Raw genomic sequence first — 57671 nt, 5'->3', positions numbered from 1 at the left:
ACAATCCTCACGCATCGTCATGATACGCAGATTATTTCCTTTCCTCATCTCTTGCGTCTAAAATGTTTCACCTAGCAAAGCTTCCAAGTCTTTTTTAGCCGCTGCTTTTTTGGTCTCATCGATTGGATTTTTTTCCGCATAATCCCGCATCAAGTACACTAAGAGACCGCGAATCGAAGTCAACCGATTTTCTGCTTCATCAAAACAGATCGAGTTCGGTCCATCCATGACTTCATCTGTGACTTCTTCCCCACGAGTGGCAGGCAAGCAGTGCATAAATTTCGCTTGTTCCCCAGCACGTTTCATCAAGTCCGTATTCACTTGGTATTTAGGATAAAAAATACGCATGCGTTCCTCTTCTGATAGTTCAGCTTCATACAGTCCATACCAAACATCTGTATAAACAAAATCCGAACCTTCGATAACATCGATTTGATCGGATATCGTATAGGAGCCGCCAGAATCTTTGCAAATTGCGTCTAGTCGGGCGCGATGGTCTTCGTTTAACTGGAACCCTTCTGGTCCAAATTGAACGAATTCCATTCCCATTTTTGTTGCAATCAATCCTAAAGAGAAACAGACTTGTGTGGCATCTCCAATAAAGGAAACCTTGCAGTCTTCAATTTTTTTGCCTGCTGGAAGATGTTCGATCATGGTGCAAAGATCGCCAATTTCTTGCGTTGGGTGGTTGAAGTCAGACATCCCGTTAATAACTGGGATCGTGGCATTCGTTGCTAAGTCATACACACTATGATGACGTTCCACACGAGCCATCAAAATATCAACTAAACGAGAAAGAACTCGGCTCGTGTCTTCTATCGTTTCATGACCACCCAATTGAATTTGTCCTGGTGCTAGATATTCTGCGTGCCCCCCTAATTGTGTCATTGCTGTTTCAAACGAAACCCGCGTTCTGGTAGAAGACTGTTGGAAAATCATCCCTAACACTTTGTTCTTTAGCAAAGGAGGATAAAAACCATTCTTGATGGCCGCTTTGATTTTCAATGACAGGTCAACAATTTGTTGAATCTCTTCCTTCGTGTAATTTTCAGTTGTAATAAAATCTTTTTTTCCCATAATGAAACCTCCTAAGTAATTTGTTTGCTTTGCATCTTCACTTTAGGAAAAAAAGTGAGAGTTTACGATAAGCTATTAGTTGTAAACGCTATCATTGTCGATCTATACGTGGTACAGGCTGGTTTATTTTTGGATATAAACCAGTTATTTTCCAAGGGTTTACAAAAGTTTAGAAGGAAGTTTATAGGAATTAAAAGTAAAGATAAAAAAATCGGTGTTATAATTAAAATAAGAAATTTGAGGTAAGAAAAAAATGAAAGGGGATTCAACATGATAGCTATTTTTGTTTACAACATTCTATTGATCATTCTATATTCAATCACGATGACTTTTGCTATTTATGCTTATTTAAAAGAAAAAAACAACTTATTTCTCTGGATCAGTTTGTATTTGGCATTCTTCATTTTTGATAACACGATTATTTATATGACGGAGTTCCTCAATTCCTTTGCACAAAGTTATGATCAAGCATTTATGAGTGCGCCAGCAGTTAAAACGATTATTTTTATGGGAAACGCCTTTTTTTCCATTTCTATCCTTGCCGAACTACAAAAAGAAAAACTTTCCCCTCTCCATTATGCTTTACTGCTTGCTTTGGCTGTTTGGATGATTACCATCCCACTGATGGATAATTCAGCCTTTAAAGTCTGGCTCTATTATCTGGGCAATCAACTCTTCCTGTTTTACCTAGGAATTTATTGTTGGCGAGGAACAAAAAAGGATGTACCTTTGCTGAACAAACACTATTTAAAGCAATTGATGTTCATCAATCTCTTCTTTAGTATTTTGATCATTATTGAAGATAGTTTCGTGATTTTCAATGTCGATCAATATAGCTCCTTAGTGACAAAAATTTATAATCGTAGTGTCTCAGAGGATATTTTTTCGATTGTTATATGTGTTTTATTACTGCACTTCTTTATCAAAAAATATCAACCTCAGAAAGAAAAAACACAAAATCAAGACACCTCTCTCTTGATTCAAGACTTTTGTCAGGTTCACCAGTTTACTCAACGAGAAACGGAAATTTTTATATTGCTACTGTCACATCGAACCAATCAGGAAATTGCTGACCAGCTCTTTCTTTCATTAGGAACGGTTAAAACTCATGTCCACAATATTTTTATTAAACTTGACATAAAAAAGCGCACGCAAATTATCCCACTTTTTGAAAAGTATAAAGAAGCCATTGAGTCAACCGTTTAAAAAAGTCCTGGAAGTATCCCTTCCAAGTTCTCAGTCTGTAGACGAGTCTGGGACATTAATCAGAAAAAATCTAATGAATGTCCCACTTTTTTATGAGGTTAATCATAAAATAAAAAAATGGAGAATGAGACAAAAGCGGCATCTTCAAAAATTCGCTGAAATTTATAAAAAATTTGAGACACACCAAGTAGATAATAATCAACACCAAAAAAAAGTATTTATGTTTCTTGTCAAATTTCGGAAATTCCTTCTTATTCCTTGATGCTGAATACTCTTTTCTCAATCTTTCACCAATCATTCTAGAATTTCTCTTTACCAACATCATTTGACAAAGGGTCTCTTTTTTGTCCAAAATTTTGAACAAAACTAGATAAAAAGACATTCCAAACTCAAATTACAAGTTTGAAATGTCTTTTATCTATAGTATGATCAGAGAAATATTTCTTTGGCTTCATCACTCATATATTTTATCTTACTCATCTTCATCATCGTCATCACTGAAAATCCGTCCATTCACATAACAAATGTTACTTGTAGCAGATTCGATTAATGAAAGTTCTGTTCCAATTAATTGACTGTTAATGAAGTCAATGACCATTGGCATGTTCATGCCTGCGTATAAGTCAATTACTTGACCCTCGAGAATTATTTTTGAAACTACATTACACGGAGTGCCACCCATTAAATCTGCTAATACTACGAAATCATCTAAATTGGCAATTACTGTTTCAAACTTTTCACGAAAATCTTCCGCTGATTCAGAAGGAAGAAGGCTTACTGTGTGAATACTTTCCTGAGGCCCCATTATCATTTCTGTACTTTTTTTCAATTCTTCACAGAAAAGTCCATGACTAATTAAAACTAATTGTTTTCCCATTGAACCACTCCTCATCACTAATTGGAATCAGCCTGACTTATTTTGAAATCACGCCTAAAGCTGATAATGCTACACAAACCACTAATACTATGAAAATTGCCTTAGTAGAAGTCATATTCTTTTTGCCAAGCATCCAATAAATTGCTGCAACGATACCGGCTGGTAATAATCGTGGTAAAATCATATCCAGGTTGTTTTGCATGTTTAACGTCACATCACCAATACTTGGTGCCCAAGACAATTTTACATTAATCATGGTAGCGACCAACGCTCCAACCATGAAGACCCCTAACAAAGTTGCAGCATCTGTCAAGGCAGTTAAGCGATGTTGCATCGTGGTAACTAAAGAGATTCCTTCACGATAAGCAAATTCTAATTGTTTCCAACGGAAAATCATAACAGCGATTTGTGCGATAATCCAAATAAAAATTCCAGTTGGGTTGCCATTAATTGCCATATTGGCTGCTAAGGCTCCAAAAATTGTTGGAATTAACGCTGCGAAAATCGAATCACCAATTGCTGCAAAAGGCCCCATCAACCCAGCTTTTAAACCTGAGACAGTGTCTTTACCATCAATACCTTCCTTTTCCTCAATAGCCAAGTCAATCCCGGTAACGATAGTATTGAAGAAGTTTGATGTATTAAAGAATTGTGTATGAGTTTTCATCATTTCTTTTAATTCAGGAGAATTATCACCATAAAGCTTGCGTAATTGCGGCAGAATTGTATAAAGATAGCCTGATCCTTGCATCCGTTCATAGTTCCAGCCTAATTGGAAAGTAAACAAGCTTCTGCGATTGATCTGCTTAAAGTCTTCCTTCGTTAACTTATAATTAGATTTCGTCATCTTCAATCTCTCCTTCATCTGAATCATTCGATGTAACATCTTTAGGGGCTGGCGAATGTGGTATCAGCTGTCCATTTTTGTAACTGATGGCTGCTAAAGAAAATCCAACTAGGGCAATTGCTAACATTGGAAGTGAATTAAATATTCCTTCGAAATTCTTCACAACTCCTGCAACACCCGTTCCTAAAACCTGCATGTTAGTAAAGACGGTTCCTAGTAATGCCGTTAATGTAAATCCTAAAATTAGGTAAGGGAAATGCTTTTTAACTGGCAAGTAACGTAGTAGAATAGCAAAACCGACAGCTGGTAAAACTGCTCCAGCTACTGATAATCCATCGCCTAACCACTTCAAATCACCATTTAGCACGGCTACCACTTGTTCTACTAGTCCTCCTCCAAATGCTAATGCTAGAAAAACGGGAATCATACGAGAAAGTGACCAAGAGAGGGCTCCCATTAAGAAATTACGTTCGATCCCTTTATAGTTCATATCTTCAACTAATTTATCAATGCGATGCGCAAAATACGTATTCGCAAAACGGGCTAATATATCTAATTGAATCATCAAGCTAGCTACTGGTACCGCAATTACGGCAATTGCTTGCTCTGGGTTCATTCCTAGCGCTACTGAGAAAGCTGTCGCTAAAATCGTTCCAGAGTTGGCATCAATTTTTGATGCACCCCCAAAGGTACCAACACCAAGTACAGTCAATTGCATACTACCACCAATAATAAGTCCTGCTTTTAGATCCCCCATCACTAGACCAGCAAATAATCCGGCAAAAACGGGTGCACTCAACGATGAATAAATTTGTAACTCATCTAAAATTTGATACCCTGCGTATAATGTTAATAATAAGATCTGCCACCATAAGATATCCATTTATTTATCCTCCTATTTCGCTAATAAAGCCATAAAATTTTCTGCTTTATCACTTGGAACCATCTGCGCTACTAAGCGAACACCTTTAGCCTGTAATTTGTTAAATACTTCTACATCTTGATCAACCACATTGATTGATTTAGTAATGGACCGTGTTTCATTCGTCTGTGACATATTCCCAACATTAATTTCTTCAATTGGGACTCCTAATTCTACCAACTTCAATAAACGATCCGGCTCCCGAGCAATAATCAATAATCGTTGAGAATCATATTTTCCTGCTAAAATATTATTAGCAGCTTTTTCAATCGGCAATACACTTAATTTAACTCCTGGTGGAGTTGCCAGCTTTAATCCACTTTTTTCAATATCATTTTTTGCAACTTCATCATCTACAACCATAATCCGTGTGATGTTCAACTTGGTTGTCCATAAGTTGGCTACTTGTCCATGAATTAAACGTCCATCAATTCTTACTCCGATAATACTCATTGTTTATCCTTCTTTCATTTCTTTATATAGTGGTGCTTTTACTAATTGGATCTCTGGTTGGAAAGTTCCTTCTGTTTCAAAAATTACTATTTCATTGTTTCCTTTTTTAAATAAGCTTTTCGGAATATATAGCGAAAGTGTTGGCCCAACTTCCCAAAAACGTCCAATATTGGTCTGATTAACAAATACGACACCTTTCCCAAATTTTGATAGATCAATGAAGCTATCCTCCACTTCATCAAGTGTTACTTCATAGCGATAAAAACTTGGCTGGTTAGGATGCCATTCCTTTGAAAAATCAACCTTCTCACATGACTCTAGTGGTAAACAATACTGATTCCAATCAGTGATAAAATGTAGATCAGCCATGACCCCTGTACGAATTCCCTTTTTTTGTGTATCGGCTAATAATTTATGACCATAATTAACACGCCCCATATTTTCAATTAGAATATCTAATTGATTGTCTTCCTGAGGCATTGGAACAATGATATCTTCACCAATTTCTGTCTGATATTGTGTAGCTTGCAGTTTTTGATTTAAAAATAGTTGGCTACGGTCTCTTCCATCGATTACTCTCAGTCTTTCATGTTCTGCATCTTTTTTTATTGAGGTGCGATACAGAATATAACCTGTATTTTGTCCTAACATTTCCATCGTTTCTGGATATTTCATTTTTACTGATTGACTAATTGTATCTAATGTTGAAAATAAACTGACTTTATCAATTAATGGAATATCTTTCATTTCCATTGTGTCTTTTGTCAAAGGTTCCATTTGTTGGATATCAGGGAACGTTTCATGAATCATTGTCTGGATTGCATAATATTTTTCGGTTGGATTTCCTTGCTCGTCTAAGGGTGCTCCGTAATCATAAGAAGTAATCTGTGGCAAATCAATCACTCCTCTAGCTGAGCAACCATTCATAAATCCAAAATTTGTTCCTCCATGGAACATATACAGGTTAATACTTCCTCTCAGCACGACCTCTTTGATTGCCTCAGCTAATTCTTTTGCATCACGTTGTACAATCGGTTCCTTCCAACGATTAAACCAACCATCCCAAAATTCCATACACATTAAAGGCCATTTTTTCCCATGCTCATTGAAGAAAGCTTCCATTGAAGAAAAATTTTCTTCAGCCTTTGAACCAAAATTTCCAGTAACTAAAATATCTTCATCAATCATGCTGCCTGCTCTGAGTGTCGCTCGCCATGGTCCATCCGAAGTGAAAAATGGCACTGTTATTCCTCTGTCCAACATTAAATCACGTATCGAACGTAAATAGTCTTTTTCTTCTCCATAAGAACCGTATTCATTCTCAATTTGTATCATTAAAATATTTCCACCATTTGTCAGCTGATGCGGCACGATTTTTTTTATTAAAACATCATAATAATCTGCCACATGGTTCAAATAAACGGTTTCATTTGTTCGGATCCGAGTTCCCTCATTAAGTAACCAAGCAGGAAAACCACCAAACTCCCATTCTGCACAAATATATGGAGATGGTCTAACAATCGCGTATAGTCCTAATTCCTCAGCAATGGACAAAAAATGTTCTAAGTCCAAAATTCCCTCAAAATGGAAATCTCCTTTTTTAGGTTCATGTAGATTCCATGGTACATAAGTTTCAACTGTATTAAATCCCAATGCTTTCAGATTATATAACGAGTGATACCAATCGGCTGAATCCACTCTAAAATAGTGGATAGCTCCTGAGAGTATCTTAAAGGGCTTACCGTTTAGAAGAAAATCTTCTTTAATCTCAAATGTGTTCAAAAGCTCCCTCCTTAAATAAAAGCGTTTTCAATATATTGATATATCAAATAATTTGAAATAGAAAGTCAACCCTATCCAACATAACAGAACGTGTTAAAATCAAATTATACATACAAAACCAAAGACTCTAACGAAAAGTTTAATTCTTTGATGTTGTTTGAAGGGTTAATTTAGACATCCCAAAATGGCAATAAACTTTATACAGAAGCAGAATTAATATAAATTTTTAACGTAAGCTCTATTACAGTCATTCGCTCCCTGAATGAATAAAGGATGGATTCATAATTCGTCATCAAGGTCGTGACTCATTTGTTTCACGTAAAGAAAAACTGGTCTAGTTTTATCAATCGTTCGAGGGAATGATCCACACTATTTAAACAAGCTTAAACTGCCAGCCTTAGCATTTTATGATTACATCAGACATTTACGAAAAACTAAAAAACTGCATATATCTATCAGCAAACTTATTTGCCCGAACAATATGTGGATCCTAATTGTCAAGAATTGTGTTATTACAATTCCAGCTGTCAGCGCTTTAAACAAGACTACAATATCCACATGAATGAGGAAGATTTTACGGAAACAAATAAAATTATATTTCCAACTCCTTTAAATGTTGCGAAATCATTAAAGATTCTTACCGATGAAACGACCGTTCTGCAAGTCCGAGTGACGAAACGTAGAGATTCACAACAACTACTGGAGTACGTTGAATCCTACAAAAATGGAACTTCTACCAAATTGAGTTGGTCTCAAAAAATCATTGATTTTATCTAGATCGATTTTTTCACTCAATCTTTTTTACAGTTATTTTTTCAATATGCGATTGAATATTCACCGGTGAAACATGACCTGTTTGTCCTTCTTGTGCATTAGCCATACCAGTAGCCATACAAAACTTCAAAAGTTCTATTTCATCCATTTCTTGTGATAGGCCGTAGGCAAATCCAGCGACTGTAGCATCTCCTGAACCAACTGGGTTGACTGCTTTTATCGTAGGGAGCGTAACTCGATAAAAACAATCTTTATGTTTTGCGAGAGCTCCAGCTTTTCCTAGAGAAACAATGATCCATTCAATACCTGCGAAGATAGGTTGAATCAATTCTTCCTGGACTTCTTCTAATCGATCAATCGAAAATGAATGTCTCAGTAGTGTTGATAATTCCTCAAGATTTGGTTTGATTAAAAATGGCTTCTGTTTGCCAGCTAAAACCTGATGCAAGCTTTCCCCAGAGGTGTCGACAAGAACCTTTGCGGACTGCTCTTCTGTCAATTGGACCAACGTTTGGTAAAAATTTGATGGCAATCCTTTTGCAAGACTACCTGAGATTGTGACAATCTTTGCTTTTTTTATTAGCTCCTTGAAGTTTTCTAGGAAATTCTGCTGTTCTTCATAGGAAACTGTTGGTCCCGCTTCCAAAATCTCAGTTTGATTTCCTTCATGCAAAATAGCGATTGAATCTCGGCTTTCTTCTTTGATCTCTGTAAATTTCTGCTTAATACCGGCATGCTTTAATTCATCTGCAATAAACGCCCCATGAAACCCACCGAGAACTCCTGTAGCGAGTACATCCCCCTTTAGATCATGGATTACTCGGGTTACATTAAGTCCTTTTCCACCTGCTGTTTTACTAACTTGATCTGTTCGATTGACAGTATCCACATTCAAGGAAGCAAGCGGATAGGAAAAATCAATTGACGGGTTCATCGTTACAGTTACTATCACGAGCTCTCCTCCTAGTTCACAGCTACTTCTTTTTCAACTTGGACTTTGTCATACCAAGAACTGGCTGTTTGTGCCAAAACGTTGTTCAAGCTTTCGATATTTTCACGACCTTCACTTTTCAGCCAGGCACGAGCAGATTCCTCACCAGATTTGATAAACGGCTTCACACCATTTTTCCAAGTAGCTCTACCACAAAGCACACCATTAAAGGTCGAACCTGAATCTTTAGCAAAAAACAATGTTTGTTGGAATAGCTTCGTAGAAACACCGGCACTCAAGAAAATAAAAGGCAAATCTGTCGCTTGACTTTGTTCCAAGAAGTACTTTGCCGCCTCCTCTTTGGTATACGCTACTTCATCTGTACTGAAACCCTCTACAAAATTCATACTGACAGGAACTTCTACCTTTAAAACATCTACTTTGTACTGTGGTTTCGAAAATTCCTTCATCATGCTATTGACTTTATGCGGTTTTACTTTGGCATATTCAAGTGAATGAACATCTGAAATTTGGGTATCATATGATAGCAATTCTAAATAGAATGGCAAATCTTCTTCGGCACACTCGCTACCTAAACGTTCTACGAAGACATGCTTCTGATGATTGATTTCCGGATCTTCATCTACGTCATAATAAAGTAGAAACTTAATCGAATCGGCTCCTTGCTCTTTTAATCGTAAAACTGACCAATCTGCTAATAAATCAGGCAAGCGTCCCGGTGTTGTTACATCATAGCCGGTTTTTTCATAGGCCAACAACAAACCAGCATCTTCATGTCGTGCACTTGCAGCAGGAAGACCATATTCTGGGTCCAATAAAATAGAAGATGCATAAGGGGTTAATTCACTAGAAACTAACTCCTTGAAACGCTCAATCTGTTCATCGTTTAATTCTACATTTAAGGCTTTGATCATTTTTTTTAATGCTCCGCGTTGATCAATCGCTAAGGCACTGATAATACCATCTTTTGTCGATAAACGATCCATTGCTGCTTTTTTTCCTCTGGTTAATGTAATCATGGTTCTTCCTCCCAGTTTATTTTTACTTATATTTGTGAATCGTTACACCTTTTACAACTCGGTTAACTGTTCCTGTTGGTGATGGTGTATCTGGTTTATTATTCACTTTAATCGATGATAACAAAGCGACTATTTGGGCAACCATGATATAGCTTAGTGCTAAATAGCCATCTGGCAGTAATTCGGCCTCAGTTGTAAACTCGAATTTATCGCCAGTGAAATTCCGTTGCCCTGGTTGAGTAATGGCGAACACTCCGGAAGCGATTTCATCTCCACGCACTTCTTCTAAGACATCCAAGTCGTAATCACGCGTGTAAGGATTATTATTAACAAAACCGAACATGATTGTTTTTTGATTAATAAACGACTTTGGACCATGGCGAAAGCCCATTGATGAATCAAAGATGGTAGCAATTTTTCCGGCTGTCAATTCCAGAATCTTCAATTGCGCTTCCCTTGTTAATCCAGCTAGACTTCCTGAACCAACATAAACAATGCGTTCAAAATCAAGCTGAACGATTTTTTCAATTTCATTTACTCGGGTAATTATTTCATTTCCTAAATTACTTAAAACCTTCAGGTATTGTTGTTTCTTCACTAATACTGTTTGATCGAATGTCAACAAAGCTCCTAAAGTCATGCAGGAAAAGCTACCAGTCATAGCAAAGCCACTATCATTGGAACGTGCTGGCATCAAGAATAAAAAACTATTGGAATCGGATTGACTAATTTGAGCTAGTTTTCCTTCTACAGCACACGTAATTGATAAATGATAGATCGTATCAACCACCTGATTTGCAATTTCAACTGCTGCCAAGCTTTCAGGACTGTTTCCACTCCTCGCAAATGATACAAGTAAAGTTGGTTCTTCTTTAATTAAATACTCTTCAGGTTCTGCGACAATATCAGTCGTTCCAATACTTTCAAAGCTAAATGCTTGGCGATCACCGTTCTTGCGCAAATAAGGAACTAATGTGTCTCCTACATATTGAGATGTTCCTGCACCAGTGAAGATTACACGTGTTCGCTGACCATTTGCCTTTTCTTTAACTATTGCAAGAAAATTATCTAATTCCTTTTGAACTGTTTGATAGTGATCAAGGGTTTCTTCCCAAAGTTCCGGCTGTTGGCGTATTTCGCGAGTCGTGATCTCAGCACCCAGCTGATCCAGTTTTTCTTTTCCTACTGTAAACATGTTTCGATTCTCCTAACTATTTCGAATATGGCGGATCTGATAATGAAATTGATCCGCACGGGCGACACTTAAAGTAAATTCGATAATTTCATTTTTCATATTATAGGTTTGACGTGCTAAATGAAGGACAGGTGCTCCTTCTGAGATTATCAGCTGTTTCGCATCTTCCTTTGAGGCAACACTTGCATATAGCTCTTCATCTGCCAATCGAACGGTCTGATTAAAATCCTCGGAAAAAAGATCATATAGAGGTTTGCTTCTTAAAAGCTGATCATTTAATGATAAGAAAAATTTGACTGGCAAATAGGTATCTTCGATCATAAGCGGTTCCCGATCAGCTATCCGCAATCGACTTAATTTGAAGACTACTTCTCCTAATGAAAGATTCAATTGTTTTGCAATAAATTTGTCCGCTTCAATTTTTTCAAAAGCTAAGATCCGCGTCTCAGCAGTTCTACCTAAACTTTTCATTTGTTCAGTAAAGCTATAGGTTCCTGCTAAATCTGCTACGTTCTTTTTGATATCGGATACAAATGTTCCTTTTCCATGTCTCCGATAAATATAACCTGTATTTTCCAACTCTTTCAAAGCTAATCGAACCGTTGTCCGACTAACTCCGTATTGAGCAGTTAATTCTCGTTCAGAGGGTAATTTATCATGGGGTATCATGTTACTTTCCATCTGATTTTTAAGTAAATCTACCAACTGATGATACAAAGCTTTGTTTTTAAAAGAATTTCCCATAGGTTTCTCCTTCTTTTAAACTGGTTATAACCACAAACTAATGGTAAGATGGTTTTTTTATTTTTGTCAACAAACAATCTGAAAAAAATTCTACAACCGTCTTAAATCGTTGATTTAGCAATGATTATTTTATTGAAATAATAAAACTATCCATTTTTAAGAAATTGTTCCTAGCGAAAATAACAGTCATAAGTGCTGAAATCTGATACCAGTTGAAAAAAATAGGAAATAAAAACCTACTAATCTGAGTATCTTTATTTGCTTAAAAAAGTTTTACCGTGACGAATCAAAATTCGCCGTTTGAAATGATAAAAATTTCGTTTAAATACTTTGATAGGCTTGTTTAAACATCCTAGTGGTCCATTTGAGTAATTGTAGCAGAGGGCATTTCGGATCTGTGTCAGAAACTTTCTAAATGTTCGCAAAGTTGTCGTATAGGTTTCGGTTTCTCTGGTTAAATAGCCCCCAAATAGTGAATGATGTCTTTTCTATACCGTTTAAATCATAAAAAAATGTTGGTAAATTTCGCCAATATCAAAAAATGTAGAGCCTAAAAAAGCTTCTGCTTTCGTATAGGTAGTACAACTCTCCATCCAACCTATATATTCTTCCTATCTGTATTTAATCTAGAAAAAAGAATCAATCCCTTATTCGTTGGGATTGATTCTCTATCCGTATCTTTTTTAACTTCTGTAGGCAATTTTTGTTTTATACTCTGAATCTTTCAGCTAACCTCAGCTCTCATCAAAGAGTTCCCTTTTTTACTTTTTCTGACTAACTAAATTTGTTACAACTGATTCTCTGTATAATTCATTTCGATAAAACTGGCATTATGGTAATTGGCATCTAATTTTCTCTGACATAAGTCAAAAAACTGACGGTTATGGGTGGAAAAGATGATCTGTGTTCCTAGCTTAAATGCAAGGATTCTTAATAGATCAATAAAGGATAATTCATTAAGACTATCTAAGTGTTGGATTGGATCATCCATGAAAATCGTATTCACTTTGTCTGTATTCTCTAGAGCGGTTCCTAGAAAAATACTTAAAGACAATATATTTACTTGGGCAGAACTTAGATATAAAATCGGGGCATCCTCTTCATCCTCTGTTCGTTTGCACATAATATCCAGTCCTAATTTATCGGGATTTGCTTCATTGATTTTAAAACTAATCTTACGAAAATCAGGGTGAGGTTCAATCATTTGAAAAATCTGATTGACGGTATCTAAGTTAAATGTACTTTTGATTTGCTTTTTGATCTCGGTTAATTTACTGTCTTTTAATTCTTTTAGTTCTTGTACTTTTCTACTTAAGTGGTCATAGATTTTTTTTACTTTTGCTTGTTCGCTTCTTTTCTCTTCGATACCTGTTTCAGAGATAAAATCACTGGTAAGCCCAGATAGTTGACTCAACAGTTGATTTTTTTCCGTTAATTCGTAAATAGCTGTGGTCAACTTTTGCTTATTTTTTTCCAATTCTTCTGGTGCAATGATTACTTGGTCAAACAGCTGATAAGATATCTTTTCGATATATTTCCTCCGTACAACGAGCTGCCGAATCTGCTCTGATTGGATTCGTTGTTCTTCTACTAATTCTGTTTTACTTTTCCCATTTACTTGTTCTAGTCGTTGTTCTTTTTCAGCAATAAGCTTGGTTTCTTGTTCATTGATTTTTTCTAACTCGCGTTTACATTGCCTTTTAAAATCAGAGATAACAGAAATACCAAGCGCTTCATAAAACGCCTGTTCTTGCTGATAATATTGATACTGTTCGTTTCCTTTTAAATCATTTAAGCTTTTTTTCGCTTGTTGATAATGTAATTCGATCGTTTTGAGCGTATGAGTATTCTTGACATTCAGCTGTTCATTTTGATTGATTTTTTCTTTGATATTTTGGTACTCATTCGTTAATTTTACCAATTCCTCCTGTAGTGACTTTACTCTTTTCTGGGTTTCTTCAGCAATTTTTTCACAGTCAATCCCATATTTTTGGCTGTATTCATTTAACTTGTGCCAGTGTTTCTCATTGGTTAAATACGCTTCTTCTTGTTGTTTTAATTTTAAGGTTACTTGTAATAGATCCTGGTCAAGTTGGTTGATTTCAGTTTCCTTAATCGTTATTTGTATCTGAATCTGTTGTTTTACTCCAGAAACTACATCAGTTAACCGCCCAGTTGAGTCATCGATCATTCCTTCTAAGTGGCTGCTTTCCTTCGTCAGTTGCTCAATTGGTAAAAGATCTGCCGTACTAGCTTCAATTTTTTGGATGATATGTTGAAATTCTTGATGATCATGGAGACATAATGGACAGACAGACGAAGACGTATCCGTTACGATAGAATAACCTAATTTTTTCAACTGTTCTAACTGACTGCCCAGATCTTCTAAAGAGGAACGTTCCTTCTTCTTTTGTGCTAAATCAACTTCCAATTTTTTTCTTTCTTGCCAAATGTCATCAAGTTGGCTTGTCTGTTCCAACAAAAATGAATAATCAGGATCTTTTGAATAGTCTTTTTGGCTTAACTGATGATCGTCTAAGTTTAGTAATGAAAACAATTTTGTCAACGTTAGCTTTATCTTACCTAACTTGGCTTCCAACTCTATTTTTTTCTTTTTTTGTTGTTTGGTTTCATGATCAAGTAATTGTCTTTTCGCTTTAACATCGGAATAACTGTTTAATTCTTTGATTTCTGTTAATTGATTCGTCCGCAACGCTCGTTTATTTTGACACTCACTTAATGTTACTTCTTGCTCTTGATGCTCCTTTTGTAAAGTAATCAATGCTTGTTCACATTTTTTTCGTTGATTGATCCATTCATTGATTTCTCTATTACTGTTTTGTTCAGCCATTTCTTGTGCCTGAAAATCTGCTTCATGATTGATAAGAAAGTTACAACGCTTGAGATGGTTGCTCAAGTCTATTTTTTCGTCAAACAGTGCTTTCTTTTTTTCTTCGATTGTCTCAATTTCTGTCAAATGGGCTAACTTTTCGTTGACATCAGCAACCTGCTTTTCAGACCATTCGATCTGCTGCGGTATTTGTCGATACTCTTGGGTCATTGTGATTAAATTTTCTAGCTGTTGTCGCTCCTCTTCAAACTGGTTCAATTTTATTTGATTATTGCTTTTTAATTTGTTCGATTCGATATACAATTCTTGTAAACCTAATTGATTATTTAACAATGGATCTTTTTTACTATTCTTTCCGTTTAACTTGGCATAATTTTCTTTTAGCTGGTTGATTGTTTGCCATATTTTTGCATTACTTTCGAGTTTTTCAATCTCTTTTGTTAGCTGATTCATTTTAGTTTCTTGTTGTCCTAATGCTTTATTCATTTCATTGACGAATAAGACTAGATTTTTATAATCCTCAGATACATTTTCTTTGTCCCAAAAATTACTTAAAGCATCATATCTTCCTTCGGCACTCTGTGATCGCAAAAAAGCATCGATTTGATTGTGTGTCAATAAATTTTTTTGTCGTAAAATCTTTAATTCTTTCGCTGTTAAATCAACCGTTTTTTTGGTCTCATTCCCTTCAACGTAATCCGTTGTTTGCTTTCCATTTAACTTTTTCGTTGTTAATGCATAAAAACTGCCATCATCAAATGCTAGTTCCACACTGCCCACTTCGGCTGAGGAATATTTGTTCTTTAAAATATACTTTCGCTCTTGGGAGGCGATATCACGGACATTTTTATTTTCATTCAGTCGACTGATTTCGCCAGTCAAGCTCCATTCGATGGCATCAAAAAAAGAGGTTTTTCCGGTTCCATTTGGCGCATACAAAACAATCAAATTTGATATTTCATTAAAAACAGGATTCACACAATCAAAATATTTTTGCCTTTCAAATGCTCGAAACGAATCAATTTTTATCCCTTTCAATTTAAGACTCATCGGTTCCTTCCTTTACGTTAAGATTTGACAGCTCATGTTTTATATACTCTTGTATTCGTGCTTTTTTCTCTTTTTTAGCCATCGTTTTTAATTCTGCTAACAAATGGATGATTTTCTCATCATTTTGCCGCTCATTCTTAGCCAGTTTCTTTAATGGTTTTGTCTGTTCCAGATTCAATAATAATCTTTCTTGAATTTTATTTTTTTGTGCTTCTTTTTGTGCTTCTTTTTGCGCATCATTAGTAGCAAATTCTCGAAAATTATCCACGATCACCTTTCTGGTTGCATACTTGTCTTGTTCAATACTGGCTTTGATTGGCTTCGCTACTTTGGCTTTGACAAAAAGAAAAAAATAAATATTCCATCGTTCAATCTTCCTTTTTAATTGACTTTGAAAACTGTAGGCAATCTGGTCGTTGATTTCTTCATAGTTGGCTAATAACTCATCTTGATTATCAAATATATAACAAAAAAAATGGAGTCGATACTTTTCGTTTGCTTGTTGGTACGTGTAACAGGTCAATCCCGTCGTTTTTTCTATTATTTCATACGTAGTGATTTCTTTTAATATCTCTACCATTGTTATCTACCTCCATTAGTTTGCAATTTCTTCAAACAAACGAGTTAACTCCTCTGGAAACCTCTGAGAAAACTCAACGGCTGTTAACCCTTTTGTGTCGTGTAAAAACTGATAAATTTTAGATTCGATATAATAGATATGAACAATTGGAAATAACTTTTTTTCATTAGGATCATCAATCGCCAATCTGTCAGAAACTTCGGGATGATCGATGCTTGTTACAATCCCTTCAATTTGGTCTCGCTTGGCGATAAAACTACCGTATATAAAAATTTCTTCGCTAGAAACAACTAAAATATCTTGTTTATCAATCTTGTCATAAAGTGTACTTCTAAATAAACTCCCAATGAAATGGTCAAGGGATAGGCAATCAGTAAGTAATACATGAATACCTGATCTTTCCTTTTCCTGAGTGAGTAATTTGAAACAATCATCGATCTCAAAAGCAATATTTGTTTGTAATAACTTGTAAAGCAAGATCTCCAGCCAAGCGATCCACAAGAATTTATTGGTATAATCCTCATTTTTCTGAGAAGGAAGAAACAGGTAATCACTTAACCGATTATGGATCAATTTAGGCGTTATGTCGGAAAAACATTCACGATAACATTTTTCAATCAGAAAAATCAGCTTATTTTCTTGTCCACCTACTTCTCGTAATTCATTTATGATAGATGTCAAATATCCACTAAAATCATTCAAGCAACGAGGTACCAGCATGATATCAAACTCTTCTAAAAAGAAAGCAACGATATGTGCGATATGAATCCCTTCAACAATTCCTTGTTGCCCCGCTGACTGAAGTTTCGTAATAATCCCAGTCAAATAACACTTACCTTCTCTTTCGACGTACACTCCTGATCCTGAGCAACCTCGTATGTTCTCATACTCCGTGTTGTTAGACGATCCTATTTCATTGTCCAGTACCAATTTAAAAATATCTGGCTTACTGATTTGAGTTGCCTTTCCTCGATAAGGAGTCCCACCGTCTTCTTTCATACACTCTGGATAACCATAAAATACGATTTCTTGCTTATTTTCTGGTTCCATTATAAGCAGTTCAGGATAACCTTTTTTTACCTTCACTTTAATAATCGCTAAATCTAGACTATCTGAGCATCTTGGTGGTTCTAAGATTTCTAGTTCAGATTGGGTATAATCAAATAGTTTGAAGTCATTAATTGTTTCCCCAACCACACAATGTTTTGCGGTGATCACATAACCCGTTTCACAATCCTGCTGATACAACAAACCTGAACCATAAGTATTGGTTCCTCTAATATTCACTGATAACTCTTCAAAATCATTCATATGTCAATCGTTAGTACCCTCTCATTCATTTTTTTCTTGATCAATTGAATCCCGTATTTTTTTATTTCTTCATTTGTAAATAACCCCTCACTCGCATCGGAATAATTAAAATAAAAATTCGTTGGTCGTTTTTTTGTGTAGTTGTGGTAAACAATCCTTGATAAGGCTTCTTTGTGCGGAAAACCATGACGATTCCCCTTATTTGAACTAATCAAATAATTTTCACATTCAATCTGTTTTAATAAATCGTCACTAGTATTTGCTTTACTCCCATGATGAGCCACTTTTACCAAGTCAAAATGCAGCTCTTTTTCCCCATAAAGTTCTTTTAACTTCGCAGTGACAGTACTTGGATGAGCATCTGCTAGCATCAACAGTCGTTTGCCTTCATACTCCAATATAAAGCTAATACTGCTCCCATTTGCGACAGCGCGATCTTCTTGGAAAGCTTTTTTGATCAGTTCTTCTACGCTTCCCTGATGATTGACATTACGACCGCTGATCAGTTGATCCCTGGTTTCTTTTTGAATTGCCTTTTCCCAATCTGTATATAATTTCCTTAGACTTGCTTCATCAGGTGTCAAAATCGTCATTTTTGCCCCTTTGAGTAATTTGGGCTGACAAGAATTGTCAATAACTGTCATCTTTTCAATCATCAAATCCTCCAAATACCGATCGAAAGACTCCCCTTGTTTAAAACTAATCTCTGACTTTTCTTGAACGATCTCCAGTTGATCATCATAAACAACCTTTGTATCAAACTTTTGCGATAACAGCTTTCTAGAATTAAAAAACACTCGTTTAATACATGACTTGTCAAAACTCGACTGAGAAAACAAACTCAAAAATCCCCGAATATGATCGGCATCAATATGTGTCAAAACCAGTAAGTCAATGCACTCGCCTTTCTGGCTAATTGTTGCAATTTCCTCTTTCAACTGCCTAACAACTTGTTGTCCTTGACCACCATCGACAAACAGATTCGTCCGTTGATCTTCTTCTCCATACTGAACGATCAAATAATCGCCATCATAAGCAGGTAAAGCTTTCACTGTAATCATTTCTCTTTCATTGCAGTCCTGTCCCTGCAATCTCCTCCTTCTTCTGCTTTCTTTTCGCTGATCTTGTTATTCTTTACTAACCAAAATCACACACAATAAACTTCTATTCATTTGTTATTGGCGCTAGAATTTAACTGACAAGAAGAGCTTTCAGTCCATTAGTTAATTGCGCGAAATACGCTCTCTTCTTTCTTATCTTACTCCCCATAACATTGTTATTGTAAATAAATTTTGATTTTTAAACGCCAATCATTCTCATAACCAGAAATAATTGCTTGATTCATAACTCTCCAAATAATTGAGAAGGCGACCAAAAAATATCGCAAGCAAAAAAAGCCAGCAAGACCATTTTAAGGCTTGCTGACTTCAATTCTTGATTGTTAAAATTTAGCACTATACAGACAAATGAAGCTCAAATGATCACTCAATTCCCAAAAAATACTGACTCTCACTGGTTCTTGAGTTCAATTACCATTGCTTTAATTCTATCTCTTGTTTTTCTAAAAGCTGATGCTATTTCTGCTTCGGTTCCAACTGCTTGTGCGGGGTCTGTTAAATCCCAATGAATGTGCTGAACACCTACAGGAATCGTCGGACATTTATCTTTTGCATCTCCACAAAGCGTAATAATCAAGTCTGCTTGTGTAAAATAATCCTGATCGATCAAATCAGACGTTTGGTTTGAAATATCAATTCCATCCTCAGCCATAACCTGAACCGCTCGTGGATTCAGTCCATGAGTTTCAATACCTGCGCTTTTAATTTCCACATCCGAGGCAGATAATAATTGACGTGCATATCCTTCCGCCATTTGGCTACGACAAGAATTTCCCGTACATAAAAAATAAATTTTTTTCATTCTTATTTCTCCTCCTGGATATGAGCATTCAATATAGCTCGGTCATTATTTTATTCTCTAACTAAAAGCAAGCATACAGGAATTTTTGTAGGAAAGCATCAAAAAAGAGTGAAATGATTGAAAAGTTACGTCATCAATTATCAGTTTGGTATGTTTTGGCCATCAGTTCTGATCTTCTTTTTACCTGATAATTAATAAATGTCATTATCCATGGATCGCCTAAAATGGAAGAAAATTCATCATATTCGATGTCATGAATCGCTTCCTAAAAGGATTTTTTACTAACGAATGCTAAATGAACGCTTTGTTTTAAACGGCAGTTTGACGAACCTTATTCTATTGAAAGAAGCTAGAATAACCGTAGCTATTAGCACCCCACCCATAATTTCACTACATTTGGTTTTATACTAAAAAAATGAAATAAATTGATTGATTGGACACATTGAAACCTAAACTTGTTCCTTTAAACTTAAATTGTAAGCGAAGATCGTTTACATAAATTATATTAAAGGGAGGAATACCATGAAAAAAAAATTACCATTGGTCAGCCTATTGTTTGGTTTCATTGCTTTAATGTTTTTCTTACCACTAACCAAAACACATGCTGATGTCACTGTAACAAACGATTGTACAGATCCGTCACATTCATTTACAGCTTCCATTAACGCAGATAATGGAAAAGATGTCTCGTCAGACTACTACAAAGTAACAGTTGGACAAACAGAATCTTGGCGCAGAAATGATCCTAGAGGCCATATTTTAGCCATTGTTTATTTAGAACAACTTAGGACCTACTATACTCCAACTAACGCCGCCTACTCTTTTAAAGATGGAAAACTTTATTCCCAAGGTAGCACAACAGAAATCACTCCGTTAAAAGTTGAAACAAATTCGCTTCTTACGCGAAGTATGAACGTTAACATGATTAATCTTTCCACAAGTCTTACAACAGTATCGTTAAGTAAATGGAAAAGTGGCGGATCGACAGACTACTTTACGCTAAACCACCTTGATAGTGAAACTTGGAGCAGAAATGATGATCCAAGAGGCTTTTTAGTTTCAGTCCTATATAATAGCGGATTCTCAAAAGAATACATATATTATTTACCTAGCATACAATACCTAGGCTACAAAAATTTTCTGACAATCAGAAAAGATGCTATCTATGATTGGGATGAAACACAGAAATTAAAAGTAGTTAATGTGATTGACTACTAAGCATGAAGAACCATTAAAGCGATTAAATAATAACTAATGATGAGCCTAGGGAGAAAAGATGCCCTAGGCTTTTTCATTAAGTACAAAAATAAATAACCAGTGTTTTTGAAGTTAAGCTTCACACAATAGAAATACCGTCGTATAAAGTATAAAAAACGTTTATAAAGGCTATCCGCTTATTCACTCATCTTACAATACTTTTTCCAACCTCTTGCTAAATTTCAGCCAGCTCCTCCGCTATTCAAGAACTGATCGATATCCCAAAGAAAATTCCACTATACTTGACTCTAAAATAAAAAAAATGAATAAAATAGTAAATTAGAATCATTGAAAAATAGTCTGCATCCTTTAGACTTAAATTGTAAGCGAAAACGTTTACGACTATATTATATTAACAGGAGGAATATCATGAAAAAAAATCATCACTGGTCAGTTTATTAATAGGAATGGTCGCTTTAGCCATCTTTTTAATCCCGACCAAAGCAGCACATGCTGACATCACTGTAACAAACGATTGTACGGACTTTTCAAGTATTCAGGTTTCAGTTAGTGCAAATTCTACAGGAAAGGGTAACACCGACTACTTCAATATCACACCTGGTCAATCAGACTCTTGGAGTAGACTTTCTCGTAGTGGATTTATCTTGGCGATTGTCCATAACGGAATGCTTAGAACCTATTATACGCCAACAAGTGCTTCTTACTCTTATAAAGATGGTAGCCTTTATCAACGAAACAGCTCAACTGAAATCACACCACTGAAAAAAGTAGTCTACTCTGATACAAAAGGAACTAAAATTGTAAATATGGTCAATCTCTCTGATGGAACTGTTCAGGTTGCATTAAGCAAATGGAAAACTGGTGGATATGCAGATTACTTTGAACTTGCTCGTCCAGCTGTAGAGAGCTGGAGCAGAAACAATGATCCAAGAGGCTTTTTAGTTTCAATGAAAGCCAAAAGTGAAATGAATGAATACATATATTATTTACCTAGCATTGAATATATCGGTGGAAATTATTTAACTATTAAAAACCAAGCAATCCTTGATTGGGATGAAAGAACTCCATTAAAACTTGTAAATGTTATTAAATATTAATTTATAAGCAAATAAACCAAAAGAGACTGGGCCAAAAAATTGACGGCTCTATAATTTATGGGACTGAAGAATCAAAATTGATTCTTCAGCCCCATTTTCATTTTTGCTATAAAAAAACATATCGTTCTCTAGTATGATTAAATCACCATAAGATAAACAACTGAGAGGATGATATGCTCTATGAATGATTTCACCAAAAAAATGCTAAAATTAATAGATAAAAATTTAACAAAATTCAAATAAGAACTGAGCTAGAATGATGGTCCTTTTGATCCAGATTTGATTTTGTATCATTCATAATTTTTAAATAACTTTTTTAGCTGTGATCCTCATCAACTATTGTTATTAATTGTGCTTCATTTAAGGGTTTATACATATTATTTTCAACATCAGATGCTTTAATAAAAACTTTTGTATTTTCATTCAAAAATCCAACTAATTTTTTTCCATACTCAAGCTGTTTTTCAATAAACAACTGAATATTACCATTTAAATCTACAACTCTATAAGCGGAACCACTAATATGTAACTCTAATTGTATTCCATCTTCTTTTCGTTTAATAACGTATAATTCTGTATCTAAATTTGAACTCAAATGTTCAACTAAAAATAATTCATCGCTATATTTCATTTGTTTCCTCCTAAATTAACCAACTTACTTTCCCCCTAGACACCACTCTTATTCATACACTCGTTTAAAAATTTTTTTGTTTTTCTCTCGATGTTTCCTTCAGTTGTCTTCAACCTAAGCAAAGGAATTTCAGCTTTTTCTAAAATAATATTTTTAAGCCTGTCACGTTCTTGCTGCACCTTATCATCATGACTACTTCCATCCACTTCAATCACTCCAATCGGAATCTTGCCGATCTTATAATAAATGACAAAATCACAGCTCGACTTTTGCTTCATGAATTCTATCTCTCTATCAGTAAATGAATTATTTTTAATGGAGACAAGTTGGATTAACTTGATCTGCATATGAAACGTCAAAGAAGCAAATTCATCTGTCCTTAAAATATCCCTCAACAAGGCAGCCATAATCCGCTCAGATTTGAAATATGAGTCCTTTAAATTTAATTGAGTATTTAATTTTTCCAGAGAACGATCATATTCCTTATATAATAAATCGAATGCAGAAATTACTGGACTATCATAGATGTATTGATCAGAGGCATAGTACTTAATATATCTAACTAAAGCTGCCAAACTTTTATTATTCTTTGTAAACACTTGATTACCAGTTACTAAAATGAATTTATTGATGGCTCTAGAAACAGCTACATTCACCAAATGCGGATTATCAACAAAATCAATCGATGCTTGACTGCTTTTTTTCTTATCCAAAACTGTTGAAAAAATAATTTCTTTACATTCTCTTCCTTGAAATTTATGAATGGTTGCTCTAGCAAACTCTTCTGGTAGATACTTCCCAGCTAAATTCACTTGATTGTTATAAGGAGCAATAAATCCGATGTCTTTCTCATCAGACCAGCCAACTTCTACTAAAGACTCAATTTCCCGCAAATTAGTTCGTTTTCTTGTATGGTTTCCTTTAGATGTGGTAATTAGTTCAATGGATGCTTCTCCTTCATCGATAGTCATAGGGATTAATTGATTATTGTAAAATTGCTGATTGCAAAATTGGATAATTTTAGGATGGCATCTATAGTGCTCTTTCAGCAAAGTAATCGGCACTTTCTCTTTAAATACATTGATAAAAGAATCCAGTAAACTATATTTTGTACAGTCGTAATCAATAGAAGGCGCCCTAATATCTGTCTTTTCAGGTATGTGGGGAAGTTGTTTGCGATCACCCACCACAATAATATTCTTTGCACAGCCCAGACTCAAAATCCCCGGAACGATATCTTGCTGTGATGCTTCGTCGATAATGATATAGTCTAATATCGCTCCCTCTGCTATAGAATTAATAATCGAATGTGTACTACTGCCAATCACTGGAAAACGTTTAATAAAATTACTGAACTCCTTTTTATAGCTATCTGCGGTAAAATTTAAATTAGATGGAATTGATTTTGATAATTGTTGCTTGAGAAATTGCATTGATTTATTCGTTAAGTCTTCTAATAATTTTTCGAAATTATCCCTATTCAAATCGTTCTTATATTTTTGTAATTGTTGCTCTTTTTGTTGTAACGTTTTTTCATAATAGTGAAATTGTAGAGAATAAATAAAATTTATTCGTTCAGTATAAGTATTTAAAAACTTAGTTCTAAATATTCTAAACCCTAGCAATAAGCGGAATCTCTCTTTAAAAGAAAATTTTATTTGAGAAAGATAATTCATATATGCAAGTAAATCAGAAGTTTTCTCTGGACTTAATTTGTATCTTTCGACATCCATTAACTCTACAAGTGTATTTTCTTCATGCCATTCTTCTAAGTACTTTTTCTCAACAAGCAGCTCGCTGATTTCTGCGGTCAATTGCGCTACTTTATTTTGTGTAGCCAGACTTGCTTTCACCTTCGCTAAAATATCATCAATTTCCTTTATAGGAGTAGCTGCAGAATTTGAATTATAACGAGGAACTTCTTTTACCCCTGCAAAGAATTCTGTCCTATTAGTTGAACACCCTAATTTCGCAATAAGGTAGTCTAGTTCTTTTTTAGCCATCTTCTCATACACATTTTCAACTGCTGGGTTGTTATTTGAAACAATTGCAACAGATTTTTTATTTATTAAAATATTTGCAATGATATTTAAAATAGTTTGTGTCTTTCCTGTACCAGGAGGACCTTCAATAATACTAATTTGAGAGGAAAAAGCATTTTCAACAGCTTTTAATTGACTCTCATTCAATCCAAAGGGAAAAATCAAATGTTTCAAAGAATTTCTAGCCTCATTTTTACCATAGCAATACGAATGCAACGCTGTTCCTTTGTAAGGAGTGATTTTTTCCAATTGCCTCTTGATGTTTTCGGTCATAGTTTTATTTTCTGGACTAGCATTACGAACACGCTCTTTTACAATTTCAGTAAAATAAGAAAATATATCCTCATTTTTCAAATCAGAACTCGAAATAATACTTACTTTTTCTGACTTCATGACATACTTTTTTTGGTCATTTGGATAGTTTACAACAATATACTTATTCCCGTATTCAGTGGCTTTATCTATTTGTTGATAAACATTTTCTTCTTTAGATAAAAGACCTGCATGAATCTCTTTTTGTGGTGTAATTTTACATAAATCTAATGGCTTCCAAAACGATTTACCTGACGGGAAATAAACAGTTACCATTAGTTTATTGTCTTTTTCCCAGAGCTTCCAATCAATTATTTGATTCGTTTTGTCTTGTCCATTCATAGATATGGAAAACATTTAGATCATACCACCTCAATTTCAGACTATATGCTTATTCTAGATTATTGGAAATAAAAGATTTAACTAGAATTCAGAGCCACTCAACTTTTCTTGATAACTTCTTCTATTGTACTTGAAACATATTCCATTCTTTCAAGATCAAATGCTTTCATCTCTTGTGCATGTTGTTCTGCTAGACATTTTATACTAACAATAATTGCATTTATTTCATTAATATCTTCTAAACTAATTGAATTTACGTCCAATCGATCATAGGACATCTGGCTTAATGCTGAAAGACAGCTACTTAGACTATATGAATCAGCTACTAATTTATCGAGATCTACATTTTTTTCCATGAGAAATACTCTCCATTCTTTTATCTAGTTAAGGAACGAAACATCATTATAAATTTATATTAGAGCTGTTGCTTATCTTAATTAACTAATTCGGTATTAAAACTATTGAATTAAATCTTTACTATTAAATAACTGTATAAGCTATCAAATTACGTTTATATAAATGATTAACGTAAGTTGATACTAGTTCGTATTAAGTGACTTTCTCGTAGAATTCAGAAATATTAAGCTATATGGATACTTTTTGTTCATGTTAGCATATTTCCCTCAATTATTTTCTTCTTTTTTCAACTTATTTCATTTAATTTTTTATTTTATCTTGCAAATAATTGATAAAATATTTCATTTTTTCTATAGCATGTAACTTTTAAAGCTATCTTCTTTTCAAAGATGACTGAACAAACAAAAAAGCTAGAAACACCCTAAAAAGGTATTTCTAGCTTATGGTATTCATTTATTCCATGGAACCTTCCAATGACTCTTTTGGGAATCAGAGAAAAGGGATAGGCTTTGTATAAATAATTAATTTGACAAATTACCATAGACTAACAGTGTATATTATCAGGTACTATCATCGGTAACGTAGCCAATGTCGTATCCAAAATAGCAGGTAGAGAAGTTATTGAGAATTCAAAGTATTCTTCCTCAATAACTAGTTTAAGAACATAGTTAAAAACAGTTGATATTTCATTATTTTTCCAACAAATTTTATTGATGAATTAATGAGATTTAGTAATGATTGACATCATAATTATATTCAGCAACGTGTATGATGTATTTTTGATACGAAAACAGAAAAAAAGATTCCATAATAGCTTATCTATACATATCCGTTTATTTAGTTAGAATTTCACTAACAATCATTTGTACAAAGTGGAGTCTATGACAATTTACTGTGTACAACAATGTAAAAATGTTAAAGAAGACAATAGACTTGCATTCGATTTTTAAGCCATTTTGAGAAACAATTTCCTAAAGTAATTTTCATATGGTTATAATTTCTGCCCCTTTTAATCGTTCACTTCCAGTTTTACAATAGGACTTACTTAATTCAATACCTATATATTTTCTATTGAGACGTTGAGCGACTCTACCAAGAGAAAAAGTACCAGCAAATAAATCTAAAATCACATCATTTTCGTTCGAACTAGCCTTTACAATCCTCTCAAGTAACACTTCTGGTTTTTGTGATGGATGCTCAACATATTCCTTCATCCTGTATCTAACACGCGAAAAATCCCATACATTTCCGGGTACCTTAAATGAATTATATTTTTCTGGTGGGTTTTTCCTATAATCAGTTAAATTTCTTTCACTGCCAGTCTTGGCTGGAATCAAAATATCCCTTCTATTAAATGTGTATTTTGTTCTATGTTTTGTACAAAAAAGAATAGGTTCATATAGTGATCCAAAATGTTTTTTTGCTTGGACACCCGAACTATCGTATGTCCATACAATTCTTGATTTTACGTATATTTTTTCTCGCAAATAAATGTCAATATAAGGCATATTCTGAGTAGTGTTCATAATATATAATGAACCATTCGGACTTAATTTTTCAAGGGCAATATCTAACCATTTATATACCCAAATAATATATTGATCGTCACTTTCCCATCTATCAGAAATATCATCAGCATATTTTTTTTTCAAATTATATGGTGGATCTATAAAAATCAAATCCACTGTACCATCTTGTATCTTTTTTAAACCATCAAAAATATCTCCATTAATTATTGTTATCATTTTTTTCCATTTCCCGCCGTTTCTCCTCAACAGTTTCAATTAAAATTGTGAACAATCTATCAATTTGAAACAGCATTTCTTTAACAAGATCTGCTGAATCATAAGTAATTGTTTCTCCATACTCAATTGAATAGTCCTTAGTTACAACTTCAATACATTTGAAATAAGTATTAAAAAACCGATCTTTATATTGAATTTTTTCATTTTTGTGTGCAATAGCATTTCTTTGTATGATGATAAAGCTAAGAAAATCAAGAAAATATGGAACTATTAATCCATCTGATACATTTTTATCGACAACTTTATCCAAACTAACATTAAAGTTTTTCATAAACTTAGTCAAGTCATCAAAAGTAGGATTACCACGATTGTCTAATATACCTTTCTTCATCAATTTATTGTTATGTTCAGAAAGAGGTTTATTTTCATTATCTCCAATACCTTCAGTAATATTTTTAAACACTTGGTAATTATCAATTTCTCGTAATAACTTTGTCTTAAAACTTCCTGCTTTTTCTTTCGCTAATTCTAAGTAAATCTTATTCTTTAGAGCAAATGGTAAATTCTTTATCAAAGCATCATTATATTTTTCAAATACGACATTCTGAACTTTATGATAACAGCTCTCCCAATATGCATAGGTCAATACTATGAAACTTCGCAACAATAAATCTTTCTCACGATCAGTAAATTCTTCTGGTAAAGATTGTATAATTAGTGCCATTGTTTGAATTTCTTCACGCTTTTCGGTTCTATAATTTGAAAATTCTGATTCAATGTCCATACTATTATGCTTCCCACACTTTTTCACTGAAATACTTAAACGCTTCATCACTTAGCTTGAAAAATCTTCTTGTTGGTGAATATGATCTTGCGGTTAAGTTTTTATATACATCACTTTCAAAAAAATCTCTTAAAATATTTACAGCATGATTATCATCCACTAATTTGAACTCATCTAAAAGTAATCCGATAGCAGGTGCTATAATTGAAGTGTTGGTTATACTATTAAGTTTTGAGTGAAAATGTCTAAATGAATTTTCCCCAAGTAATCTTCTAATGTATGCGTATGTTTCAGTAATATTATCAAATCCCGATACTATTTCCTCCACAGATTTTCTACTCAGATAGTTTTGAATTTCTTTTGTTATAAGTATATCGATTTTCCCATAAGATTCTTCGGATGTCTCGTGTTTCATGATCATCTGACAAATAAAATACCTTAGTATATATTCGTTATCTTCTTGTTTTTTAATTCTATTAGGTTTAAGCTTTATTGCTTCTTTAAAATTAGTATCATTTCGAAATTCATTCATCAACCCATAAAACTCTGGAGATAATTTATACACTAAAAAGTTCCTTAGCTCTTGAGGCGACAAGTCTTCTCCATTACTGTTTAACCTACTAAACAGTAGATATTGACTATACAAATCATCATTATCTTCAACTAATTCAATTCTAATTCGAGCATTTTTGAGATTATTTATTACTCCCTGTGACAAATCGTGCATCGTTTTGCCATTCAAATCTGTTAATATTTCACAGTCAACAAACTTAATAGCTGTTTCTTCATCTTTAAGAGAATTAAAGAAGCGAATCAACGTACTAGTTCTTTGTAATCCATCAATAATTTCCCAATTAAAATCATCGTTTGAAAAAGCAAAAATAGGGGGTAGCGGTATTCCAATTAGTATTGACTCAATAAGTGCTGATTGCGTTGCTTCATCCCACCTAAAGGTTCTCTGATACGGCGGATTCAAGATAACCTTACCTTCATTACATCGATTGACATATTCAGATATAACAATATCAAAATGATCCACTCTAAATTTTTTACGATTTTCTTTTATTTGATCTAACACTGTGTCTGACAATTCTATCATCCTCCAATAAAGTTAATTTGAACTATAAAATAAGCTTTATTCAAATATACCATATAAATATCCAAATTTTAGTTTCCTATACTCTAGTAATCGCACTGCACATTTACTATTATATTTCTATATATTGATAAGAGTGTCCCATTAGATTTTTATCTAAAAGACTTCATTTTAGTAAACCTTTAACTCAATCTTTATGCAAACTTGTAGTTACACCTTCGTTCTTTATATTCATGTCATTTATGATTTAAACGATCATATCACCAATAAAATTAGAATAGACGATATTATACTTATAATATTTAGCTGGAACATCAAAAATTTAAAATGGGTATTTAATAAAATTGTCTTTCCTCACATAGCCCAAATGGTATTTGTCGTATCACACCCAAGTAAGCTCTCAATCTAAAATCAGTACAAACCCACTAGATGTTAATTTTTTAAAAGTCAATCCCCCATGCATGTAAATTATTAGTAAAAACAGATATTTCAGGATTAATACGACTTGAAATAATGAATCCTTTCTCATCTATATAATCTAAAAAATCAATTATTTGGATAGTGTATACTTTCATTACTTATCCGTCCTACTTCAATGTCTACAAGTAGTCAATGAAATAAATCTTCATAACTCACTTGTAGAATTTCCTTAATTGCTTTCAATTGATCCAGTTTAATATGCTGTCTGCCACCATCGATTTTCACTAGTGTTTCTCTTGTTATAGCAACTTTATTGAGTGGTAGTTCTCCAATAAGTTCTGTTTGGCCAATTCCTTTTTCTAATCGTATTCGCCTAATGTTACTACCGATTACATTTTCTTTATCAATAATTTTTTCCTCTTTCAAGAATAACATATCTTTTGGACTACAATTAGTCCTTTTTCCTATTAATCTTAAAGATTTGGTATACTACAATGGAACTATTATTAGTCCATATTTATTTTAAGGAGAATTTTTTTGAAGAAATTTTCAATCATTCTAACCTATCCTTTACTCATGGGAGCTATAAGTGGGTTTGCTATTTCTGTTACAAGTTCTATAAATACTGACACACTAATACAACAAAATCAGAAAAGAATTATCCGATACATTTTTTACGCTTCCAGATGGATTTGAAGCGTATTATCATGTTAAAAAACTAGTTATCCCTTTATGAGAAACTGAATTTACTGAAAAAATTGAACAATTTTTGAAGCTAGAGCTAACAAAATTTCTCTATAATAAGCAATTATTCGGATAACTTTTTAATGAAACACAAGATGAAGTCACTAACTCAACTTTTATGGTAGCGAACATGTGCAATATGATACATAAGCCTACAAAAGAACTACTAAACCTAAAAATAAAATTGATTTTATCATCGAAAAATTATAACAAAGCGTGAAAGACTAATAATGCCTCTTTAATTTATGGGACTGATGAATCAAAATTTATTCTTCAGTCCCATATTCATTTCCGCTATAAAAAAAACATATCGTTCTCCAGTATGTTTGAATCTCCGCAAAATAAAAACTGAACAAAACATATTCTATATGAACGATTCTATCAAAAAGATGGCGAGATTAGTAGATAAAATATAGAGAAAGTAAAATAACGAAAAATGAGACATAATGAGCTTCACTCTGACCCAAATTGGATTTTACACAACTTATCAGTCCTTATTGACAAAGAGCCCTTAAAAATACAAATAAAAAAGCTCGAAACGCTTTAATATCAACGTTTCGAGCAATGAAATAGTTGTTAACCCACAGACCCTTCCATCTCATAACTGATCAAACGGTTGAGTTCGACTGCGTATTCCATTGGGAGTTCTTTGGTGAATGGTTCGACGAAGCCCATGACGATCATTTCGGTGGCTTCGGATTCGGTCAGGCCTCGGCTCATAAGATAGTAGAGTTGTTCTTCTGAGATTTTTGAGACTTTGGCTTCGTGTTCCAAAGAGACTTGGCTGTTGTGGATCTCGTTGAATGGGATCGTATCGGATTTGGAGTATTCGTCCATGATGATCGTGTCGCATTCAATGTGAGAGATAGAACCGGCGCTGTTTTTAGCGAAGGTTACTTGTCCTCGATAATTAACTTCGCCACCGTCTTTTGAGATGGATTTGGAGACGATGGAGCTTGAAGTGTTTGGTGCGTTATGGATCATTTTCGCCCCAGTATCTTGGATTTGGTTTGCACCAGCAAATGCGATGGAAAGCATCGTGCCACGCGCACCTTTGCCGTCTAGGTAAACACTTGGATATTTCATCGTTGTTTTAGCTCCTAGGTTGCCGTCGATCCATTCGACTGTGGCACCTTCGTAAGCTTTGGCTCTTTTGGTTACTAAGTTATAGACATTGTCTGACCAGTTTTGGATCGTAGTATAGCGACAATAGGCGTCTTTTCGGGTGAAGATTTCAACGATCGCTGCATGAAGACTGTTACTTGAATACGTTGGTGCTGTACAGCCTTCGACATAATGGATGCTGGCTCCTTCGTCAACGATGATCAATGTTCGTTCAAATTGTCCGGTATTTTCGGCATTGATCCTAAAGTATGTTTGTAATGGAACGTCGACTTTTACCCCTTTAGGTACATAAATAAATGTTCCTCCTGACCAAACAGCTGAATTTAAAGCAGCAAGTTTGTTGTCAGTGGGTGGGACTAATTTGGAAAAGTATTCTTTGAATAACTCAGGATATTCTTTCAATGCAGAATCAGTATCGGTGAAGACGATCCCTAATTTTTCAAATTCGTCTTTCATGTTGTGGTAAACGACTTCTGATTCATATTGAGCAGAAGCACCTGCGAGGTATGCACGTTCTGCTTCAGGAATCCCGATTTTTTCAAAGGTTTCTTTGATTTTATCAGGTACATCTTCCCAATCTCGGGCAGGTTTATCACTTGGTTTTTGGTAATATTTTATGGCATTGAAGTCGATGTCTGACAGGTCTGGTCCCCATTTTTGCATGGGCATTTTATTGAATGTTTCCAAGGATTTCAAACGAAATTCTAACATCCATTCAGGTTCACCTTTGATTCGAGACATTTCTCGAACGACTTCTTCAGTTAAGCCTTCTCCTGTACTGAAAACTGGTTCCACATCATCGTGAAAACCAAATTTATATTCTTCTAATTCTGGTACACCCATGTTCTCACTCCTCTTCCTGATGCACGTGATGGAAGGTTGCAGTGCCGTTTTCTTCCATTGCTTTTTCTAAGGCTTTCCAGCCTAATGTGGCACATTTGATTCTTGCGGGAAATTTGGCTACGCCACTGAGCATTGCTGCATCGCCTAATTGGTCGATGGCTTTGACATCTTTTCCTTGGACTAATTGCGAGAAATCAGTGATCAATTGTTGTGCTTCTTCAACAGATTTTCCCATGACAGCATCGGTCATCATGGATGCACTGGCTGTACTGATGGAGCAACCGTTACCGTTGAATGCGATATTCTTGATGATTCCTTCTTTGACTTCGACTTGTAATTCGATGACATCGCCACAGGTCGGATTATTCAATTCGATTCGACTGGTTGATTCAGTCAATGTACCTCGATGATGAGGATGCGAAGAATGATCAAGTATGACCTGGCGATAGAGATTATCTAGTTTAGAGAGTGCCATGTTGGAAAAACTCCTTCGTTGCAAGAATTGCTTCGACTAAACGATCTGCATCTTGTTTCGTATTATAAAAATAAAAGCTTGCTCGTGCGGTCGCTGAGACTTCTAAATAGTTCAATAAAGGTTGGGCACAATGATGACCTGCACGAACAGCGACACCTTCCATATCTAAAGCAGTGGCTACATCATGAGGATGCAAGCCATCTAGATTAAAGGCGATGACCCCTGTACGAGTAGCGGGATCTTGTGGTCCATAAATGGTCAACCCATCGATTTGTTGTAGTTTAGGTAAGACATAGGCAATTAATTCTTTTTCATGATCATGGATATTGTCCAACCCAACGTTTTCGAGATAGTCAATCGCTTGACCTAGTGCGATGGCTCCAGCGATATTAGGTGTGCCGGCTTCGAATTTCCATGGAAGTTCTTTCCAAGTACTATCGTACAAGTCGACAAAGTCGATCATTTCGCCACCAAATTCGACTGGTTCCATTTGTTCTAACCATTTTCGTTTGCCATATAAGACTCCGATCCCAGTCGGTCCACACATTTTGTGTCCGCTAAACGCAAAGAAATCACAGTCTAATTCTTGGACGTTGATTGGCATATGAGGAGCAGATTGTGCGCCATCTACAACTAGTACCCCACCTTGCTCATGGACAAGTTTTCCTAGTTCTTTGACGGGATTGATCACACCTAAGACATTTGAAACATGGGCAATCGATACGATTTTTGTTTTGTTAGTGATCAATTGTTTTGCTTGTGCCATGTCTAAAAATCCGTCGGTAGTCAAGTCAATATATTTTAATGTTGCTCCTGTCTTTTTGGCTAATTGTTGCCAAGGAATGACATTGGAATGGTGTTCCATGTAAGAAATTAAGATTTCATCCCCTGCTTGCAGAAACTGTTCACCAAAGCTGCGAGCGACCCAGTTCAAACTCGTGGTGGTGCCACGAGTAAATAGGACTTCAGCAGTTTCAGCTGCATGGATAAACTTTCTGACCTTTTCCCTAGCGCCTTCATAGGCAAATGTTGCTCGTTCGGCTAAGGTGTGGACTCCGCGATGCACATTGGCATTATCTTGTTCATAGTATTTTTTTATTGCTTCAATTACTACTGTTGGTTTTTGTGTAGTGGCTGCATTGTCTAAATAAACGAGCGGTTCATCATTGACTTCTTGAAATAATATCGGAAAATCTTCGCGAATGGTTTCTTTCAGAATCATACATTCAACTTCCCTTCAATAACCTCCACTAACTCTTTTCGGACTGCTTCTACTGGAATTGCTGTTAACACAGAGCCAAGGAAGCCTCGAATAACCAATCGTTCTGCTTCTTCTTTATGAAGACCACGGCTCATCAAATAATACATTTCTTCAGGATCGACCCGACCAACACTGGCAGCATGTCCTGCAGTGACTTCATTCTCATCAATAAGTAAGATCGGATTGGCATCTCCTCTTGCTTTATCTGAAAGCATCAATACTCGACTTTCTTGTTGGGCATCGGCTCCTTTTGCGCCTTTTAAGATATGTCCGATCCCGTTGAAAGTCAACGTCCCTTTTTCTCGGATCACACCATGTTGTAAGATATGTCCGATCGTATGAGGCGCTTTGTTCGTGACACGAGTATCAATTCCTTGGATTTGTTTCCCTGAGCTAATCGCAACGATTTTCACTTCTGCATGGGCACCTTCGCCAACTAAATCAGAATCAAAATCAGCAATTACATGTCCATCATTCATCACGCCGATTGCCCAATCTACAGAAGCATCACGTAAAATATGACCTCGGCGGTTGATATAAGAAGTGATATTTTCTCCTAATTGATCGACAGCTGAATATTTGATTTTTGCTCCAGCTTTAGCGATTACTTCGACAATGATATTACCAGAAGCTTTTTGGATTTTCTCTTTGGTCGTTTGGAATCGTTCCAAGTAAGAGAACTCACTATGTTCCTCTGCGACGATCAAGACATGTTTAAAGAAATGCTGTGCTAATTTGCCATCTCGGATGAATAAGCTCTCAATTGGCTCATTGATGACAACATTTTTAGGAACATACAAAAACACTCCACTGTTCATGAAAGCAGCATGTAAAGCGGTCAATTGATCTTCATCCATTTTCACTGCTTTTTCCATATAGTATGGTTTGATTAAATCTGGATGCTCTTGGAGCGCTGTGAAGATATCTGTAAAGATCACGCCTTTTTCCATGAGTTCCACTGGTAATTGTTCAAAGATCGTATTTGTTCCTTCTTGCACCAACACAGGGTTATCTTTCATTACGTCAAACCCAGCTACATTTCCTGTCTCACTAAAGTGGTCTGTGAACTCATGGATATCGAATAATAGCCAGCGATGGAATTTTACACGATCGATCTGAGGAAGTGGTAATTGATTGGCTTTTTCTAACGCTGCTTGACGTAATTGGGTCATCCATTCAGGTTCCCCTTTGCTTAAAGAAAAATTGGTAACTGCGTCAAGTTGGTCGAGCCAGTTCGTTTCTTTCATTTTCCGCTCCTCCTTACGCTTCTTCTTCTTTATAGTCGATTCCTAGTTCTTTGCTGATGCCAGCATACCCTTCTGCTTCAAGTCGTTTCGCAAGATCTGCATTCCCAGTCATCACGACACGTCCTTCCATCATGATGTGGACGACATCAGGAGTGATATAATTCAATAATCGTTGGTAGTGGGTGATGATCAATGCGCCAAAGTTTTCGCTACGCATTTCATTGACCCCTTTTGCTACGACTTTCAATGCATCGATATCTAATCCAGAATCAATTTCATCTAAAATGGCAAAAGTTGGTTCTAACATCAATAATTGTAAGATTTCATTTCGTTTCTTTTCGCCACCAGAAAAGCCTTCATTCAAGTAACGTTCGGCCATTTCTTCTGGCATATTTAACAGCGCCATTTTTTCATCTAATTTTTTCAAGAAAGTCAAAACAGACATTTTATCGTCTTCATCACGTTTGGCATTGATCGCTGCACGCATAAATTCTGCATTCGTGATCCCAGGAATTTCGCTTGGGTATTGCATCGCTAAAAATAATCCTAGACGTGCCCGCTCATCGACCTCTAAATCTAAGATATTTTTTCCGTCAAATAGGATCTCGCCTTCAGTGACTTCATAGTTTGGATTCCCCATAATAGCGGCTGACAGCGTCGATTTCCCTGTTCCATTTGGTCCCATAATGGCATGGATCTCGCCTGTTTTCATCGTTAAGTTTACGCCTTTAAGAATTTCTTTCTCTTCAATTGAGACGTGTAAATTTTTTATTTCTAAGACAGACATGCAAATTCCCTCCAGATTCTGTTTCGTTCTCACTTATTTTAGACTAATTGAGAATAGAGCGCAATGTTATAACCCACTAAAATCAAAACTTTTTTCACGAGTTATCATTAAATCAATATTACTAGATGATAATATTTATAAAGAAACTTCTGTTTTTAGCATTCATAGATCACTGGTTATGTTGATTTGTTTTATGTAAAACGATAGGTAAACGTTGGCTTGCAGAATGATGTAGTACGCATCTCTTGATTACCGCTTACCTGTTCTTAATAAATGCTTCTTGAAAAATGCCATAATAAAGAGAGTTCTCTATTGGTTAGATAGCTAATTTATTCACTATTCACTCTGCAAAAAAACATCAAAGCTAGTAAAATCAACTAACTTTGATGTTTTTGACGACTTGATTATTTTTTAGATGAACATTTGATTTTGTTCAACTCTATTTTTTGAAGTGCTTATTTGGCATCAGCTGCGACAGGTTTGACTGAACCGCCCCATTTGTCTTCGATCCATTTTTGAACGTCTTCACGGTGTAAGACTTCAAGTAATTTTTTGATTTTTTCGCTATTTTCATCACCTTTACGTGTGGCAATGATATTCACATATGGTGAGTTGTCTTCTTCTAATAAGACAGAATCTTTCAATGGATTCAAACCAGCACCATAAGCAAAGTTTGCATTGATCGCTACTAAGTCACCTTCATCATTTTGATAAGTAGAAGCTAATAAAGAAGGATCAATCGAATGATTGAATTTTAAGTTTTTAGGGTTTTCAGCGATGTCATCAAACGTAGCTGTTTCTAGATCTACGCCATCTTTTACCTTAACTAAGCCAGCATTTTGTAAAATAGTGATGATTCGTCCCCAGTCAGATTCTGAATTTGAAGTAATCACTGTTGCGCCGTCTTTTAAATCAGCAATGTCTTTGATTTTCTTTGAGTACAAGCCCATTGGTTCAATATGGACAGCACCCGCATTGACAAAATCATAGCCTTTTTCTTTGATTTCTTTATTTAGATAAGGAATATGTTGAAAATAATTGGCATCGATATCGCCTTCTGCTAAAGATTGATTTGGTAAAATGTAGTCATCGAATTTCACGATCTCTAAATTAATGCCTCCATCTTTCAATAGCGGTTGGACGTGTTCCAAGATTTCTGCATGAGGTGTTGGTGATGCGCCTACTTTTAAAGTTGTATCGTCACTTTTTGATGAAGCACCTTTACTATCGCTATTATTGCCACAAGCTGCTAACCCTACAGTCAGCAAGACCGCTGCTGCAAATCCAAAAATTTTCTTTTTCATATCCTTTATCCTCCTATTTCTTCTTATCTTTTATCTGTTTTCTTTGTTAAAAAGTCCCCGATTCCTTGAACAATAAATACAATGACTAGTATCACTAACGTTGCCACAAATGTTACGGTCAGATTACCACGTTGGTAACCTTCTTGCCAAGCAAGACCTCCCAAACCACCAGCTCCGATCGCACCCGCCATCGCAGTAAAGCCGATCATTGAAATGGTAGTAACTGTCAATCCGGAGATCAGTGCAGGCACGCTTTCTGGTATCAAGACTTTCCAAATGATTTCCCAGTAGCTGGCACCCATCGCATCCGCCGCTTCTAAAACTCCAGGACTAACTTCACGAAAAGCAATTTCAACTAGACGAGCATAAAATGGGGCAGCTGAAAGTACCAAGGCAGGAATAGCAGCTTGCGCACCCAACATGGTTCCGACGATTGCTTTCGTGAAAGGAATGATCAAGACCATCAAGATCATAAATGGTGTAGATCGAAAGATATTACTAATAATCGAAACAATGCCATAAATGATTCGTGCATAAGGTTTATTTTTTCGTCCAATCGAATACAGGATCAAACCTAGTACCAAACCAATGATGGTCACTAATACCATGGACACCAACGTCATATAAAGCGTATCGATGAATGCTTGTTTCATCGTTTCCATGTTGATTTGACTAAAATCTAAATACGTTTCTGCAAAGCTTTTATCCACGGTGGATCACCTCCACTCCAACACCTTGTTCTTTAATAAACCGCTCTGCTTGATCCAATTCGTTCTCTGACCCAGTCATCAGTGTCGTTAAGGAACCAAAAGAACCTTCTGCTGTTTGTTTGATTTTACCGTAAACGACATTGATGTCGACGTTATACTGACGAATGGCTTGAGAAATGACTGGCTCGTTAGCATTTTTTTCGTTGAACACTAATGTCACTAATCGACCTTTTGGATTTTCTTTGATCAATTCAGCCAATAATTCTTTTGAGTCTGCTTCTGGTTCGATATCTTGTTGCACGAAACGTTTTGTTACTTCTTGTTTTGGATTTTTGAAGACTGTCAAAACATCGCCTTCTTCCACAACTTTTCCTCGTTCCATCACAGCTACCTTGTTACAGATTTTACGAATCACGTTCATTTCGTGCGTGATCAATACGATCGTTAAATGTAATTTCTTATTGATAGCTAATAAAAGATCCAATACTTCTTCAGTGGTTTGTGGATCTAGCGCACTGGTTGCTTCGTCACAAAGTAAGATCTCGGGATCGTTTGCTAACGCTCGAGCTATCCCAACTCTTTGTTTTTGTCCTCCTGAAAGTTGAGAAGGATAGGCATTTCCTCTACCCTCTAATCCGACTAATCCAAGCAATTCTTCCGCCCGTTCTTTGCGTTGGGCTTTAGGTACGCCTGCTAATTCTAATGGTAGTTGGATATTTTCTAAAACCGTCCGTGACCATAACAAATTGAAATGTTGGAAAATCATACCGATTTTTTTACGAAATGTTCTCAGTTCTTTATTTTTTAGTTTGGTAATCTCTTGGTCATTTACAACAACCGTTCCGCTAGTAGGTAGCTCTAATCCATTCAATAAACGGACAAGTGTACTTTTACCTGCTCCAGAATAGCCAACGATGCCGTAAATATCACCCTTTTCAACAGTTAATGAAACATCATTTACCGCTTGGATCGTTCCATTTTTGCCACCAAATGTTTTCTCAACATTGGTTAATTGGATCAATGACATATCGCTCACATCTTTCTTTTATTTTTTACATGGAGATCAAGTAGGAAACAAAAAAGCTTCCGCCCCCTTGCTTTAGCAAAAGGACGAAAGCTGAAACTTCCGTGTTACCACCTTGATTTGCTGCTATCTCACAATAACAACCTTTACCAGTACTTGGGTCATCGTTCTTTCATCATAATCATGCCCGTATACCGTTGTGCTGTAACGGGCACCCCCGTAGTAAGTTTGCAAGGCTCACCTACTCTGCTCTAAGACCATCTTCCATCTCATTTCCGTTACCCTTTTTCAGCAATCAGGGCTCTCTTTGAACGTCTGTGACATGTACTCTTCTTTTCAAAGCTTTATTTATGATTGTTCTGATTATAGCAGTTGGAAAATAACGTGTCAACATTTTACCGGTTACTTCTTTAAAATTTTCTGAAAATTGCTAACTCTTATAATTTCTCAAATTCTGTTGGATCGACTTCTTTAAAGCTTAAAAGCCAAGCATTCATTTCATCTTGATCATTTAAGACATTGATATCTTCATTGATTTTTTCATTCACGGAAGAAACCGTACCGCTTAACGGGCTAGCAAATTCACTGACCGCTTTTTCAGCTTCCACTTCGATCAAAGGCTCCCCGCTTTGATAAGACTGACCAGCTTTTGGCAAATTGGCAAATGTGATATCACCTAATTCTTTTTGTGCTTCATTAGTTAAACCGACACAATATTCTTTCCCATTAAATAAGATCCAAAGGTTATCTTTTTTCTTCAAGTGTTTCCCAGCCATTTTATATCAATACTCCTTCGTATATTTTTTCATTAAAACCGATTGCGACGAGTTGTTTGCCTTTGACGATCAGGGGACGTTTGATCAACATCCCATCACTTGAAAGAATGCGACTAGCTTCATTGATCGAAAAATCAGCCACTTGGTCTTTTAGCCCCATTTCCCGATACTTCATGCCACTCGTATTGAACAGACGACGTAATGGAATCTCATTATGTTCCAACCAGTCTGTGATCATTTCTTCCGATGGTGGACTAGCAATCATATCAATTACTTGATAATCAACATGATGCGCATCCAACCAAGCTTTCGCTTTTTTGCAAGTGGAACATTTCGGATACCAATAAAAACGATACAACAGTGTTACCTCCTAGAAGTTTTCGCAGGTGCCTCATTTTGATACCTCATGGATAATATCAAACCGATACCGATCATATTTCCAAGGATCGATGACCCACCTTGACTAATGAATGGCAGGGGAATCCCTGTTAATGGCAAGAGTCCAATATTAGCACCAATATTTTCAAATACATGGAACAAGAGCATCATGATTAAGCCGCTGGCGATATAAGCATAAAATTCATTGTTCGTATCAAAGCAGACACGAATCATACGATAAATCAAAATAAAATACAAGAAGATGACGAATGCGCCACCGATAAACCCAAAATTCTCACCAATCACGGTGAAAATCATATCTGATTCACGAACAGGTACATAGATATTACTTACATTAAATCCTTTACCTAATAATCCACCAGTTCCTATTGCGAGCAACCCTTGTGCTGGCTGATAGCTCATCCCAGTCGTGTCATGGAATGGATCAAGCCAAGAATCGATACGAGCAAACTGGTAAGATTTAAACCCGATTTTATATAATAAATCTCTTCCGCCTTCTGTGGTAACTAAAAAGATCGTCCCAGCACCGACAATCACTGCCAAAGCAATTACGGGCACGATAATGCGCCAAGAGATACCAGACATTAAGAAAACTCCACCAAAAATTGCTAAGAATACCAGCATGGTCCCAAAATCATCTTGTGCCATAATCAAGGCTAAAACCGGGAGCGTCACAATCAACATCTTGGCGATCAACCAAAAATCTGATTTGAGCGTTCGTTCCTTCATCTGAGTATTATGTTTTGTCACGATTAGCGCCATCATTAAAATATAAGCAATTTTCATTAACTCTGCTGGCTGAAACGTCAAGGAACCAAAACTAAACCAGTTTTTGGAACCGGTCGACTGGGCGAGGTTGCGGTCATAAAACTTTAACAAGAGTCCCATTACAATTAGACCAAAACCATAGAGATAAGGTGTTAATTTCCAGATCCATTTGGAATTCAAATGCATAATCACGACAATAGCAATTGAGCCCACGATATACCAAATCGCTTGCATCCCAACACCTCTTACTACCGAAGGGTGGTTAGGGTCATGACTCAGCGCGACATATAAAGAAAGCAATCCAATCAAACATAATAAGAAGACTGGTAATATGACGCCATAATCAATGCGATTATCACGATTATTATTAGAAGCTTTTATTTTTTTTTCCATGTTTCATCCCTTTTCTTAAAAACCATACTGTTCTATATTATAGCGGTCTAGCGGCATAATTGAAAGCCAAAGCAAATACATTTGGGAAAACTTAAAATTATTCTTATCTAATCATCTGCCTTGCTGCTCTTCAGTTAGACCCATCATCGAGATAACAGATAAAGTTCTGACGAATCATTTTTGATAGCGTTCATTATATCTCAAGATCTCTTTACCAATCGCTTGTAAATTCTCTGAAACTAAATTTGTTCGCTGGATCAAATAAAAATTTCGATGATACGCTAATTTCTCGGTTGGTATTTCTGGTGGCACCGCACGTTTTGATAAAATCGAACGTCCCACTCCTTCCTTTAAGAGAGCGGCAATGACTTCGTTACTTTTTACTAACAACTTTTTCCCATGGATATTTTTTTCTTCAAAATACCGTTGCGTATAATGAAAAACTCCAGAAGTTGTTTCTCGAACTAACCATAACTGACTGTCAGGATCCCCCGCAATCACTAGTTCATCCTCCATCAATGAAAACCTTTGAACACCAGAAGTTTCTAAAGGTTTTTCGATAAAACCAAAGTCAGCCTCGTGTTTTGCTACTTGTTCCAACGCATCATGAGAATTGGCATAGGCAATCACAAAATTAATTTTAGGATATTTCAAAAGCAAATCTTTCAACAATTTTGGTAACAGATAGACGGCAAAAGTGTGAGAAGCAACGATTCGGCAAACTTCTTCTTCATTTTGTTCATCTAGTAATTGTTGTTGTGTTTCTTGCCACTCCTCTAATAAAACTAACGCTCGTTCGTAGAGTAAATCTGCTTGTTTTGTCGGCTTCATTTCTTTCCGACCATTTCGCTCAAAGAGAATCACTCCTAATTCTCTTTCCAGCTGTTTGATTTGATTTGAAACAGCAGGTTGAGATAAGAAAAGTAATTCGGCTGTTCGAGAAAAATTTCTTGTTTCGTATACGACACGAAAAGTTGTTAACAATTTCAGCATGCGATCACTTCCATAATTATTTATTATAGTAACTATATCAACTATTTGATTTAAATATATCACGAAATGACTATAATAGTAAATGTAACGCACAATATATGAGATTGAAAAGCAATGAATGTTTCGATCTCGCTCAGACATAAAAAGATCGTTACTTGTATTCTTAATGATCAGTCAGGGCTACCGATTTGTTTATTTCCCAATAAATAGTCATTCATAATTATTTATGCAACCTACTATCAACCTTTCCACCTGACTGATCATTTTGTTCTGAGCTTTAAACAACACACTCATCTTATGAAAAGGAGAATTCAATTAATGAAGAATTTTTTAAAACTTATTCCTGTCCCGATTTGTGGGCTCATTCTAGGTTTAGCTTCACTAGGTAATCTGTTTAAAGAATATCATTGGATTCATCTAGGGAATATCATTGGTGGGATTAGTATGATTCTCATGATCCTAATGTTTAGCAAATTGTTCCTATTATTTGAACATACGAGACAAACATTACACGATCCAATCATTGCCTCGGTTTCACCGACTTTTACGATGTCATTAATGGTTATTTGTACTTACTTTGTACCATTTACGCACCTTTTACCAATCGTTCGGATCATCTGGCTTGGCGCTGTCCTGCTACAAGTGATTTTAGTTGTTTACTTTACTTACCATCATGTAATCAAAGCAGACTTATCACTGGAAGTCATTTATCCAAGTTGGTTCATTATTTATGTTGGTTTCGGGGTAATTACAGTAACTGCTGGAAACTTTTTCCCATTCATTGGCCAACTATTCTTTTGGCTATCTCTAGCTTGTTACGTTTTCTTATTGCCAATCATCATCCATCGGGTATTTTTCGTGAAAAACATGGCACATCCTACACTACCATTGATCACGATCGTTGCAGCTCCGGGATCGCTTTGTTTAACTGGCTATTTGAAAAATTTTGCGCAACCTTCCTTTTATTTAGTCGTTGCCTTATTTATCCTTTCGCAAACTTTATATTTTATCGTGCTATCTCTTTTACCACGATTACTTAAACTACATTTTTATCCAAGCTACGCTGCTTTTACCTTTCCACTAGTTATTTCTGCAACTGCTATGTTTTGTGCTGTAAATTACTTTCATTCATTAGGGATCGCTACTGGCTTTTTAACGGTCTTGAAACTGGTTGAATTAGTAATCGCTACTGGAATGGTGCTTTATGTATTAGGTCATTATATCCGCTTCTTGTTCAAAGAACATGGAAACACAAATAAATATGTCCCTAAAGAAATTTAATTAAGATGTTATTCTTCTGTCTTTTTCAAATTTAGAAAAAGGCAGAAGATTTTTTGCGTTTTTAAACTTTGTCAATCAAAACGAATAGTGCTACTATTATCAAGGATATTCTTGAGTTCAGAGTCGTCGTCCTCTAAATACGAGTACCCGTTTTTCAACTCTGAAACATGCGCACAGATAATGAAAGGAATTTTTAGAACATGAATCTACAAGTAACCATTAATCAATTTAAAAATCAAGGCTCACGAAGAATCTTACCTGGATTACTTCTTGCTTTTTCAGTAGCAGTCATGAGCAAACTTCTCGCATTGTTGCTCCCACAGCTTGGTGCTGCCACGATCGCCATTTTATTAGGGATCTTGTTAGGTAATACTTTTTTCAAACAACCTTCTTTAGCCATTGGAACAAAATTCGCTGAAAGCAAATTATTGGAATGCTCCGTTTTCTTATTGGGAGCAACGGTTACGGCTCAAACGATTGCTCAAATCGGCATCAAAGGGATTGCCTTCGTCTTGTTGCAAATGAGTGTGACGATCGTCGGTGCCTATTGGATCGGCAAAAAATTGTTGTTTAGTGATACAGCTTCCTTGATGATGGCAGGAGGAAATGCTGTTTGCGGTTCTTCGGCTATTGCAGCGATCGCTCCAGTGATCCATGCTGAAGAGGAAGAAAAAGGACAGATCATTACATTAGTGAATTTATTAGGAACGATCATGATGCTTTCTTTACCTTTTCTTGGCTTACACTTATACGGAGATCATTTAATTGAAAAAAGTGCCCTTTTAGGTGGAACACTTCAATCTGTGGGACAAGTAGTCGCTGGCGCCAGTTTGCTTGATGCTTCAGTTGTTCAATTTGCCATGCTCTTTAAAATTTTAAGGATCATGATGTTAGTTGCTGTTGTCTATTTATTTGAAAAATTTATCCAAAAAAAGACAGCTTCTGCTGAAACGATTTCGTCTGACAGTCCCAAGAAAAGAAGATTCCCATTACCATGGTATGTTTTAGGCTTTTTAGTTTTCTGCTTGCTCAACAGCCTATTTACGCTCCCAACTTTTATCGACAAAGGGGCTCACTTTATTAGTAATTGGTTTGAAATCACTGCTTTAGCCGCAATTGGTTTACGTTTAGATTTCGCTAAATTCATGAAAGAAGGACCTCGATTCTTATCTTATGGTCTAGCAGTTGGTTTACTGCAAACTGTTGCTGCGCTGCTATTCATTTGGTTAACAACACTATAACTGCCGGATTCCACTGGTATAAGCGGTCTGCCTTTGTTGGCTTCATAAAATCCCCAGACTTAAAACCACCTCTTCGTCTTAAAATAGTCACTTCTATTTCAGGGCGAAGGGGTGGTTTTTAGATCAATGATTCCAGTTCTTTTTTATTCAGATAGTGCTTTTTCTAATACAAGTAGTTGACGTTTGATCAATAAGCCAGCTTCCGCATTTCCCATATAACCGGTTAATTGACCGTTTTGTCCAATCACTCGATGACATGGAATCACGATTGGTAATGGATTCATGCGATTCGCTTGTCCGATTGCTCGGACCGCTTTGGGATGATCAATGGTTTCTGCTATTTTTTTATATGTGCGTAGTTCTCCATAAGGAATCTCTTGCAATGCTTGCCAAACCTTTTGTTGAAAAATCGTGCCTGTGTTTATTGATAACGGAAGTTGAAAGTCCTGCCGGTTGCCCTCAAAGTACTCAGCCAATTGACGTTCTGTTTCAAGTAGGATTTCTTGTTTCTTTCCTTGATCCTGTGCACCATTTACCGCCATTTCTTCAATCGGATGAAACGAAACCTTCGTCAACCCATTCTGATCTGCATCTAACCATAGTTCTCCAATTGGCGTATTTATTTTCATTTTCATCGTCTAATCCTGAATGAACTAGACTTGCCCTCCTCTACCGTTCTACTATTTTATTTATCTTGTATTATTTTAGCTAAAAATGCAATTTAAAGTTTTATTAAGTGTCAGCTTAATGATAAACTAAAAATGATGATTACTTAAGTAACAGAAAATACAGTTTATTTACTATTCTGTTCGAACAAATAATATTTGCTTGAAAGGATTTATCATATGAAAATATCAATTGTTGTCCCTTGCTATAACGAAGAAAAGACTGTACCGCTTTTTTTCGATGAAGTAGAAAAATTCAAAGACGGACACGAGTTTGAATACTTGTTTATTGATGATGGCTCCTCAGATGGTACGCTACAAGCCATTAAAGCATTAGCGAGAAAATATGAATATGTGAGATTCGTTTCTTTTTCTCGAAATTTCGGAAAAGAAGCTGCCCTCTATGCGGGTTTACAAGCTTCGACTGGGGAGCTAATCACAGTAATAGACGTTGATTTACAAGATCCTCCAGAATTACTACCACTCATGATTGAAAAAATCACGACAACTGACATTGATTGCGTAGGAACGAGACGCTCAACAAGAGAAGGAGAACCAGTGATTCGGAGTTTCTTCGCTAAACGGTTCTATCAGTTGATCAATAAAATCAGTGACACAGAAATGGTAGATGGTGCAAGAGATTTCCGCTTGATGACTCGACAGATGGTTGATGCTGTTTTAGAGTTAACCGAGTACAATCGTTTTTCAAAAGGATTATTTAGTTGGGTCGGTTTCAAAACAGAGTATCTTTCTTTTGAAAACCGTGAACGAGTGGCTGGTGAAACCTCTTGGTCCTTTTGGAAATTATTCAATTATTCGATTGATGGAATCGTCAATTTTTCAGATGCACCACTAACGATCGCCTCTTTCACTGGCGCTCTTTCTTGTATTGGTTCGGGAATTGCTATTTTATTTATCATTGCACGAGCCTTATTATTTGGTGACCCGACAGCAGGCTGGCCTTCAATGGTATCGATCTTTTTATTTATCGGCGGCATCCAATTACTATGCCTAGGAATCATTGGCAAATACATTGGTAAAATTTTCCTTGAAACCAAACAACGCCCCGTTTATATCATACGTGAAACAGAACAAACCATCGTTTCTCGTGAAAAAGAATAAATCGTGAATACTGACCGTTGTGAGAATAGCTATTTCTATTTCGAGATGTTCTCCCTTCGTGCCCAAGGTTGTCTCTATAAAAAAACACCTGAAATGAGCGTTTGATTTCAGGTGTTTTTTTATTTTTCTAGTTAGAAAATACATTACTTCTAAACACAACAATAACATTCCGATAAAGCTATTGAATAAATCTCTGTCACATTATAGGCAGGTAAAGAAAAAAGACTAGGTGGTAGAGGAAACATTGGACGTTTCCTTTTGATTTACGACATTTTTTTCGCTGATGCATTGTTTAATTTGTTTAATTAGTTCTTGCCAATTATGATTGTTGGGCAATCGTTGCCATAAGATATGGGTACATTGAAGGTTTCCTAAATGAAAGTCAGAAATATAGATATCCGTTTTCGAAGAAATAACTTTTTCAATGACTATTTTTCCAGCTAAGGAATATTGGAGATGTTCTGCAATAAACTCTTCATACGCTTTTCCATAAGAAAAATCCAACGTAATATAAACAGCTTCTTCAACTGCTTCTAAGGGAAAATTTTCAATCAATTCCATCATATAGTACATGTATAAATCTGCTTTTTCTTCTTCATTAAGTAAAATAGAACGAGCTGTTTCCATAATGGTTTCATTGACTTTCTGATCAAATAAAGGATATTCTTCTCTTAAAAATTGAAAATTATGGATATTTCCAAAACGATGATGGATATCGGGCATAAATAACAACCGTTCATGTATCGGTTGCACATTTTTCAATAACACTTTAAACAGACGTTGATCAACAAAAGTTGAATCAGCAATACCTTTTAGCATACTTGAATAATTATTGTTAAAAATTGACAGTGTCGGATCTAGTTCAGAAAAATCTAGACAAGACTTCTTATCAATGATCCGATTAACATATAAATAGGCATACAAGACTGAAGCTTCTTTTACTGCTACTGTATCTGATATTTGGTACTCTGTCTTCAATTTTCCTGCAAGTTTTTGAACCAATATTGAGGTCTGATCAACTTTGATCGTCAGATGTGCTTCATCCAAATACGCTTTTCTCTGAATCCGAAGCGCACTGATTGATAGAAATAAAGATAATTTATAACGTAAACTATTACGGATTCTAATTCTAAAAAATTGTTCGATCCAAAATACAAGCCGGTCACTTTGGTTTTTTTGTTGCTCAGTAAAAGGGGAATCAATCCCATTCAAATTATGGAGAATGCCATACCCTACCGAGCGAATCTTCCATTCATTCCCTACTATCTTATTTTTCTTAATAATGAGATGATCTTTTTCTAACAATTTATTGATTCGTTTTTTATAAAGATATAAAGAAGAATTTGAAATGTAATGATCGGTCGTAAATTTATTAATCGGTCGGTTTGAAAACAGCAGGAAAATAAGCAGCTGATAAGTTAGCGAACTATTTAAATAGTGCTGACGTAATTTAAGAATGTTCTCATCACAAATAAAAGAATATACTTGAATAACGCCCCGCTTTATGACAAAAAAATCATTTAAGCATAATTTCTGTTCTAGCTCCATTTTCAACTCATGAATTAATTTACTTAATTTAAATTTAGATATACCTGTTTTCTGCGCTAAAAAAGAGATTTCTACTCTTTCACCAAGTTTTGTCTGAATAAGTTCCAGAAGTTTAATTTTCATTTTTGAGTTTTCATCTAGCAACTGAACGATATCCATTTCGCCATTCCTTTCCCTAATTACTTCCAGTAGATGAATTCAATACACTAGAAGTATGTTAATTATTCAGTTTTGCTCTTTTTCCAAAAGACCTGATAGTTTTCAAGAGCATTGAATCCTATTCCAAACATTTCGAATCAGAGGCTAGAAAGGTTCTTTACGTTCGTTTTTGACAAACTTCGTTGTTTTATTTGTTGCTGTGTAGTTGGTTTTATTTGTTGTTTTATTTGCTGATGAACTTGATAAACGATCTGTTTTACTTCATTTTTATTTATATTTTGAGTTTCAACAAGCTCTTTATTTTGAAGTTGACTAGGAATTTTAGGCGCTTCATTTATCGTTATTTTATGGTAAACATAAGTAACTGGTTGATACTGATCATTCAATGCATCCATACGCTCATCTGAAAACTTTCTCTCATCCAAAAGATTTCTTTCAAGTGTCGCTGCGTAAGCAAATGTTGTCCCGTTAGTAAGAACCTGACCAACAACTAACCCCATCACCAATATCTGATAAATTTTTTTCTTTTTCATTTTTCCCTCCTAATTTAAAATAAATTCAAATATATAATTAGAATAGAGTGTTTTTTATTGAATAAACACCAATTTTTCCGTTTTTTTCTATTTTTTTCACTTTTAAAATAAAAAATAATAGTATTATGAAGGTTTGCTGATGTTTGCATATAAATATGAAAAATAAATAACTAATTTCAAGTGAATTTTTTTTGATCGTCAAATTTCTTCAACTTTTAAATCAGAAGGTCATGAAGCAAGATCATACATACCATCGTTTATTTCAATATAAAAATACAACTACAGAACTAGTTCGCTATCATTAATAACGACAAATAAATAACCAATAAAAAAATCGGTATAACATTTTAAAAATTAGCAATCTATATTTACAGTGAAAAAAAAGGCGACTTAGATAGCAAAAAAAGGAATAATGTGCCAAATAATTGACTTGATTTAAGAAAAAAATCATTCCCTATCCGCTTTTTTCCTATCCATAATTTTACATTTATTAGAAATCCCACTTAGTTTTTTTATAAAAGAGAACGAAACCTCTAGTTGTGCCAAACTCCTTTATTTTTCAACAGTTTTATGATTCCATCAGTTTTAGCACTTGATGGCTGTCATTTGTTCAACAAAAAAACATCAAAACTAGTAGAATCTACTAATTTTGATGTTTAAAAAATTGGTTGAAGAACCAGATCTTGATGCTTCTTCTCAGTTATTGAATAGTAAAACAGATCCAGAATCGACATCACCGTATCCGCTATTTTTAATGATGGTCCTTCCTCTACTTTTCAAATTCCTTACGAAAAAAAGCAACGATCTCAAAATAAAAAATCTTTGAGATCGTTGCTTTTATAAATGATGCCAGCTGCAGGGATCGAACCTGTGACCTACGCGTTACGAGTGCGTTGCTCTACCAACTGAGCTAAGCTGGCGTTTCCATATGAAATTATATACGTATTTTAAAAATTTGTAAAGGCACAAGTGTAAATTTCGTTCAATTTCATGATTTTTTTCATAAAACGTGGTATAATTGATATGAAAGGCAGGTTTTATGAAAATGGCAACGTTTGGAAAATTTGATACAACTATCGTACCGTCAGAATTTGGGGAAAAATTTACGATCGACACTCACGTGACATTTATGATTCATGGAACACCGCAAACTGGAACTATTTCAAAACAACTGAAAAACTCGGCTGTGGTTGAAATTGACAAAACAGATGAAAATGCCAATTTAATGACGCAAAGCAAAGGTGTAATCATCATCAATTACAAAGAATTGAAGAAAATTTAACACTGACCATCTCTGCGTTTTTTGGGATGGTTTTTTTATTTGAAAAATTTCATCAACTATCTAGGATCACTTATTCCATTCATGTCATCATAAACGTGCCTATTGCTCTCTCTAACTAAAAAAACAGTTTTTTTCTCACATCAATAAAGTCTTATGAGATGGCAAAAATCATCCTCTATTCTTTTGCTGTTCCTCTTGTTCACTTAAGATTCCGCAAGACTCCATCCGTTTTTTCAAATTCCGTATATTCTTTGATTCATCTTCTTGCAGCTATTCTTTGAATAAACTACTTTCTATCAAAACCATGATAAATTACTAGAATTAATAACAAACAAAAAACCATAATAGAATAAGAAATCCTACTATGGTTTGGTGCCTTAGCGTTTATTATTTTTATTTCGTACCAAATAAACGGTCCCCTGCATCGCCTAGACCTGGAACGATGTAGCCATGTTCATTCAATTTTTCATCTAATGCAGCTGTGTAGATGTCAATATCTGGATGTGCTTCTTGTAAAGCTTTTACACCCTCTGGAGCAGCTACTAGACAAACAAATTTGATATTTGAAGCGCCACGTTCTTTTAATGCATCGATCGCCATGATCGCTGAGCCACCTGTCGCTAACATTGGGTCAACAACAAATAATTGTCGTGCATCGATATCTTCAGGTAATTTTACGAAATATTCATGAGGTTCAAATGTTTCTTCGTCACGGTATAACCCGATATGTCCGACTTTCGCAGCTGGGATCAATTCTAAAATACCGTCAACCATCCCAATACCTGCTCGTAGAATCGGAATGATCGCTACTTTTTTACCAGATAACGTTTTTTGAGTTGTTTCTGTAATCGGTGTTTCGATTACGATATCTTCTAATGGCATGTCACGTGATACTTCATATGCCATCAACATAGCAATTTCGTCGACAACCTCACGGAAAACTTTTGTTCCACAGTCTTTGTCACGAATAATAGTTAGTTTATGTTGGATCAATGGATGGTCGATTACTTGGAATTTGCCCATTTTTCTGGTCTCCTTTGTTCTGTCGTTTCTTTTTAATTGTAAAACAAAAAGACCCAATTGACTAGTCAAACCAACAACTTTTCAAAAGAAAATAAAATAAATAAAACAACAGTAATCAAAAATAAAAAAAAGCAGTAAAAAATAACAAAAAAGCTTTGGACAATGAATTTTTTTGTTATTTTTACTGTCTTTTAGTCAGATTAATATTACATATATCTGGTTATATAAATAGGATCATCGATCCTGCTGTAACCACTGAGTCGCTAAAAGCATCGCTGCTCTGGTAGCATTGGTTTGGTCCAATGAATTGACCATCACAAAATCGTGGATCATCCCTTGAAAACGAACCTGGGTGACTGCCACACCTGCATCACGTAACTTCCGAGCATAGGCTTCTCCTTCGTCTCTTAAAACATCCGCTTCACCAGTTAAAATCAAAGCTGGTGGTAAGTCTGCCAACTCTTCAGAAGTCGCTCGTAATGGTGATGCGGTGATTTCTGACCGCTCTGAATCATCAGTTGTATATTGATCCCAAAACCATTTCATTCCTTCTTTTGTTAAAAAATAGTTTTCGGCAAATTCTTGATAAGAATCAGTAGTGAAATTGGCATCCGTCACCGGATAAAACAAAAGTTGTTTTTGGATCGGCACCCCTTGGCGTTCTTTAGTTAAAATAGTCATTACAGTTGCCATATTACCTCCAACTGAATCGCCCGCTACCGCTAATTCAGATAAATCTAACCCTTTTGATTCCGCTAGTTCACTTAGCTTTTGTAAGACTGCATAGCTTTGTTCGATCGCTGTTGGATATTTTGCTTCCGGCGAACGGCTGTACTCTGGAAAAACGACGACCGAGTTCGTGCGAACGGCTAATTCACGAATCAACTTGTCATGAGTTTGTGCGCTACCAAAAACCCAACCAGCTCCATGAATATAGAAAATCACTGGTAATTTATCAGTATTTCCTTCTGGACGGACAAAACGAACGTTGATGGACCCCCATTGACCAGTATCAACCGTTAAATCTTCAATGTCGACTGGTAGTTTATCAACGGGGGATTCTTGGACTTTTTCTAATAGCGCTCGTCCTTCTTCAGGTGGTAATTCGTAGATTCTTGGGTGGGGAGCATTTGCATCACTAAATTCGATTGCTGCTTTTTCTAATGAGATTCGTTCGGTCATCATGGTTCCTCCCTAGATTATAATAAAAAGCCAAATTACACCTCATATACTAGTGATCCCCAATGAAAAAGTCAAAAAATCAGTTTGTTTGTTTTCTCTCAAACTCAGTCAACATAAGCATTCCCCATACTTCCCCCAGTACCTCCGTCTTAGTTTATCCAATCATTAAAACAAAACCTCAACACTTCCATACCTAATCCATCTCAGTCCTATATCTCAGGCTATTTTAAATAGATCTCACCAATGTATTCGTGCTGCATCGATAGAAGAAAACTTTTGCCTAAATAAAACTAAAACACCCAAAAGAAGCGATTCCAATAACTTTCCCTTGAAAAAGTATCCACACACAATAAGCCATTTCAAAAAATAATCCAAAGAATTCCAAAAACAGGAGAAGCGATTTTGGATTCTTCGGATTATTTTTAATACACAGTAAATTTCAGCAAACTAAGAATTTTGGAACAGTTGCTTTTTTATGTCTGCTGATGGTACTTCTTGCGTTAAGCGACTCGTTTTGTAGTGATTATTCCTTTTATTTATTATATAAAGGATATTTTTCAGTCAATTCACGCACACCAGCTTTGACTTCAGCTAATTCGGCTTCATTCTCTTTGGCTTGTAAAGCTTTGACGATCAATTCCGCCACCTTCGCAGCATCTTCTTCTTTGAAGCCTCTTGTAGTAATTGCTGGAGTACCGATACGGATACCGCTAGTCTTGAACGGGCTAAGTGTTTCAAATGGAATTGAATTTTTGTTAACCGTAATATTCACACTATCTAAAATACTTTCGGCTTCTTTCCCGTTTAACTCTAATCCACGGACATCGATTAAAACTAAATGATTATCCGTTGCGCCAGAGACCACTCTTGTACCGATTGCTTGATTGAAGACTTTTGCCATCGCTTTGGCATTAGCAATAATCTGTTCACTGTATTCTTTAAATTCAGGTGTCAATGCTTCTTTGAATGCTGCTGCTTTCCCTGCAATGACATGCTCTAGTGGTCCACCTTGGATGCCAGGGAAAACTGCACTATTGATTTTTTTCGCTAATTCTTCATTATTGGTCAAAATCATACCACCACGTGGTCCACGTAATGTTTTATGAGTGGTTGTCGTAGTAATGTCCGCATAAGGGATTGGACTTGGATGGACACCAGCTGCAACTAAGCCAGCGATATGTGCCATATCAACCATTAATTTCGCACCAACTTCATCAGCGATTTCTCTAAATTTTTCAAAATCAATGATTCTACCATAGGCACTTGCTCCGGCAACGATCAATTTTGGTTGATGTTTTCTAGCTAAAATCCGCACAACATTGTAATCAATGACTTCTGTTGTTGGATCAACGCCATAGGCTACAAAATGGTACGTTTTTCCACTAAAGTTCACAGGAGAACCATGAGTCAAATGTCCACCTGCTGAAAGATCCATCCCTAAAATCGTGTCACCAGGTTCTACTAAAGCAAGATATGCTGCCGTGTTCGCTTGTGAACCAGAATGAGGTTGAACATTGACAAATTTTGCACCGAATAATTCTTTTGCACGATCGATCGCTAAACTTTCAACGATATCGACAAATTCACAGCCACCATAATAACGATGCCCAGGGTAACCTTCTGCATATTTATTTGTCAAGATACTTCCTTGAGCCGCCATCACTGCTTCAGAGACAAAATTTTCGGAAGCGATAAGTTCCAAATTATTTTCTTGTCTTTCTTCTTCTTTTGCGATTGCTGCCCATAAATCTGGGTCAAACGTTTTGTAGTCTACCACACACAACAGCTCCTTCTTTTTGTTTACTAAGAAATCATGAATCAACTAGCAATCTAGGCACGATCAGCTAAAATCCTTAACTGGTCATTCAGATCGCTGTAAAAAGCTATATCTCACGAATGATTGCTGATTCTTTCTCTTTTGAACATGATCTCTCAGTTTTATTCAAGTTTATTCAAGTAGAGTTTACTTTATTGCATTGTATCATAATAAAGTATGGGTACAAGCTACCTACGTTCTTTTTTCAAAATATTTTTGTCCCGCTGATTTTTTTAAGCGATTCATATAAGCATTTCCCAGACCTTCTTCTGGAAATACTGCAACAAAGATCATATCAAGTCCAAGGTTCTTCTCATCTAACCCACGTAATCCTGCAAATAATCCTTTCGTAGCGGCTTCTACTGAATCATCAAAATACATGTAGACTGCTGCTACATCAAAACGAACAGCTTCAGCAATTTTAGGACCTGCAATTACTCCAACACACAAATGTTCTTCTTTCGCCCATTTTACAGCGGCTTCCCAATCATTTTCTTGGACCATCATGACTTGCGTATCAGGCGAATAGTGCTTATATTTCATTCCTGGTGATTTAGGTGTTTCAGTGCTTTGGACTAAATGACGATCAACGGCTACCTTTCCACTGATCACTTTTTCAAGCTGTTCTTTGGTCACCGCTCCTGGACGTAAAATCATGGGTTCACGATCCGGATCACTGAGATCGATCACGGTTGATTCCACACCAATTCGGGTTGCACCATCATCAATGATCCCATTGATTTTTCCTTTTAAATCATGATAGACATGTTCCGCAGTCGTTGGACTAGGTTTTCCCGAAGTATTCGCACTAGGACCAACAATTGGTATACCAGCTAATTGGATGACTTCAAGTGTTTTTTTGTTATCTGGCATACGAAAAGCAGCTGTGGATAACCCACCTGTTACAATAGGTGGTAAAGACCCTTTTTTGATCTCAAAAATAAGTGTTAAGGGACCTGGCCAGAAATGATTGACGATTTTTTCCGTTAAAGGATGAAAGTTATCCACAAATTGTTTTACTTGCTCAAACGATGAAACATGGACAATCAAAGGATTATCTTGTGGACGACCTTTGACCGAAAACACTTCGGTTACCGCTTCAGGCAAAAGTGCATTAGCGCCTAGTCCATAGACAGTTTCAGTTGGAAAAGCAACGAGTTCGCCACTTTTTAATGCTTGTGCTGCTTCTGATAATTGTTCTTCATGATAATAGTTTGTTTCCACAGTCTATCCACACCCTCATTTTTCAATATGCTTGATTTATTCTACTTTATCCTCATGTTATCAACAGAGTGTTGATAACTATTTTGTCAATAGTGGATAAGTATGTTGATAAGTCAATAACTCGTTTTCATCTTTGTAAAATCAATGTTTTTTTATGATAAAAAAACATAAAAAATATTTTTCATCCACAATCAGCTCATCACAGAAACTATTCGTTCATTTCCAAATAAATCTTTATGAATACTTACTTGTTTATTGGGGAATGCCGTTTGAAAGATTTGTTTCACGATCTCCCCTTGGCTAAATCCTATTTCCAAAAATAGTTTTCCCTCTGGTTTCAAACATTGTTTTGCTTCTTTTGCTATTTTTTTATAGATGGCTAATCCTTCATCTTCGGCAAATAATGCCATTTTAGGTTCAAATGTCCGAACACTTTCATCCATCAATTCCCATTCATCGAAACGAATATACGGCGGGTTGGAAATAATGACGTCAAAGGTTTGATCACTGACCGGTGCCAGTGTATCTCCATGATAAAAATGGATCGCCAGTCCAGCTTGTTGCGCATTCTCTTTCGCTACTGAAAGAGCTGCTGGAGATAGGTCCACAGCCGAAACGTCCCAGTTCTTTCTTGCAGCTTTTAAACTGATCGCAATTGCCCCTGTTCCTGTTCCAATATCTATGACCTTCAAGTTTTGTTCTGACGTTTCTTGCAAACATCGTTCAACTAATTCTTCTGTTTCCGGTCTAGGGATCAAAGTGTCCTGTGTCACTTTTAGGCGGTGACCATAAAAGTCAGCATACCCCAACAAATATTGAGGCGGATAATTGTTCATCAAATGCTCCAGATCTTGTTCGATCATCTGTTGATCTTCGCTAGAAATGGGCTCATTCATCTGCAACAACCAATCAAGTTTTTGCCAGCCTTTACGTTCAAGAAAAAGAAATTGAATACTATGACCTTCTTTTCCATGATCTTCTAAAAAAGAAGAAGCCCGTGATAGGACTTCTAAATACGTGGTCTTACCCATTTTGCATTTCTTCCAATTTTGATGTTTGGTCATACATGATCAACGCATCCACGATCTCATCCATTTTTCCAGCAAGGATTTGATCTAATTTTTGGATAGTTAAACCAATACGATGGTCAGTCACACGGTTTTGCGGGAAATTATACGTACGGATCCGCTCAGAGCGATCACCCGTTCCAACGGCTGATTTACGGTTTGCATCGTATTCACTTTGTGCTTCTTGTTGAATTTTATCATAGACACGGGCACGTAAAATCTTCATGGCTTTTTCACGGTTTTTCAGCTGTGAACGTTCATCTTGCATTGCTACCACGATTCCAGTAGGTAAATGAGTTAGACGAACTGCCGATGCTGTTTTATTGACGTGCTGACCGCCAGCCCCTGATGCATGATAGATATCTGTTCTGATATCTTTATCTTCAATATCGATTTCTACTTCTTCTGCTTCTGGCATGACCACAACGGTTGCTGTTGATGTGTGGATTCGTCCTTGTGATTCTGTAGATGGCACTCGTTGTACACGATGCGCACCACTTTCATATTTTAATTTTGAATAGACATTTTCTCCAGAGATCATCATGATGACTTCTTTATAGCCACCGATACCAGTAATACTTGCCTCCATCACTTCCGTTTTCCAACCTTGTGATTCTGCATATTTCTGATACATGTTGAATAAGTCACCAGCAAATAACGCTGCTTCATCTCCACCTGCTGCCCCGCGGATTTCCATGATGATGTTTTTATCATCGTTCGGGTCCTTTGGTAGTAATAAGATTTTGATTTTTTCTTCTAATTCTTCTTTTTCTTTTTTCAAATCAGATAATTCTTCTTTGGCCATTTCAGCCATTTCATCATCCAACTTTTCACCTAATAGCTCTTCTGTATCTTTGATCCCTTGTACGACATCTTTGTAACGACGGTAGACATCAACAGTTTCACGAGTGTTTGCTTCTTCTTTTGACAATTGCATAAAACGTTTCGTATCTGAAATTACTTCTGGATCGCTTAGTAGCTCGCCCAGTTCTTCATAACGGTCTTCAATTGCTTGTAATTGATCGTACATCTTTATTCTCCTTCTGTCATAATTGATGGTTCAAAATAGTGTTTC

52 protein-coding genes, 1 tRNA gene, 1 pseudogene and 1 other annotated feature (1 of these 55 running past the window's edge) are annotated in these 57671 nt (G+C 35.7%); of the genes and pseudogenes, 8 read left to right on the top strand and 46 right to left on the bottom strand.

From position 1 onward, the window contains the following. Positions 1-57: 57 nt before the first annotated feature. Entirely contained in the window at positions 58-1077 is a 1020-nt protein-coding gene (ptcA, locus tag AB3H90_RS03710; protein ID WP_034866258.1) for a putrescine carbamoyltransferase, read from the bottom strand. A gap of 270 nt (positions 1078-1347) precedes the next feature. On the opposite strand from ptcA, the gene AB3H90_RS03705 reads away from it, so the two are divergent. Next, a complete protein-coding gene (locus AB3H90_RS03705; RefSeq protein WP_368016206.1) occupies positions 1348-2283 on the top strand; it encodes a response regulator transcription factor in 936 nt (311 codons plus the stop codon). Between the two features lie 472 nt (positions 2284-2755). Here AB3H90_RS03705 and AB3H90_RS03700 read toward each other — a convergent pair whose 3' ends face one another. From AB3H90_RS03700 to AB3H90_RS03680, 5 genes are read right to left on the bottom strand one after another with little or no spacing between them, the layout of a single operon-like run. Next, on the bottom strand, positions 2756-3160 hold the full coding sequence (locus AB3H90_RS03700) for a PTS sugar transporter subunit IIA (RefSeq protein ID WP_010719955.1): 405 nt from the start codon (positions 3158-3160) through the stop codon (positions 2756-2758). 37 nt (positions 3161-3197) lie between these two features. Beyond that, positions 3198-4007 carry a PTS system mannose/fructose/sorbose family transporter subunit IID gene (locus AB3H90_RS03695; protein WP_010719956.1) on the bottom strand — a complete coding sequence of 270 codons (810 nt, stop codon included), beginning with the start codon at positions 4005-4007 and terminating at the stop codon, positions 3198-3200. Further along, positions 3994-4890: a PTS sugar transporter subunit IIC gene (locus AB3H90_RS03690; protein WP_010719957.1), complete on the bottom strand. Its 897-nt coding sequence runs from the start codon at positions 4888-4890 to the stop codon at positions 3994-3996. The genes AB3H90_RS03695 and AB3H90_RS03690 overlap by 14 nt, the downstream gene beginning before the upstream one ends. Positions 4891-4902: 12 nt before the next feature. After that, entirely contained in the window at positions 4903-5382 is a 480-nt protein-coding gene (locus AB3H90_RS03685; RefSeq protein ID WP_010719958.1) for a PTS system mannose/fructose/N-acetylgalactosamine-transporter subunit IIB, read from the bottom strand. Between the two features lie 3 nt (positions 5383-5385). Further along, positions 5386-7164, bottom strand: a complete 1779-nt coding sequence (locus AB3H90_RS03680; RefSeq protein ID WP_010738366.1) for a beta-galactosidase family protein — start codon at positions 7162-7164, stop codon at positions 5386-5388. A 468-nt stretch (positions 7165-7632) separates the two neighbouring features. Between AB3H90_RS03680 and AB3H90_RS03675 the strand changes: the two genes are divergently transcribed. Next, complete coding sequence (locus AB3H90_RS03675) at positions 7633-7941, top strand: hypothetical protein (protein ID WP_226823680.1); 309 nt, start codon at positions 7633-7635, stop codon at positions 7939-7941. A 10-nt stretch (positions 7942-7951) separates the two neighbouring features. Here the strand turns inward: AB3H90_RS03675 and AB3H90_RS03670 are convergent, their stop codons facing one another. From AB3H90_RS03670 to arsC, 10 genes and pseudogenes are all read right to left on the bottom strand, one after another. Then, positions 7952-8890 (bottom strand): hexose kinase, encoded by a 939-nt coding sequence (locus AB3H90_RS03670; protein ID WP_368016205.1) that lies wholly within the window; start codon positions 8888-8890, stop codon positions 7952-7954. A gap of 11 nt (positions 8891-8901) precedes the next feature. Then, positions 8902-9909, bottom strand: a complete 1008-nt coding sequence (lacD, locus tag AB3H90_RS03665) for a tagatose-bisphosphate aldolase (RefSeq protein ID WP_368016204.1) — start codon at positions 9907-9909, stop codon at positions 8902-8904. Between the two features lie 22 nt (positions 9910-9931). Further along, positions 9932-11104, bottom strand: a complete 1173-nt coding sequence (agaS, locus tag AB3H90_RS03660; RefSeq protein WP_368016203.1) for a tagatose-6-phosphate ketose isomerase — start codon at positions 11102-11104, stop codon at positions 9932-9934. Between the two features lie 12 nt (positions 11105-11116). After that, positions 11117-11848 carry a GntR family transcriptional regulator gene (locus AB3H90_RS03655; RefSeq protein WP_010719963.1) on the bottom strand — a complete coding sequence of 244 codons (732 nt, stop codon included), beginning with the start codon at positions 11846-11848 and terminating at the stop codon, positions 11117-11119. Positions 11849-12102: 254 nt separating this feature from the next. After that, positions 12103-12291, bottom strand: a pseudogene (locus AB3H90_RS03650) (transposase); the annotation flags it as partial. Positions 12292-12635: 344 nt separating this feature from the next. After that, entirely contained in the window at positions 12636-15749 is a 3114-nt protein-coding gene (locus tag AB3H90_RS03645) for an AAA family ATPase (RefSeq protein ID WP_368016202.1), read from the bottom strand. Continuing rightward, entirely contained in the window at positions 15739-16329 is a 591-nt protein-coding gene (locus AB3H90_RS03640) for an ABC-three component system middle component 1 (RefSeq protein WP_368016201.1), read from the bottom strand. Before AB3H90_RS03640 ends, AB3H90_RS03645 begins: the two co-directional genes overlap by 11 nt. 15 nt (positions 16330-16344) lie before the next feature. Continuing rightward, the gene (locus AB3H90_RS03635) at positions 16345-17616 is read right to left on the bottom strand and encodes an ABC-three component system protein (protein ID WP_368016200.1); all 1272 of its coding nucleotides are present in this window, start codon (positions 17614-17616) and stop codon (positions 16345-16347) included. 20 nt (positions 17617-17636) lie between these two features. Beyond that, entirely contained in the window at positions 17637-18701 is a 1065-nt protein-coding gene (locus tag AB3H90_RS03630) for a ComEC/Rec2 family competence protein (protein WP_368016199.1), read from the bottom strand. A 448-nt stretch (positions 18702-19149) separates the two neighbouring features. Continuing rightward, positions 19150-19560, bottom strand: a complete 411-nt coding sequence (arsC, locus tag AB3H90_RS03625) for an arsenate reductase (thioredoxin) (protein WP_010719969.1) — start codon at positions 19558-19560, stop codon at positions 19150-19152. Between the two features lie 522 nt (positions 19561-20082). Here arsC and AB3H90_RS03620 point away from each other — a divergent pair. Continuing rightward, positions 20083-20778 carry a hypothetical protein gene (locus AB3H90_RS03620; RefSeq protein ID WP_368016198.1) on the top strand — a complete coding sequence of 232 codons (696 nt, stop codon included), beginning with the start codon at positions 20083-20085 and terminating at the stop codon, positions 20776-20778. 446 nt (positions 20779-21224) lie between these two features. Next, positions 21225-21875 (top strand): hypothetical protein, encoded by a 651-nt coding sequence (locus AB3H90_RS03615; protein ID WP_034699831.1) that lies wholly within the window; start codon positions 21225-21227, stop codon positions 21873-21875. Positions 21876-22191: 316 nt separating this feature from the next. Here the strand turns inward: AB3H90_RS03615 and AB3H90_RS03610 are convergent, their stop codons facing one another. The 19 genes from AB3H90_RS03610 to AB3H90_RS03520 form a co-directional block, all read right to left on the bottom strand. After that, positions 22192-22506, bottom strand: a complete 315-nt coding sequence (locus AB3H90_RS03610) for a hypothetical protein (RefSeq protein WP_161652277.1) — start codon at positions 22504-22506, stop codon at positions 22192-22194. Between the two features lie 35 nt (positions 22507-22541). Then, complete coding sequence (locus AB3H90_RS03605; RefSeq protein WP_368016197.1) at positions 22542-25217, bottom strand: AAA domain-containing protein; 2676 nt, start codon at positions 25215-25217, stop codon at positions 22542-22544. Positions 25218-25300: 83 nt separating this feature from the next. Then, positions 25301-25558: a hypothetical protein gene (locus AB3H90_RS03600; RefSeq protein WP_368016196.1), complete on the bottom strand. Its 258-nt coding sequence runs from the start codon at positions 25556-25558 to the stop codon at positions 25301-25303. A 984-nt stretch (positions 25559-26542) separates the two neighbouring features. Beyond that, positions 26543-27304: an adenine-specific DNA-methyltransferase gene (gene yhdJ / locus AB3H90_RS03595; protein WP_368016195.1), complete on the bottom strand. Its 762-nt coding sequence runs from the start codon at positions 27302-27304 to the stop codon at positions 26543-26545. Further along, the gene (locus AB3H90_RS03590; RefSeq protein ID WP_368016194.1) at positions 27288-28088 is read right to left on the bottom strand and encodes a HEPN domain-containing protein; all 801 of its coding nucleotides are present in this window, start codon (positions 28086-28088) and stop codon (positions 27288-27290) included. The genes yhdJ and AB3H90_RS03590 overlap by 17 nt, the downstream gene beginning before the upstream one ends. Before the next feature lie 4 nt (positions 28089-28092). Further along, the gene (locus AB3H90_RS03585; protein ID WP_368016193.1) at positions 28093-29178 is read right to left on the bottom strand and encodes a DUF262 domain-containing protein; all 1086 of its coding nucleotides are present in this window, start codon (positions 29176-29178) and stop codon (positions 28093-28095) included. A 615-nt stretch (positions 29179-29793) separates the two neighbouring features. Further along, positions 29794-30039 carry a helix-turn-helix domain-containing protein gene (locus AB3H90_RS03580; RefSeq protein ID WP_368016191.1) on the bottom strand — a complete coding sequence of 82 codons (246 nt, stop codon included), beginning with the start codon at positions 30037-30039 and terminating at the stop codon, positions 29794-29796. Positions 30040-30924: 885 nt separating this feature from the next. Further along, positions 30925-32316 carry a Fe-S cluster assembly protein SufB gene (gene sufB / locus AB3H90_RS03575; RefSeq protein WP_010719974.1) on the bottom strand — a complete coding sequence of 464 codons (1392 nt, stop codon included), beginning with the start codon at positions 32314-32316 and terminating at the stop codon, positions 30925-30927. Between the two features lie 4 nt (positions 32317-32320). Further along, complete coding sequence (gene sufU, locus AB3H90_RS03570) at positions 32321-32791, bottom strand: Fe-S cluster assembly sulfur transfer protein SufU (protein ID WP_010738384.1); 471 nt, start codon at positions 32789-32791, stop codon at positions 32321-32323. After that, positions 32778-34013 (bottom strand): cysteine desulfurase, encoded by a 1236-nt coding sequence (locus AB3H90_RS03565; RefSeq protein WP_368016190.1) that lies wholly within the window; start codon positions 34011-34013, stop codon positions 32778-32780. Before AB3H90_RS03565 ends, sufU begins: the two co-directional genes overlap by 14 nt. Beyond that, the gene (gene sufD / locus AB3H90_RS03560; protein WP_368016189.1) at positions 34010-35299 is read right to left on the bottom strand and encodes a Fe-S cluster assembly protein SufD; all 1290 of its coding nucleotides are present in this window, start codon (positions 35297-35299) and stop codon (positions 34010-34012) included. Before sufD ends, AB3H90_RS03565 begins: the two co-directional genes overlap by 4 nt. A 13-nt stretch (positions 35300-35312) precedes the next feature. Continuing rightward, positions 35313-36086: a Fe-S cluster assembly ATPase SufC gene (sufC, locus tag AB3H90_RS03555; protein ID WP_010738387.1), complete on the bottom strand. Its 774-nt coding sequence runs from the start codon at positions 36084-36086 to the stop codon at positions 35313-35315. A gap of 455 nt (positions 36087-36541) precedes the next feature. Continuing rightward, a complete protein-coding gene (locus tag AB3H90_RS03550) occupies positions 36542-37390 on the bottom strand; it encodes a MetQ/NlpA family ABC transporter substrate-binding protein (RefSeq protein ID WP_368016188.1) in 849 nt (282 codons plus the stop codon). Between the two features lie 23 nt (positions 37391-37413). Beyond that, positions 37414-38100 carry a methionine ABC transporter permease gene (locus tag AB3H90_RS03545; protein WP_010719980.1) on the bottom strand — a complete coding sequence of 229 codons (687 nt, stop codon included), beginning with the start codon at positions 38098-38100 and terminating at the stop codon, positions 37414-37416. Then, complete coding sequence (locus tag AB3H90_RS03540) at positions 38093-39127, bottom strand: methionine ABC transporter ATP-binding protein (RefSeq protein WP_010719981.1); 1035 nt, start codon at positions 39125-39127, stop codon at positions 38093-38095. The genes AB3H90_RS03545 and AB3H90_RS03540 overlap by 8 nt, the downstream gene beginning before the upstream one ends. 76 nt (positions 39128-39203) lie before the next feature. Next, positions 39204-39473, bottom strand: a binding site (T-box leader). Positions 39474-39561: 88 nt separating this feature from the next. After that, positions 39562-39900, bottom strand: a complete 339-nt coding sequence (locus tag AB3H90_RS03535; RefSeq protein WP_034699629.1) for a glycine cleavage system protein H — start codon at positions 39898-39900, stop codon at positions 39562-39564. 1 nt (position 39901) lies between these two features. Then, entirely contained in the window at positions 39902-40258 is a 357-nt protein-coding gene (locus AB3H90_RS03530; protein ID WP_010719983.1) for an arsenate reductase family protein, read from the bottom strand. A gap of 5 nt (positions 40259-40263) precedes the next feature. Continuing rightward, on the bottom strand, positions 40264-41460 hold the full coding sequence (locus AB3H90_RS03525; RefSeq protein ID WP_010719984.1) for an FtsW/RodA/SpoVE family cell cycle protein: 1197 nt from the start codon (positions 41458-41460) through the stop codon (positions 40264-40266). 174 nt (positions 41461-41634) lie between these two features. Then, positions 41635-42453, bottom strand: a complete 819-nt coding sequence (locus tag AB3H90_RS03520) for a LysR family transcriptional regulator (RefSeq protein ID WP_010719985.1) — start codon at positions 42451-42453, stop codon at positions 41635-41637. Between the two features lie 318 nt (positions 42454-42771). Here AB3H90_RS03520 and AB3H90_RS03515 point away from each other — a divergent pair, with 318 nt between their 5' ends. Together AB3H90_RS03515 and AB3H90_RS03510 are read left to right on the top strand one after the other, a co-directional pair. Beyond that, positions 42772-43734 (top strand): TDT family transporter, encoded by a 963-nt coding sequence (locus AB3H90_RS03515; protein WP_034699625.1) that lies wholly within the window; start codon positions 42772-42774, stop codon positions 43732-43734. A 200-nt stretch (positions 43735-43934) separates the two neighbouring features. Further along, complete coding sequence (locus AB3H90_RS03510) at positions 43935-44975, top strand: YeiH family protein (RefSeq protein WP_034866233.1); 1041 nt, start codon at positions 43935-43937, stop codon at positions 44973-44975. Positions 44976-45118: 143 nt separating this feature from the next. Here the strand turns inward: AB3H90_RS03510 and AB3H90_RS03505 are convergent, their stop codons facing one another. Then, positions 45119-45604 (bottom strand): methylated-DNA--[protein]-cysteine S-methyltransferase, encoded by a 486-nt coding sequence (locus tag AB3H90_RS03505; protein WP_025480241.1) that lies wholly within the window; start codon positions 45602-45604, stop codon positions 45119-45121. A gap of 216 nt (positions 45605-45820) precedes the next feature. Here AB3H90_RS03505 and AB3H90_RS03500 point away from each other — a divergent pair, with 216 nt between their 5' ends. After that, positions 45821-46762, top strand: a complete 942-nt coding sequence (locus AB3H90_RS03500) for a glycosyltransferase family 2 protein (RefSeq protein ID WP_368016187.1) — start codon at positions 45821-45823, stop codon at positions 46760-46762. Between the two features lie 225 nt (positions 46763-46987). Here AB3H90_RS03500 and AB3H90_RS03495 read toward each other — a convergent pair whose 3' ends face one another. The 3 genes from AB3H90_RS03495 to AB3H90_RS03485 all read right to left on the bottom strand — a co-directional run bounded on the left by AB3H90_RS03495 (position 46988) and on the right by AB3H90_RS03485 (position 49922). Continuing rightward, on the bottom strand, positions 46988-48469 hold the full coding sequence (locus AB3H90_RS03495) for a helix-turn-helix domain-containing protein (protein WP_368016186.1): 1482 nt from the start codon (positions 48467-48469) through the stop codon (positions 46988-46990). 137 nt (positions 48470-48606) lie between these two features. Continuing rightward, a complete protein-coding gene (locus AB3H90_RS03490; RefSeq protein WP_368016185.1) occupies positions 48607-49002 on the bottom strand; it encodes a hypothetical protein in 396 nt (131 codons plus the stop codon). Positions 49003-49849: 847 nt separating this feature from the next. Next, positions 49850-49922, bottom strand: a tRNA-Thr gene (locus tag AB3H90_RS03485). 119 nt (positions 49923-50041) lie between these two features. On the opposite strand from AB3H90_RS03485, the gene AB3H90_RS03480 reads away from it, so the two are divergent. Continuing rightward, positions 50042-50284 carry a hypothetical protein gene (locus AB3H90_RS03480; protein ID WP_010719992.1) on the top strand — a complete coding sequence of 81 codons (243 nt, stop codon included), beginning with the start codon at positions 50042-50044 and terminating at the stop codon, positions 50282-50284. Positions 50285-50677: 393 nt separating this feature from the next. On the opposite strand, the gene upp is transcribed toward AB3H90_RS03480, so the two are convergent. The 7 genes from upp to AB3H90_RS03445 all read right to left on the bottom strand — a co-directional run. Further along, positions 50678-51307 carry a uracil phosphoribosyltransferase gene (gene upp / locus AB3H90_RS03475; RefSeq protein ID WP_010719993.1) on the bottom strand — a complete coding sequence of 210 codons (630 nt, stop codon included), beginning with the start codon at positions 51305-51307 and terminating at the stop codon, positions 50678-50680. A gap of 234 nt (positions 51308-51541) precedes the next feature. Next, positions 51542-52489, bottom strand: coding sequence for an alpha/beta hydrolase (locus AB3H90_RS03470; protein WP_368016184.1), 948 nt, complete (start codon positions 52487-52489; stop codon positions 51542-51544). 532 nt (positions 52490-53021) lie between these two features. Next, entirely contained in the window at positions 53022-54266 is a 1245-nt protein-coding gene (glyA, locus tag AB3H90_RS03465; RefSeq protein ID WP_034699610.1) for a serine hydroxymethyltransferase, read from the bottom strand. A gap of 231 nt (positions 54267-54497) precedes the next feature. Then, complete coding sequence (locus AB3H90_RS03460; protein ID WP_368016183.1) at positions 54498-55529, bottom strand: L-threonylcarbamoyladenylate synthase; 1032 nt, start codon at positions 55527-55529, stop codon at positions 54498-54500. Positions 55530-55720: 191 nt separating this feature from the next. Then, positions 55721-56560, bottom strand: coding sequence for a peptide chain release factor N(5)-glutamine methyltransferase (gene prmC / locus AB3H90_RS03455; protein ID WP_368016182.1), 840 nt, complete (start codon positions 56558-56560; stop codon positions 55721-55723). Further along, entirely contained in the window at positions 56553-57626 is a 1074-nt protein-coding gene (prfA, locus tag AB3H90_RS03450; protein WP_010719998.1) for a peptide chain release factor 1, read from the bottom strand. The genes prmC and prfA overlap by 8 nt, the downstream gene beginning before the upstream one ends. Positions 57627-57628: 2 nt before the next feature. After that, on the bottom strand, positions 57629-57671 hold the 3' portion of the coding sequence (locus AB3H90_RS03445; protein WP_010719999.1) for a thymidine kinase. Its footprint extends 542 nt past the window's final position; only the last 43 of its 585 coding nucleotides appear in the window; its start codon lies beyond the right edge, outside the window; it ends in the stop codon at positions 57629-57631.

The organism is Enterococcus sp. C63 (assembly GCF_040887215.1).
Classification (GTDB): domain Bacteria; phylum Bacillota; class Bacilli; order Lactobacillales; family Enterococcaceae; genus Enterococcus_B; species Enterococcus_B hirae.
The sequence above is the reverse complement of the archived record's forward strand: the minus strand, read 5'-3'. Positions and strand labels throughout refer to the sequence as shown.

Bases quoted from the DNA above. Each gene is read 5' to 3' on its own strand.
- ptcA (WP_034866258.1), bottom strand. From the start codon at position 1,077: ATGGGAAAAAAAGATTTTATTACAACTGAAAATTACACGAAGGAAGAG.
- AB3H90_RS03705 (WP_368016206.1), top strand. From the start codon at position 1,348: ATGATAGCTATTTTTGTTTACAACATTCTATTGATCATTCTATATTCA.
- AB3H90_RS03700 (WP_010719955.1), bottom strand. From the start codon at position 3,160: ATGGGAAAACAATTAGTTTTAATTAGTCATGGACTTTTCTGTGAAGAA.
- AB3H90_RS03695 (WP_010719956.1), bottom strand. From the start codon at position 4,007: ATGACGAAATCTAATTATAAGTTAACGAAGGAAGACTTTAAGCAGATC.
- AB3H90_RS03690 (WP_010719957.1), bottom strand. From the start codon at position 4,890: ATGGATATCTTATGGTGGCAGATCTTATTATTAACATTATACGCAGGG.
- AB3H90_RS03685 (WP_010719958.1), bottom strand. From the start codon at position 5,382: ATGAGTATTATCGGAGTAAGAATTGATGGACGTTTAATTCATGGACAA.
- lacD (WP_368016204.1), bottom strand. From the start codon at position 9,909: ATGATTACATTAACCAGAGGAAAAAAAGCAGCAATGGATCGTTTATCG.
- agaS (WP_368016203.1), bottom strand. From the start codon at position 11,104: ATGTTTACAGTAGGAAAAGAAAAACTGGATCAGCTGGGTGCTGAGATC.
- AB3H90_RS03655 (WP_010719963.1), bottom strand. From the start codon at position 11,848: ATGGGAAATTCTTTTAAAAACAAAGCTTTGTATCATCAGTTGGTAGAT.
- AB3H90_RS03645 (WP_368016202.1), bottom strand. From the start codon at position 15,749: ATGAGTCTTAAATTGAAAGGGATAAAAATTGATTCGTTTCGAGCATTT.
- AB3H90_RS03640 (WP_368016201.1), bottom strand. From the start codon at position 16,329: ATGGTAGAGATATTAAAAGAAATCACTACGTATGAAATAATAGAAAAA.
- AB3H90_RS03630 (WP_368016199.1), bottom strand. From the start codon at position 18,701: ATGATTACAGTGAAAGCTTTACCTGCTTATGATGGCGATTATTTGATC.
- arsC (WP_010719969.1), bottom strand. From the start codon at position 19,560: ATGAAAAAAATTTATTTTTTATGTACGGGAAATTCTTGTCGTAGCCAA.
- AB3H90_RS03620 (WP_368016198.1), top strand. From the start codon at position 20,083: ATGAAAAAAAAATTACCATTGGTCAGCCTATTGTTTGGTTTCATTGCT.
- AB3H90_RS03615 (WP_034699831.1), top strand. From the start codon at position 21,225: ATGGTCGCTTTAGCCATCTTTTTAATCCCGACCAAAGCAGCACATGCT.
- AB3H90_RS03610 (WP_161652277.1), bottom strand. From the start codon at position 22,506: ATGAAATATAGCGATGAATTATTTTTAGTTGAACATTTGAGTTCAAAT.
- AB3H90_RS03605 (WP_368016197.1), bottom strand. From the start codon at position 25,217: ATGTTTTCCATATCTATGAATGGACAAGACAAAACGAATCAAATAATT.
- AB3H90_RS03600 (WP_368016196.1), bottom strand. From the start codon at position 25,558: ATGGAAAAAAATGTAGATCTCGATAAATTAGTAGCTGATTCATATAGT.
- yhdJ (WP_368016195.1), bottom strand. From the start codon at position 27,304: ATGATAACAATAATTAATGGAGATATTTTTGATGGTTTAAAAAAGATA.
- AB3H90_RS03590 (WP_368016194.1), bottom strand. From the start codon at position 28,088: ATGGACATTGAATCAGAATTTTCAAATTATAGAACCGAAAAGCGTGAA.
- AB3H90_RS03580 (WP_368016191.1), bottom strand. From the start codon at position 30,039: ATGTTATTCTTGAAAGAGGAAAAAATTATTGATAAAGAAAATGTAATC.
- sufB (WP_010719974.1), bottom strand. From the start codon at position 32,316: ATGGGTGTACCAGAATTAGAAGAATATAAATTTGGTTTTCACGATGAT.
- sufU (WP_010738384.1), bottom strand. From the start codon at position 32,791: ATGGCACTCTCTAAACTAGATAATCTCTATCGCCAGGTCATACTTGAT.
- AB3H90_RS03565 (WP_368016190.1), bottom strand. From the start codon at position 34,013: ATGATTCTGAAAGAAACCATTCGCGAAGATTTTCCGATATTATTTCAA.
- sufD (WP_368016189.1), bottom strand. From the start codon at position 35,299: ATGAAAGAAACGAACTGGCTCGACCAACTTGACGCAGTTACCAATTTT.
- sufC (WP_010738387.1), bottom strand. From the start codon at position 36,086: ATGTCTGTCTTAGAAATAAAAAATTTACACGTCTCAATTGAAGAGAAA.
- AB3H90_RS03550 (WP_368016188.1), bottom strand. From the start codon at position 37,390: ATGAAAAAGAAAATTTTTGGATTTGCAGCAGCGGTCTTGCTGACTGTA.
- AB3H90_RS03540 (WP_010719981.1), bottom strand. From the start codon at position 39,127: ATGTCATTGATCCAATTAACCAATGTTGAGAAAACATTTGGTGGCAAA.
- AB3H90_RS03535 (WP_034699629.1), bottom strand. From the start codon at position 39,900: ATGGCTGGGAAACACTTGAAGAAAAAAGATAACCTTTGGATCTTATTT.
- AB3H90_RS03525 (WP_010719984.1), bottom strand. From the start codon at position 41,460: ATGGAAAAAAAAATAAAAGCTTCTAATAATAATCGTGATAATCGCATT.
- AB3H90_RS03520 (WP_010719985.1), bottom strand. From the start codon at position 42,453: ATGCTGAAATTGTTAACAACTTTTCGTGTCGTATACGAAACAAGAAAT.
- AB3H90_RS03515 (WP_034699625.1), top strand. From the start codon at position 42,772: ATGAAGAATTTTTTAAAACTTATTCCTGTCCCGATTTGTGGGCTCATT.
- AB3H90_RS03510 (WP_034866233.1), top strand. From the start codon at position 43,935: ATGAATCTACAAGTAACCATTAATCAATTTAAAAATCAAGGCTCACGA.
- AB3H90_RS03505 (WP_025480241.1), bottom strand. From the start codon at position 45,604: ATGAAAATAAATACGCCAATTGGAGAACTATGGTTAGATGCAGATCAG.
- AB3H90_RS03500 (WP_368016187.1), top strand. From the start codon at position 45,821: ATGAAAATATCAATTGTTGTCCCTTGCTATAACGAAGAAAAGACTGTA.
- AB3H90_RS03495 (WP_368016186.1), bottom strand. From the start codon at position 48,469: ATGGATATCGTTCAGTTGCTAGATGAAAACTCAAAAATGAAAATTAAA.
- AB3H90_RS03490 (WP_368016185.1), bottom strand. From the start codon at position 49,002: ATGAAAAAGAAAAAAATTTATCAGATATTGGTGATGGGGTTAGTTGTT.
- AB3H90_RS03480 (WP_010719992.1), top strand. From the start codon at position 50,042: ATGAAAATGGCAACGTTTGGAAAATTTGATACAACTATCGTACCGTCA.
- upp (WP_010719993.1), bottom strand. From the start codon at position 51,307: ATGGGCAAATTCCAAGTAATCGACCATCCATTGATCCAACATAAACTA.
- AB3H90_RS03470 (WP_368016184.1), bottom strand. From the start codon at position 52,489: ATGACCGAACGAATCTCATTAGAAAAAGCAGCAATCGAATTTAGTGAT.
- prmC (WP_368016182.1), bottom strand. From the start codon at position 56,560: ATGGGTAAGACCACGTATTTAGAAGTCCTATCACGGGCTTCTTCTTTT.
- prfA (WP_010719998.1), bottom strand. From the start codon at position 57,626: ATGTACGATCAATTACAAGCAATTGAAGACCGTTATGAAGAACTGGGC.